We start from the raw sequence: 55,953 nt of genomic DNA on the forward strand, positions 1-55,953 counted from the left end.
CGCGTCGTGTCCCTCACGAGTATCGCCTCGTCACAACCCTAAGCATATGGCAGACACAAAGTTTGAGCGGACAAAGCCGCACTTGAATATCGGAACGATCGGACACGTAGACCACGGGAAGACAACCCTCACTGCGTCGATTTTGCACGTCTTAGACATGCACAAAGGCGAAGGGTACGGTGCCCGCGTTGAAGGTGTTGATGGTATCGACAATGCTCCAGAAGAAAAGGCACGTGGTATCACCATCTCTTTGCACCACTCTGAATATTGGACCCCAAAGCGTCACTACGCACACATCGACGCTCCTGGTCACGCAGACTATATTAAGAACATGATCACGGGTGCCGCTCAGATGGACGGCGCAATCCTCGTGGTTGCTGCAACTGATGGCGCAATGCCTCAGACCCGCGAGCACATTCTCTTGGCACGCCAAGTCGGCGTTCCTTCCATCATCGTCTTCTTGAATAAAGTAGACATGGTAGAGGACCAAGAAATGCTTGACCTCGTTGAAGCAGAGCTCAAGGAATTGCTTGCAAAGTACGGTTACACTGATTCTCCAATCATCCGCGGTTCTGGCTTGAAGGCCCTTGAGTCCAAGGATGCTAATGACCAGTACGCCCAGGCAGTGAAGAAGCTCATCGATACATGCGATGAATTTATTGCAGAGCCAACGCGTGAAATGGATAAGCCATTCCTCATGCCTGTTGAAGACGTGTTTACGATCGAAGGTCGCGGCACGGTAGTCACTGGCCGTATTGAACGTGGCCAGGTGAAGGTGAACGACGAAATCGAAATCGTCGGCATTCGCCCAACAGCCAAGACCGTGATCACGGGTATCGAAATGTTTAACAAGTCCCTCGATTCTGGTATCGCAGGTGACAACGCCGGCCTCTTGCTCCGCGGTTTGAAGAAAGAAGATGTGGAGCGCGGCCAGGTGCTCGCAAAAGCTGGCTCCATCACGCCGCACACCGAATTTGAGGCTGAAATCTACGTACTCACGAAAGAAGAGGGTGGTCGCCATACGCCATTCATGAAGGGCTACAAGCCGCAGTTTTACTTCCGCACCACGGATGTAACCGGCGAGACCTTCCTGCCAGAAGGATCAGAAATGGTCATGCCTGGTGACACTGTCAACCTTCGCGTGAAATTAATTGTACCGATCGCCATGGAAGAAAAGCAGCGCTTCGCAATTCGCGAAGGCGGCAAGACCGTTGGTGCCGGTGCTGTAACAAAGATTATCGCCTAACCGTTCTATCGTTCCCGCCGCCGATGGCGGCGGGAACACACCGCTCTTTCTCAACACCATGATGGCTAAAAAGACACAAGACGCAGCCCAGCGCATTCGGATCAAGCTGCGTGCATACGATACGAAGATCATCGACCGTTCCGCAAAGCAGATTGTTGAAACGATTGAGCGCTACGGCGGGACTCTCACGGGCCCGGTACCGTTGCCGACCGAGATCAAAAAGGTCACAGTCAACCGCTCTTCTTTCACAGATAAAGATTCCCGCGAGCAATTTGAGATGCGCATTCATAAGCGCTTGATCGAAATCGGGAACCCAAATCCAAAGATCATCGAGGCACTCACAAACCTGAGTATGCCGGCGGGGGTTGATATTGAGATCAAAATGGTGTAGAAGGTATAGGCATTGTTACTTTCCTCTCCCCATCATGCTGTGGTGGCGAGAGATAAAGCAATAATCCGGCTCGTGAGGCACTCTGTGTGCCTTGCGACAGAGCAGAGGCGTGTCCTTCATGGGTTCCCGCTGTTCGCGGGTTTTTGTTTGCAAAATGGCGAAATTCATTCTTGGCACAAAAGAGAGCATGACCCAAATCTTCCGCGAAGATGGTGTTGTCGTTCCTGTAACGGTGCTTTCTGTTCGCCCTAACGTTGTTTTGCAACTCAAAAACAAGGAGCGTGACGGATATGTCGCAGTGCAAGTTGGCACTGGATCTCGTAAGCACGTCAAAAAGCCACAAGCAGGCCACTTCCGTGGTCGCGGCACATTTAATGCGGTGCGTGAATTTGCGTATACGCATCTTGGCGATAAAGAACTCGCAGAAGGTGACTCCTTCGATGCCTCCGTGTTTGCGGTCGGAGATACAGTAACGGTAAGTGGCACTTCAAAGGGTAAAGGCTTCGCGGGAGCTATGAAACGTCATGGCTTTTCGGGCATGCCTGCAAGTCATGGTCACCGATCAGTTCAGCGCCACATTGGTTCCACGGGTCAACGCTTCCCGCAACATACGCTTAAAGGTAAGCGCATGGCTGGGCACATGGGCGTTGCTCGTGTTTCGGTCCGTGGATTGAAAGTCGTTGCCGTTGATCCAGAGCTTGGTATCATTGCTGTTCGCGGTGCTGTCCCTGGTCAGCGTGGTTCTATTGTTGAAATTGTTTCACGATAATATGGCAAACGTCCCCCTTCTTAATCAGCGTGGAGAATCTCTCGGCACCATGACATTACCGGATGCCGTCTTTGCAGTCCCGGTAAACATGGAACTTCTTGCACAGGTTATTGCCGCACAGGAAGCAAATCAGCGACAGGGGACGGCGCACTCTAAGGGTCGCGGCGAAGTTCGTGGTGGTGGCAAAAAGCCTTGGCGTCAGAAGGGCACGGGCCGCGCACGCCATGGTTCGATCCGCTCTCCTATCTGGAAAGGTGGCGGTGCGACGCACGGCCCAACGTCGGAAAAGGATTATACGCAAAAGATTAATCGTCGTATGGCGCTTGCCGCGCTTCGTTCAATTCTTTCTGGTAAGGTTCGTGATGCGGAGCTGGTTGTTGTCGATGCGTTCGCTATCCCTGAGGCAAAAACAAAAGAGGCCGTCTCTTCGCTTCGTGCGGTGATCCGCGCAATTCCTGGTGTTCGTGCTACAGACCGCACACTCCCGAAAGCTCTTGTGATCTTGCCGGGCGGCGAGGGTCATACCTCTGTTGTGCGCGCGTTGCGAAACGTGCCGCGCGCTGAGGTTGAGTCAGTGCGCAACGTTCAGGCGCTGAGTGTCGCGGACCATCAGTATATTATTGTGCACAAGGATGCCGTTGATGCGCTCGTTGCGCGTATGGGTAGCGCTGCATAATACACTTTGTATGAAATTCCCATTTTTTGGATCATCGGAAAAGAAAGAAAGCCCCAAGAAGAGCGCGTCTCCAAAGAAGGCGCAGGCTTCACGCGCGGTCAAGCCAACAAAAGGAGATGCGCCTGCAACTTCAGAGGGGCAAATGCTAATCGTTCCTGCAGGAGCGCATCGCGTTATTCGTGCTCCGTTCATGAGCGAGAAAGCATCCCGCCTTACTCAACAGAACCAGTATGTCTTCTTGGTTACGTCTGGGGCGACGAAATCAGAAGTAAAGAAGCATATCAGCACTCTTTTCAAGGTAAAAGTGATTTCGGTGAATATTGTAAACTTGCCTCGTAAGAAAGCGGGGATGATGCGCCGCCATTTTGCAGGCGTGCGCCCGCAGGTACGCAAGGCGATTGTTACGCTCGCACCGGGTAACACCATTGGTGCAACTATGGCACAGCCACAATCATAATCTGGTATGAAACGCTATAAACCAACAACTGCATCGCGTCGCCACATGTCCGCATATGATACGGCGGGTTTGACCGATATCGCACCGCTTCGTTCTCGTACGAAGGGTTTCCACCGTGCGGTTGGGCGCAACAACCAAGGCCGCATTACCAGTTTCCACCGTGGCGGCGGCAACAAGCGTCTTTTCCGCGACATTGATTTCAGGCAACAGAAATATGACATTCAAGGCATTGTCGCGGCTCTTGAGTACGATCCAAATCGTACAGCACGCATCGCTCGCGTACACTATCCAGATGGCGATAAGCGCTATATCATTGCGCCTCAAGGCCTCTCGGTTGGCGACACCGTCATTAACGCGTCACGTGCACCTATTCGTGTAGGAAATCGTATGCAGCTCGCGAACATTCCTCAGGGCACTATCGTGCATAATATCGAGCTGCGCCCGGGTCAAGGTGGCCGCATTGTTCGCTCCGCTGGCAGTGGCGCCACCGTTCTCGCGAGTGATGCAGGATACGTACAGGTGGTCATGCCTTCATCTGAAGTGCGCCTCGTTCCTGGCGAGTGCTATGCCTCGATTGGTCAGGTTTCGAATGCAGAGCATGCTCTCGTTACATTGGGTAAGGCTGGCCGCTCACGCTGGCTCGGCCGTCGTCCAAAGGTTCGTGGCACTGCTATGAACCCAGTGGATCACCCACATGGTGGTGGTGAGGGTCGCCAAGGTCGCGGTACGCGTCGTCCAAAGACACGCCACGGTAAGATTACCGGCGGTCACAAGACCCGCAACAAGAAGAAGCGCTCAGCACACCTTATTGTTCGCCGACGTTCGAAGTAATCATTTCCATTTCATTTTATGTCACGAAGTCTCAAAAAAGGTCCCTACGTTGATGAGCGATTGCTCAAGAAAATCGCAAGCCGAAAGGCGGGCGATAAGACCGTGATCAAAACATGGTCTCGGGATTGCACGATCGTGCCGGAGATGATAGGCTTCACCTTCGGTGTACACAACGGTAGGATCCATATCCCCGTTGTTATCACAGAAGATATGATCGGGCACAAGCTCGGCGAGTTTTCGCACACGCGCACGTTCCGCCGTCATGGTGGTAAGATGCAGAAGGAGCTTGAAGCTGCTGCGAAGCAGCGTGAAGTCGATGCGGCGAAGGCTGCAAAGGCTGAGGCGCCCGCAAAATAATTATCTACTATGCAACAAGTCCGCGCACAACTCAACGGTGTCCGCCTCTCGCCTCGCAAGGTTCGAGCGGTTGCCGCATTAGTGAAGCGCCACACTGTTGTGTGGGCACTTGATCAGCTTGCGCACACCGTGCTTCGCCCAGCGCCAGTACTTGCAAAGCTTATTCGCTCAGCAAGTGCAAGCGCGGAGCACACGTACAAAGCCTCAGAGGAGCAGCTCTTCATTTCAGATATTATTGTGAATGAAGGCATGAAGCTGCGTCGCTGGCTGCCTCGTGCCCAGGGCCGTGCCACTGAATTGCAAAAGAAGACATCGCGCATCTGTGTCGTGCTTGAGATCCACAGTAAGGCGCCTGAAAAGGAGGCTGCTGCAAAGAAATCGACACGTCGCACGACGCGATCCGCAACGCCCGCTGCAACACAATCGTAATTATTATGGGACAAAAAGTTTCTCCAACAGGACTTCGCATCGGTATCATTCGTGATTGGGCATCGCGCTGGTTTGGCGGTGCTTCATATCAGAAGTATCTTGCCGATGATCTGCGTGTTCGTCGCTTTTTGGAAAAGCGTCTTCGCGGCATGGCTGTGGATCATATCGATATTGAGCGCAACACTGACACTATTACCGTCGTCATTGCTACTGCGCGCCCCGGGCTGGTGATCGGCCGAGGCGGAAGTGACGTTGAGAAGCTCAAGGATCAAATTCGAACTTTGGTGAAGCGAAAGCTCGCCGTTCGTATTGAAATCCAGGAAATTAAAAACCCAGAAGCGTCGGCTGCTGTTATGGCGGAATCCATTGCAGAGCAGATTGAAAAGCGTCTTCCATTCCGTCGTACGATGCGCATGACGCTTGCGAAAATCATTGCGAGCCGAGACGTTAAGGGTGCGAAAATTCAATTAGGTGGTCGTCTCGATGGCGCAGAAATTGCGCGCCTCGAGCACGTGGAGTCAGGTAACTTGCCGCTGCAGAGCTTGCGTGCAAATATTGACTTCGCTCGCGCGACTGCACATACCACATTCGGCACGATTGGTATTAAGGTTTGGATTTACAAGGGCGATACGTTTGAATAATTACTGAATATGTTGCAACCAAATCGCGTAAAACACACGAAGGTACACAAGGGGCGCAATCGCGTTGTTGCCACTCGTGGCGCCACATTGAGCTTTGGCACGTATGGCCTTAAGGCGATGGAGGCAACGTGGCTTACTGCAAGTCAGATTGAATCTGCTCGCCGTGCCATGGCTCGCCTTCTTGCTCGCGGTGGTAAGATTTGGACGCGCGTATTCCCTGATAAGCCACGCACTGCAAAGAGTTCAGAAGTTGGTATGGGTGGTGGCCGCGGAGCGCTGTCTCATTTCGTTGCTCCAGTGCAGGCCGGGCGAATGCTCTTTGAACTCGATGGTGTTTCAGAGACTGTTGCACGTCAGGCGTTTCGTCTTGCCGCGCACAAGCTTCCCATTAAGACGCGCGTCATTGTTCGCGTCGGACATTCTTCATAATTATTCTGTATGAAATACAAAGACCTTCACCAGAAATCAGTTGCAGAACTACACGCACTCGTGCGCGATCTTCGGGCGCAGGTCTTGGCATCTCGTTTTGAGGCTTCACAGGGCGCCCTCAAGCAGAATAGTAAATTGCGTACACTGCGCGTGCAGATTGCCCAGGCGCTCACGGCATTGAATGCAAAGCAACACACTGCCTAATTATTTTTTTCTATGACATCTTCTCAACCAACAAAAGGACGTCGCCTCACGGGAACTATCGTTTCCGATAAAATGGACAAGACAGTTGTCGTGGAGATCACGCGCTTGCGCAAGCATGCGGTGTATAAGAAGTATCAAAAAGTTTCGCAGCGCTTTCAGGCGCATGATGAGCAAGAGCAGTATAACGTTGGAGACCGCGTTATCATTCGCGAGACTCGTCCACTGTCCAAAAATAAGCGCTGGATTGTTGAGGGTAAGGCTGCGTAATACACACATATGCTTCAACTTCGCTCTATTGTTTCAGTAGCAGATAATACAGGCGCAAAACGCGTCGGTGTTTTCAAGGTGCTTGGCGGTTCTCGCCGTGCCTTTGCGCAGATCGGGGATATTGTAGTTGTATCCGTGAAGGTTGCCGAGCCACGCAAGTTGGTAAAGAAGAAGGACGTACTTCGTGCGGTTGTGGTGCGCCAGCGCAAGCCGTTTCGTCGCAAGGACGGCTCATACATTCGGTTTGATGACAACGCAGTGGTGATCCTTGATGGCGTAGAACCAAAAGGCGGTCGTATTTTTGGTCCTATCCCGCGAGAAATTAAAGAGCGTGGTTTTGCAACTATTGCATCTCTTGCGCAAGAGCTCGTCTAATTCTATTCATATGGCAACACACATGAAAATTCGAGTAGGCGATACGGTAACCATGCTGTCCGGAAAGGATCGCATGAAGACCGGCAAGGTGATACACGCATCTCCTGTTGATGGGAAGGTGCGCATTGAGGGCTTGAACACCGTTACGCGTTCTTTGCGCTCTCGCAAGCAGGGCCAAAAGGGGCAGAAGGTTTCGAGCGAGCGCTTTGTGTCCGTTTCAAGCGTCGCGCTTGTATGCCCATCGTGCAAGAAGCAGACGCGCGTTGGATACGAAATCACTGAAGTTTCTGGCAAAAAGCAGAAGCAGCGCGTCTGCAAAAAGTGTGGAAAGGCGCTTGCATAAAAGGTATTTCTCACGTATACTCCACCCGCTTCTATGACCCAACCATTACAGCAACACTATCAAAAGACAATTCTTCCTGCTCTGCAGAAAGAGTTTGGTATTGCAAATGTGATGGCGGTGCCGCGTATTCAAAAAGTAGTTATCAATACGGGCATCGGGCGCATGGTCAAAGATGGAGGCGCTATTGAGCGAGTCCAGCGTGACCTTACCGCTCTCTCCGGTCAGAAGCCGGTGATTCGCAAGGCAAAGAAGTCAATCGCTAGTTTCAAGTTGCGTGAGGGGATGCCCGTCGGCGTTTCGGTGACGCTTCGCGGCAAGCGTATGTATGACTTTCTGCACCGCCTCATTACATTGGCGCTTCCGATGTCGAAGGATTTTCGTGGCATCGACCCCAAAAACGTTGATGGCGCAGGCAATCTTAATCTTGGCATTAAGGAGCATACCATTTTCCCCGAAGTATCATATGAATCGGTAAAAGATATTTTTAGCCTACAGGTAACTGTTGTAACCACTGCACAAAATCGCGAGCGTGGTATCGCGCTTCTCAAGCAGATTGGAATTCCATTTAAATAAACGATATGCCAAAGAAATCAACCATTGCACGTACCGCAAAGCATACGCCTAAGTTCTCAACTCGGCGCGTGAATCGTTGCGTACTGTGTGGTCGCAAGCATGGATATTTGCGCGCATTTGGTCTGTGCCGCATTCACTTCCGTGAACTTGCACTCCAAGGATTTCTTCCGGGCGTTCGTAAATCGAGCTGGTAATACTTCATTATTATGGCAATGATCCACGATCCAATCTCAGACATGATCACACGCATTCGCAATGCGCTCGCTGTGCGTGCGACCCATGTACTTGTACCGGCATCTCGCATGAAGATGGGCATTGCGCGCGTTCTCCAAGAGGCGGGATACCTTACATCAGTTGAGCGACGTACGAAAAAAGTGCGTGCTACTGAGCACGAATTTATCGATATGGTATTTGCGCGCGATACTGATGGTAAGCCTATGATCAATGATATGCGCTTGGTGAGTAAGCCGTCGCGTCACCTGTATGCAAAGGCGCGCGAACTGCGCCCTGTGCAATCTGGGTTTGGCATCGCGGTACTTTCAACGCCAAAGGGCATCGTGTCATCGCGCACTGCTCGCAAAGAAGGTGTTGGTGGCGAAGTCTTGTTCGAAATTTGGTAATTTCCTCCTATGTCTAAAATCGGCAAACGACCAATTCACATTCCTCAAGGGGCATCCGTCACACTCGACGGCACTCTTTTGACCGTGAAAGGTCCAAAGGGGACAGCAACTCGCACTTTGTCGGGTATTATTGATGTTGCCGTTGATGGCGCGCTGATCCAACTGACGCCTCGCATTGATGCTCCTGTAGACGCAAAAACTCGCACTATTACTTGGGGTCTCGAGCGCGCCACCATCCAAAATATGTTGACTGGCGTGACCGCAGGTTTCACAAAGGCGCTTGAATTTAATGGGGTCGGCTACAAGGCAGTTCTTCAAGGAAAGAATCTTGAACTTAGTCTCGGATTCTCGCATACTATCCCATTTATAGCTCCCGAAGGCATTCAATTTTCAGTAGAAAAGAACGTGCTCACTATTAGCGGGACTGATAAGGAGACCGTGGGCCAAGTCGCTGCAGAAATCCGCTCACTAAAGAAGCCAGAACCGTATAAGGGTAGTGGCATTCGTTACCAGGGCGAAGTTATTAAGCAAAAGGCTGGTAAGAAGGCTATCGCATCAAGTTAATGCATTCTATGACACACGCCATTTCTAAAAACGCAGGTCGTATCCGTCGTCACGCACGTATCCGTGCGACGATTTCTGGCACCGCGGCTCGTCCTCGCGTGTGCGTCTTTAAGAGTAACTCATACACCTATGCGCAAGTGATTGATGACACAACGCGCAAGACGCTTTTCTCAGTGCACGATCATGAGCTAAAACCCGCTTCCGACGCTCCTGAAGGATCAGGCGCAAAGGTTGCAAAAGCATTTGCGATTGGTAAGGCGCTTGGCGAGAAGCTTAAGGCCGCAAAGATTTCAACGGTAGTATTCGACCGTGGTGGTTTCGCATATCATGGCCGCGTGCGCGCCGTGGCCGAAGGCTTGCGCAGCGCTGGAATCTCCGTATAATCACTAGACATTCTTAACTATGGACGAACAGACACCAGTACAACCAACTCCAGAGGTAACGCCAACGGCTCCGGCGGCTTCTGAGCCACAGCGCCACGGTCGTGGTGGTGGTCAGCGTTTTGGAAATCGTCGTCCAGGAGGTCGCCAAGGTCGTCGTCCTGCGCGTCCAATGGAGAAGCCAGAATATGAGCAAAAGACAATTGATCTTGCTCGTGTTGCTCGTGTCACAAAAGGTGGTAAGCGCTTCTCTTTCCGTGCAACGGTGGTTATCGGCGACGGCAAATCTCGTGTCGGTATCGGCATGGGCAAGGGCAAGGACGTCGCTCAATCGGTGCAGAAAGCATACAATCAGGCGAAGAAGCGCCTGGTGACGATTCTGACCGTTAATGGCACTATTCCTAACACCGTACAGGCAAACTTTCACGGCGCAACGGTTATTCTGAAGCCTGCGAAAGGTGGTGTGAAAGCGGGTGGCCCTGTGCGTGTTGTTGCAAAGCTCGCTGGTATTACGAGTTTGACCGGCAAGTTGATCGAGCGCACCAACAACAAAATCAATATTGCTATGGCGACAATCAAGGCACTTGGCATGTTGCGTGATCGCGCGCGTGACCGATTCGCGCGCGTGGCTCCGCCGTCTGCTTAATATTTTCTATGCAACGTCAATCTATCAAATCAGCATCTCGTAGCATCGGTAAGCGCGTTGGCCGTGGTGGCAAGCGTGGAACGACATCCGGTGGTGGCACTAAGGGACAAAAGGGTCGCGCTGGCGCAAGTGTGCGCCCGGGTTTCCGCGGCGGTGATAACCGCATCTGGCAATTGTTCCCAAAGCAACGTGGTGCAACAAAGAAGCATGGCAGTAAGCGTGTACACCGCAAGCATCGTCGCTATCAGATCATTGCGGGCAAGCCTGCAGTTATTAATGTCGCCGCGCTTAACGCATTCTCTGCAGGAGATTCGGTGACACTCGCAACATTAAAAGAGCGTCGTCTTGTAAGTGGCGCCGCAAAAGCAGCGAAGATTTTGGGCACTGGTGAGGTAAAGGTAAAAGTAACAGTTGAAGGCGTTGACGTGTCTGCGTCCGCGCGGGAGAAGATCACTGCCGCCGGCGGGACCGTTGCGTAACCTATTTGTTATGGATCGTATTCTGACCGCACTGAAGCGTCCGGAGCTCCGGAGCAAGATACTCTTTATTCTGGGTATCCTTGCATTGTCGCGCGTCCTCTCAACGATCCCTGTGCCTGCAATCGACGGCAGTCAGTTGAAGGAATTTTTTGCAAACAACCAATTCTTTGGTCTTATTAGCGCGTTCACGGGTGGTGGCCTCTCCAATCTTTCCATTGCCATGATCGGCTTGGGTGCATACATCACCGCGTCGATCATTATGCAGTTGATGACTATGATCTTTCCTTCGATGGAGCAGTTGTACAAACATGAAGGAGAGGCGGGTCGCGCAAAGTTCAATCAATATTCCCGCATGCTTGCAGTGCCACTCGGCGCTATCCAGGCATACGGATTTCTAACGCTCTTGGTGCGTCAGAGTGTTATCCCTGCGATGTCCGGGTTCGAATGGTTTAATGCCATCACTGTTGTGGTTGCGGGAAGTATGCTTCTTATGTGGCTTGGTGAGCTGATGACCGAAAAGAATCTCGGCAACGGTGTCTCGCTCTTGATTCTTGCGGGTATCGCTGCGAGCATTCCCACAACGCTCCGACAGGCAATTTTTACCTACACACCCGATCAACTCGTCACCTACATTGTCTTTGCAGTAATCTCGCTGGTTGTTATCGCCGGGGTCGTCTTTATCTCAGAGGCGCAGCGTAATATTCCAGTAACCTACGCGCGTCGCGTGCGCGGTTCCCGTGTATTCGGTGGGGTTTCCACGTATCTTCCTATGCGTGTGAATAACGCTGGTGTTATCCCGATTATCTTCGCACTCTCAATTCTTCTCTTCCCGGGCACGATCGCCACCTTCTTTGCGGGCTCGAGCATTACATTCCTTGCGAACGCGGCGCAATTCGTGCAGAACATTCTTGCGAGCAACCTGTGGTACAGCATATTCTACTTTGTGCTCGTGGTGCTCTTCACCTTCTTCTACACGGCAGTGACGTTTGATCCGAAGTCTATCTCTGAAAACATCCAGAAGCAGGGCGGCTACATTCCCGGCTTGCGTCCAGGTCCTATGACCGCGCAATTCCTCTCGTATCTGGTAAACCGCATCACGTTGGTCGGCGCACTCTTCCTTGGCGCAGTTGCTGTGCTCCCTAATGTGGTACAGGGCTTCACCGGCTTGACCGCCTTCTCCATTGGTGGAACAACTGTACTTATCGTGGTGTCAGTTGCGCTTGAGCTCATGAAACAGCTCGACGCTCAAGTCAGCATGTACGAATACTAGTAAAAACGAAGTAGAAAATTTCTCCCAAGGGCGCCCAAGCGGCGCTCTTGACTTTTACATAAATAAACTGGATAATGTATGCACCACGAGGAGGTGGGCATGGAGAGCTTTTTCACTGACATGGGCGAGGGCGATCGCGTGGTCGCGCACGTCGGGATGCACTCGATCGACATGAGCCCCGAAGGGCGACCGGATGTGGCCTTGTCGTTGCCGATCAACGACATCGGGTACGGGGAGAGCGCTGATGTGTTGGAGGAGTATATCCTCGCCATCAACGCTGCGCTGAAGCTGGCTCATCGTCGGCTTCGTCTCGAAAGGGTTTTCGACCACCATGGCGAAGAGGTCGTGTTCGAGGGCGAGGTTTCTTTCGAGGGGCTGGTCGAAGAGGAGGGTCGTCGGGAAGAGGAGAACCCGGAAGATCCTCTGTACGCGAAGAGATTCGTTTTCATCTTCGAGGCGCTCCCCAACCCGACGTTGCGGGATCGCCACATGATGCCCTAGTTGTGGGCTCGCCTACGCGCGTCGTTTCCTTCGGGAACCGGCGCGCTGTTCTTTTTTTATTTGGCGTGTACAATACGACTATGGAAAAACAGGCAATCATTCTCATTGGGCCACCGGGCGCAGGGAAGGGAACACAAGCTGAATTACTCGCCGATGATTTCGGTTTTTTTCACTTTGACACCTCGCAAATCATCGAAGAACGTTTTCGTACTGCGCCCGCCGATGATCCCGTGATCGCGCAAGCGAAGGCGAACTATGATGCGGGAAAACTCGTAGAGCCAGCACTCGTGGCAAGTTGGGTGATTGATAAAATCCGGGCGCTCGGCATTGGCGGCACCAGCATTGTATTTAGTGGTTCGTTCCGTACAAACACCGAAGCAGCTGAAGAGCTCCCCGTATTGCAAGAAGTGTATGGCGCCAAAAATGTGCACATTGTGAACATTGAAGTGGGAGAAGAAGAGTCGGTGAAGCGCAACTCGGGTCGTCGGGTGTGTAAGGTAAACCGTCACCCCATTCCCAACTTCCCGGAATTTGCGAATATCACTGCGTGCCCCAAAGATGGTAGTGAGATCGTGACGCGGAGTCTCGACGTTCCCGAAACTATTCGCGTGCGCTACGCAACATATCAAGAGCAAACGAAGCCCGTTGTCGCCTACTTTGAGGGGCAAGGGTATACGGTCATCCGCATCGATGGCGAACAACCCATTCGCAAGGTGCATGAAGATATCATGGAGCGTATTCACGAATTTTCACATCCGCAAAATATATGATCCTCAAAGAGCAAGATATTCAATTCATGCGTGAAGGTGGAAAAATACTCGCAACAATATTGCGAGAGCTTGCCGCGTCAGTGAAGCCCGGCATGCCCACGCAGGCATTAGAAGACATCGCCCGTGAGCGTATCGCAGCGCATGGGGTTACTTCATCTTTTTTGGGATATAACGGGTATCCCGCAACGCTCTGTGTGAGTGTGAATGAGGAAGCGGTGCATGCAGTGCCGGGAGGATACATCATCCAAGAGGGAGATCTGGTAAAGCTTGATTTCGGCGTGGTGCACCATGGCCTGCACACTGATAGCGCCGTGACCGTGATTGCCGGACTCACCGACGCACGAAAAAAAGAGTGGCAAGACCGCATCACGCTTTCGCGCGTAACGCGTGAGGCGCTCTATGCGGGCATTGCGCAAGCGCGTGCCGGAAACACGGTGGGGCACATCGGTGCTGCAATCCAAGCGCATGCAGAAAAAAATGGATTCACGGTTTTAAAAGATCTGGGTGGACACGGGATCGGTATGCGGTTGCATGAGGATCCTTTTGTGCCAAACCACGGCTCTGCGGGGGAGGGGGACACACTCGTAGCCGGCATGGCGCTTGCGATCGAACCTATTTTAACGACGGGCACACACAAGACAAAAGACGGAACCGATGGCTTTGCATACGTCACCAAAAACGGAGCGCTCTCTGCACATTTTGAACATACTATTATCGTCACGGAGGGGGCTCCTATCATCGTAACTGAGTAGTCCTAAGGGGTATTGACTTTATATACAAAGGTAGTATAATATACGCTCAGGAGGTGGCACTATGGCCACGATGATGCAGGTCGGTCTGGCGGAGTTCGGCGCGAACGTCCGCCCCATCGCGGAGCGCACCTTTCGGTGCCTCGTGCACAAGCGCGAGGTGACGTCTCGGGACGGTTTCGTCCTGAGCATCGGCAACATCCAGAAGGAGCTCGGACTGCCGGCGAAGCAGCTGCCGGCGATTCACCAGCTCAGCGGGTTCGTCGCCTGCTACGAGTGTCTCCCGAGTGTGAGGTCCTTCTACGGGGTGTCGTTCATGCCCCGCCTCGGGGACCAGCTCGCGCTGCTCGATCGGCACTTCAAGCTGGCGGCCCAGCAGGTGAGGGCGCGGCCGATCGCTCCGGCGACGGTCGTGCAGGGCACGACGACGGGGCGCACGGGGACGGCCATGCCCACGCTCCCTGCCGGCTACTTCGAGCGCCGGGGCCAGGCCCACAAGGGCCGGAAGTCCCGGGCCCAGAGGCGCGCGGAGGCGATGGCCAAGCGCGCGCGGCCGGCGGCCACCGCGGCCGTCGACAAGAAGGCCGCGAAGAAGGCCGCCAAGCAGGCGGCCAAGGCCAAGAACCAGAAGGGCAACGGTGGCAAGAAGCGCCACTAGCGGCCCACTTGCGGGGGTGTGTGCATACGGTGCACATACCCCCGCTTTTTCTTTGTTTTTCCATATAGGCATACACTATTGACCTCTGGAAGGCTCTTCTGATATACTCCCTAGTACCCAAAGATGATTACCTACCAGACAAGCGAAACCCTCAGCGGCTGACAGACCGTGTTCGCACGTCTGAAAAAGCCGCCTCAAGGCGGTTTCTGTGTCTCTAGGAGCATCACGCGGGTCGCTTCGCCCTAAGGGGCGAGACGAACCTCGCTCCATGATCCTTTGGTATCATGAGCGGGCAGTACGTTGACAACGTGGAACGGGAGCTGAACGAAAGTTCAGCTTTGTATTGTTCGCTTTATAAGAGACCTAGGACCTCGAGTCCTAGGTGGTACTTTGTGAAGGTGAAGGGTATATGGAGGATGCCTAGGCACGAATGAGCGATGAAGGACGTGGCGTAGCTGCGATAAGCTTCGGGGAGCCGTTGAGCGGGCTTTGATCCGGAGATTTCCGAACGGGGCAACCTAGTCGAGTAAACCTCGATTGCCTGTCTTCTGTAATGGGAGATGGGAGCGTACCTGGCGAAGTGAAACATCTCAGTAGCCAGAGGAACAGAAACCGAAGAGATTCCCTGAGTAGCGGCGAGCGAAACGGGAAGAGCCCAAACCTGACTGCATATCAGCAATGGTGTGCGTGCAGGGGTCATAGGGATAGTACACTTTCTCATTGAACGGACACGATCGTGCGCTCAATGAGGATAGGGAGTAAAAAATTCGAATTGTAGCAGAACGGCCTTGGAATAGCCGACCAGAGCGGGTGACAGTCCCGTATGCGAAACACTTCGAACTCTCGTATTGTTACCTGAGTAGCTCGGGATCAGAATGTCCTGAGTGAATTTGCCCATACTACTGGGTAAGGCTAAATATTATTCGTGACCGATAGTGAACTAGTACCGTGAGGGAAAGGTGAAAAGAACCCCGGAAGGGGAGTGAAATAGATACTGAAACCATATACCTACAAGGAGCGGGAGCCTGACCACCGTAAGGTGGGGCGGGTGACCGTGTGCCTATTGAAGAATGACCCAGCGAGTTTATGCGTGTTGCGATACTCTAAGTTCTGATGGAACGAAGGGGCAGGGAAACCGAGTGTGAATAACGCGACCATGCAGCACGTGTAAGACCCGAAGCCGGACGAGCTAACCATGAGCAGGGTGAAGGTCGCCGAAAGGCGACTGAAGGCCCGAACTGGTTGATAGCGCAATATCATCGGATGACTTGTGGTTTGGAGTGAAAAGCTTATCGAGTTCGGTAATAGCTGGTTCTCCCCGAAATGCCTTTAGGGGCAGCGTCACAGAGTAGCAGGGGGGGTAGAGCACTGAGTGGTGGGCCGCGCCCTTTTGGGTAGGTTTACCAAACAAACTCCGAATACCCCTGTGGAATCTGCGACAGTGAGACCGTGAGGGCAAAGCTTCACGGTCGCAAGGGAAACAGCCCAGACCGCAGCTTAAGGTCCCTAAATGTACGCTAAGTGTATAAAGGAGGTGTTACACCTTAGACAGGTAGGAGGTTGGCTTAGAAGCAGCCATCCTTTAAAGAGTGCGTAATAGCTCACTACTCGATGTGGCTTTTGCCACAAGGTGTGATGCGCCGAAAATTCATCGGGGCTAAGCGTACTACCGAAAGCGCGGATTTGTTTCAAATTTATTTGGGATGAGTGGTAGGGGAGCATTCTGAACCGCTGTGAAGCCTCTCTGTGAAGAGTGGTGGAGCGTTCAGAAGAGAGAATGCTGGGATGAGTAACCGCAAGTGGCGTGAAAACCGCCACCGCTGAAAGTCCAAGGTTTCCTCCGCGATGGCAATCAACGGAGGGTGAGGCGGCCCTAAGCATAACCTTGTCTACGGGCAAGGGATGGCGATGGACAGTCGATTAATATTTCGACCCCACGCACATATTCGAAGGGATAGACGAGGAAGATAAGATCTCGCATGCGATTGGATGTGATGTTGCTACTCCTAGAACGCCTGCCAGGCAAATCCGGCAGGGGCCGCAAGGCACGTTCGAGAGGGGCAAGACTGCCGCAAGGTGGGATGAGATCGAAGAGTCCTCCGAGAAAAATCTCTAAGGTTCGTATGTGCGTGTCCGTACCGCAAACCGACACAGGTGGACTAGTATCAGAGTACCAAAGCGAACGGGTGAGTGCTGGTTAAGGAACTCGGCAAAAAAGCGGCCGTAACTTCGGGATAAGGCCTGCCACGCGCAAGCGTGGCCGCAGCGAAAGACCCTCTGGCGACTGTTTATCAAAAACACAACTCCGTGCTAAGCCGAAAGGCGCTGTATACGGGGTGACGCTTGTCCGGTGCCGGAACGTTAACGGTGGAAGTGATATGGAGCAATCTGTATTGCGGACGCCCGAAGCGCCGGTGAACGACGGCGGTAACTATAACCGTCTAAAAGTAGCGAAATTCCTTGTGGGGTAAGTTCCCACGCGCATGAATAGCGTAACGACTGGAGGACTGTCTCAACCAGCAGCCCGGTGAAAATGCAATGTCGGTAAAGATGCCGACTACCCGCACTAAGACGGAAAGACCCCGGAAGCTTTACTGCAGCTTGGTATTGGTCTACGAGTTGTACTGCGTAGCATAGTGGGGAGGCTTTGAAGGTTTACTCTCGGGTGAACTGGAGCCGACAGTGAAATACCCATCTGTACGATTTGTAGCTCTAACTGGTGGAGCCCTATAAGGTTCTACAAGCAAGAGCATGTAGTATGTTTCCATTGAAGGTGAAGAAGTGATTATTGCTTGTATCTTTATAGGGTTCCATCAAGACAGTGCCTGGCAGGCAGTTTTGGTGGGGCACTAGCCTCCTAAAAAGTAATGGAGGCGTTCATCAAGGTTGGCTAGCTCCGGATGGACATCGGAGCGATAGTGTAAAGGCAAAAGCCAGCTTAACTGCAACACGGATGTGTGGCGCAGATGCGAAAGCAGGACCTAGTGAACCGACACTTGCTCGTAGGAGCGGTGAAGATCAACAGATAAAAGCTACTCCGGGGATAACAGGCTGGTCTTGCCCGAGCGTTCACAGCGACGGCAAGGTTCGGCACCTCGATGTCGGCTCGCCCTATCCTGGGACTGAAGAAGGCCCCAAGGGTTTGGCTGTTCGCCAATTAAAAGGGTACGTGAGCTGGGTTCAGACCGTCGTGAGACAGGTTGGTTCATATCTGGTGTGGGCGTAGATACTTGAGGGGGGTTGTTCCTAGTACGAGAGGACCGGAATGAACGGATCTCTGGTGTACCAGCTGTCCTGCCAAGGGCAACGCTGGGTAGCTATATCCGGTACTGATAAGCGCTGAAAGCATCTAAGCGCGAAGCAGGCCCCAAGATGAGGTATCGTTGAGATCCCTTGTAGACTACAAGGTTGATAGGGTTCAGGTGTACGCACCGAGAGGTGTTGAGCCGAGAACTCCTAATGGATCGAATCTTCGCAAAAGACCACTGGTCTCTTATAAAACAAACAACACAAAACCGTTCCACGTAGCGTAAAAACGCTAGAAACTTGGCAGCTATACTGTAGGTGTCCCACCTGATCCCATTCCGAACTCAGAAGTGAAATCCTGCAAGGCCCATGATAGTCGGACTCTTCCGGCGAAAGTAGGTAGCTGCCAGATTTCTGGCGTTTTTATGTTGGTGAGGTATACTTGCAGATATGTCTCGCCATCTCAAGCGGGCCCTTATTCTTGGTGTGTATGCTCTCTTATTCGGGGGCATAGGTTTTGGTATTCGTGCCCTCAATACTGAAAATCCAACATGCACGGACGGTATTCGTAATGGCGCTGAAGACGGCGTTGATTGCGGGGTTGTTTGTGGCAAGTTGTGCGATCCAGTGATTCAACCGATCGTCGCTGAGCCGGCGACGCTTATTCCTGCAGATGGCGGATATGATGTGCTTATTTCGTTTGAAAATGCGAACGACGTGTACGGTGCTGAGCGCATTGAATATGATGTCGCGCTCACATCCGCCGATGGAAGTCTCGTGGACACCATTTCTGGCGTAGCCTATGGCTTGCCGCGTCAGACGTTTTTAGTGGCGCACCATATCGACGGCGCTCTCACTGATCGTCCCGTTGCATCCGTGACTATTCGAGAAGTGACATGGCGTAAGGTGCGACCTCAAGAGGTAGGAATTGATGTGCAGGTGCGAGATGAATCGCTTGCCATCGATCCTCGTCCGGGAGCGGCGGTGGAGGCGCGGGGCGTGGTGCGCAATGCGTCGCCTTATCAGCTTGACCGTGTTGATGTTGTCGTGCTGCTCTATGATGCTACGGAAACCTTAGTAGGCGCCGGTAGCACTAATATCCGTACCTTAGGCAGTGGATCAGAGCGTCTTTTCACGGTGACTTGGCGCGAATCACTTTCGCGTATGCCCGTGCGCATGCGCACATTCCTTGCCACGAATGCTCTCGCGAACGATGCTTTTCTCCAAACGTATGACACCTCGCCTGAACGTTTCCAAATTCCTTACTAGCATTGTTCGTTCTTGGATAAGCCCTCTTGATGCGCCACTTACTATGGCATTGCTTGCGATTGGGGTCTTAAGTATTGTTTCTATGGCGGGGATTGTAGGTACTGAGAGCGCGTTTTTTACACGCCACGTTTTATTTTGGGGCCTTGGTATGAGCGTCATGGTACTGCTGTCCTGGATCAATTGGCGCTATTTAAAAAACCACTCAGCTCCTGTGCTGATGGTGTATGGGGCGTGCGTCGTTTTACTACTGCTCGCCTTGTTGTTCCCAGCTGTTCGTGGTTCGAGTGCCTGGATTGCGCTCGGGCCGCTTACATTTGAGCCATCGGAGCTTATGAAAGTTGCACTCGTAGTGCTTATGGCAAAATATCTTTCTCAGCGCCATATCTATCTCCATGACGTACGATATATTATTGGTGCGGGTGTGTATATCGCGATTCCGTTGGGATTGATATTACTCCAACCGGACTTGGGGTCGGGCGTCATTCTTGCGTCGGCGTGGTTTATTATGCTATTGGCGGCAGGGATTCGAAAAGACCACCTCTTTTTATTCAGTGCGCTCATGGCGATCGGGGCATATGCCGCGTGGCTTTTTGTACTCGCGCCTTATCAGAAGGAGCGCATTTTGGCATTCGTGAACCCATACGCCGATCCTCAAGGATACGGGTATAATATTATTCAGTCTAAGATCGCGTTGGGCTCTGGCGGGCTTCTGGGGAAAGGATGGGGCGAGGGGACTCAAGCAACGCTCGGGTTCCTTCCCGAAGCGTACAATGACTTTGTTTTCTCTGCTATTGGAGAGCAATTTGGTCTTATTGGCCTCCTGATACTATTAGCGCTTATCAGTATTGTATTGTTGCGCATTCTAAACATCGGTGAGCGAGCGCAGCATAATTTTGTGCGCCTCTTTACCGTTGGTTTTGTTGCTGTTATAGGTATGCATGTTTTCATCGGCGCAGGAGTGAATGTCGGTCTTCTGCCGGTGACGGGCATTCCCCTTACATTCCTCAGTTACGGAGGGAGTCACATGCTCTCCATGATGATTGGCCTTGGCCTTGTACAGAGCATGAAGCGCTATTCATAGCATTATGACCCATATTCTTTCCCTCACATTTACCATCGAGCGTGCGCTCCACGTAGTATTGACCCAACAGGGTAGTGATTCTATCGTCGCCGAAGTCTTCATCCCTGTGACACGAACGTTTGATTCCGATCTTGTACAAGAGATGCGGACATTTTTTGAGCTCCATGCCGTGGATGTGCAATCCCTTGACATCCAGCTCAAGGAGGGGGCGCTTGACAAAAATACACTACCGTATAGAATGGCATATACCTGGAAGTCAGCGATAGAGTCGCTCAAGGCCAGGGAGGCAGCGACGTAAAAGAATGCGGCGCGGGGGTTCTGCGTCCCCGTATGCGTTTTTGCAGAGGTTGTGTTGTCCATCGTCCCCAACACTTCTGAGCAAACAAGTCGTTTGGATGATCAAAACTCAATAATTATTAGATACCCTTGCACGACCATATCTCTGGCCGTGTCTATTTCGTTTTATAGGGACTCTGCAGTGCGCTGCGCACCACCGCATGCACGGGTTCCGCACCATTTCCCTCTGTATGGCAGCACGAAAAGTATTCTCAAAATATCCTCTCCATCAGTATGATCCCCCACACTTGGTGCAGGTCCAATTGGACTCGTACCAATGGTTTCTCCAGACAGGGTTGAAGGAGCTTTTGCACGACGTCTCTCCTATTGAAGACTGGACGGGTAAAGAGCTCGAGCTTTCCTTTTTAGATTTTCGCATTGACGAGCCGAAGTACGATGAGCGTACATCAATCGCAAAAAACATTTCCTACGAGGCGCCGTTAAAGATGAAGATCAGCGTGCGCAACAAGCGCACCGGTGAGGAGCGTGATCAGGAGCTCTTTATTGCCGACATTCCGCTCATGACTCCGCGAGGCACGTTCATTATTAATGGCGTGGAGCGCGTGGTTATCTCACAGCTCATTCGTAGCCCTGGCGTTTTCTTCTCCCTTTCGCGCACGAGTCGGTATAAGCGCTTTTTTGGTGCAAAACTTATTCCATCGCGTGGTGCATGGTTGGAATTCGAAACCGGCTTTGATGGCGTCATCTCAGTCCGCATCGATCGTAAGCGCAAAGTTCCTGTCACCGCATTGTTGCGTGCGTGCGGCATTGCAAAAGACGACGAGATCAAAAAGCTTTTTGCTGATGTAGATACTGATGAGCACATGAAGTATATCTTGGCGACTATTCTCCAAGATCCTTCATCGAATGAAGAAGAGGGTCTTATTGAGCTCTACAAGCGCATCCGTCCCGGTGACCCTGCAACTGCAGACACAGCCCGCCAGATGGTGCAGAACATGTTCTTCAATACGGCGCGGTACGACCTTTCAAAGGTTGGTCGTTTCCGCATGAATGCTCGTTTTGATGAAAAGCTGGACGTTGATGTCCGTGAAAATCGTATTCTTCGCACGGAAGACGTTGTAGCAATTGTCCGCGAGATTATTCGTCTCAATAACGATCCGCATGCGCGTCCGGACAACATCGATCACCTTGGTAACCGCCGCGTAAAGACGCTCGGAGAACTCCTCCAAGATCGTTTGCGCATCGCGTTTGCTCGCATGGAGCGCAATATTAAGGATCGCATGAGCACGTTGGAAACAACCGACGGTGTTTTGCCATCGCAAATCATCAACGCGCGCCCATTTGTGGCCGCATTAAAGGAATTCTTCTCATCAGGCCAGCTTTCGCAGTTTATGGATCAGCACAACCCGTTGTCTGAGCTTGAGCACAAGCGCCGTCTTTCGGCGATGGGTCCTGGTGGCTTAACTCGAGAGCGCGCAAGTTTCGAGGTCCGCGACGTCCACCCATCTCACTATGGTCGCATTTGTCCGATCGCAACTCCGGAAGGTCCGAACATCGGTCTCGTAGGTCACCTTGCATTGTATGGAAAGATTTCTCCGCTCGGCTTCATTTTGACGCCTTATGTGAAAGTGGTGAAAGGCAAGATCACGGAAGAGGTTGAGTACATGGACGCAGTGCAGGAGGAGCGCCACATCATTGCCCAAGCAGGTTCTGCTATTGATAAAACTGGCAAGCTTGTGGGTGTGAATGGAAAAATCATGGCGCGCATGCATGGCGAGCCGACCACCGTTGCTATTGAGGATGTCGATTATATCGACATCTCACCGCGTCAGCAGTTCTCGGTTGCTACCGCCCTCATTCCATTTTTGGAACACGATGACGCAAATCGTGCATTGATGGGTTCAAACATGCAACGCCAAGCAGTGCCACTGATCACGACTGAATCGCCATATGTAGGGACGGGTCTTGAAGGTCGCGTTGCTGTCGATTCCGGGCTCGTAGTTGTCGCACCGGAGAGTGGTACCATTACCGAAGTTGATTCTCGTCACATTGTACTTACGACGGACAAGGGCAAGGAACACGTATTTGATCTTCTCAAATTTGTTCGCTCAAATGCAGTAACCTGCATTAACCAGCGAGCTATTGTGGAGAAGGGACAGAAAGTGAAGAAGGGCGACGTGCTTGCTGACGGTCCTTCCACTGAAAGCGGCGAACTGGCTCTTGGAAAGAACCTCGTTGTGGCATATATGTCATTTTTGGGTGCGAACTATGAGGATGCCATCGTTCTCTCGCAGCGCTTGGTGAAAGAAGATGTTCTTTCTTCCATTCACATCGATGAATACGCATCTGACGTGCGCGAAACAAAACTGGGCCCTGAAGTAACCACATATGACATCCCGAACGTTGCCATGGAGCGTCTGGCAGACCTTGATGCGGACGGTGTCGTACGTATCGGCGCCGAAGTTCGCTCGCAGGATATCTTGGTAGGAAAGATTTCGCCAAAGGGTGAAAATGATCTCACTGCCGAAGAGCGCCTCTTGCGCGCAATTTTTGGAGAAAAGAGTCGCGACGTGAAGGATTCTTCTTTGCGCATTGACTACGGCAAAGAAGGCCGCGTTGTCGCGGTAAAAACGTTCTCGCGTGATGAGGGTGACAAGCTCGACGCGGGCGTGATTAAGCGCATCCAGGTTTCTGTAGCACAGCTTCGTAAGATTCAAGTAGGTGACAAGCTTGCTGGTCGCCACGGCAACAAGGGTGTGATCGCTATTATCTTGCCAGAAGAAGACATGCCATTTTTGGCCGACGGTACACCAGTAGACATCGTCCTCTCTCCTCTTGGTATTATCTCTCGTATGAACATCGGTCAGGTGCTGGAGTCGCACATGGCAATTGCCGCAAAGACGCAGGGATACAAAGCGGCGATCCCCGCGATGGCTGGCCCTACAGAAGACATCATCAAAGAAGAGCTGGAAAAAGCAGGCCTTCCTGTTGATGGCAAGATGCAGCTCTTTGATGGTAAAACCGGCCTTCCATTCGATCAGAAGAGCCACGTCGGCGTGACATACTTCATGAAGCTCATCCACATGGTGGAAGATAAGCTCCATATGCGCTCGATTGGTCCATACTCGCTCATTACTCAACAGCCGTTGGGTGGTAAGGCGCAGTTTGGTGGCCAGCGCTTTGGTGAAATGGAAGTGTGGGCGCTTGAAGGATATGGTGCCGCGCACACGTTGCAAGAAATGCTCACCATTAAATCGGACGACATTCTCGGCCGTGCCAAGACGTATGAGTCGATCGTCAATGGCGAAGATATTGTAGCTCCACACCTGCCCGAATCCTTTAAAGTGTTGGTCTCAGAAATTAAAGGTCTCGGTCTTAACGTGGAACTTATTGAGCAGTAATTAACTCCCTTACACTACACTTATGGATCTCTCATACATTCGCCTCACCCTCGCATCACCAGAAGATATTCTGTCGTGGTCCTATGGAGAGGTTACCAAACCAGAAACCATTAACTACCGTACCCAAAAAGCGGAGCGCGAAGGATTGTTCTCGGAATCAATCTTCGGCCCCACAAAAGACTGGGAGTGTTACTGTGGTAAATATAAGCGCATTCGTTACAAAGGCATCATTTGTGATCGCTGTGGTGTTGAAGTGACGCGCGCGGTTGTGCGTCGTGAACGCATGGGCCACATTAAGCTGGCAACACCTGTGGCACATATTTGGTTCCTGCGCGGTTTGCCATCAAAGGTCGCCGGCATCTTGGGCGTTTCTTTGCCAGAACTTGAGAAGGTTATCTATTTTGCGTCCTATATCGTTACGCGCGTAAATGACGACCTCAAGACTGAAGCTATGAAGCGCGTGGAGCAGGAGTTCAAGTCCAAGCTCAAAGACACCGACAATACCGAAGAGCAGCTGCGACTGAAAGAGCTCAAGGAACGCGAGCGTATTAATCTCAAAAACTTGCGCGTGCACCAGATTCTCTCAGAGCTGGAATATCGCGACCTCTCCATGAAGTACGGAGAAGTATTTGAGGCAGGCATTGGCGCGGAAGGCGTTCGCCGCCTCTTAGAAACTCTCGACCTCTCTCAGCTTGCTACGGAAGTCGAGCATGAATACAAGGAGGAGATCAACCCGGTTGAGCTGAAAAAGATCGCTCGCCGTCTGAAGCTGATTCGCGGCATGATAAAGGCGAACATCCGTCCTGAATGGATGATCATGACTATTCTGCCCGTGATCCCACCATCGCTTCGTCCTATGGTCCCGTTGGACGGTGGTCGTTTCGCAACGTCCGATTTGAACGATCTCTATCGTCGCGTTATCAATCGCAACAACCGTCTCAAGCATCTTCTTGAGCTCAAGGCCCCGGACGTCATTACAAAGAATGAGAAGCGCATGTTGCAAGAAGCCGTTGATGCGCTCATCGATAACGCAATGCGCCGCGGTACTGCGACAACTGCAGCAACTACTGGCCAGAAGCGTGCGCTCAAGTCCCTTGCTGACATGTTGAAGGGAAAGCAGGGTCGTTTCCGTCAAAACTTGCTTGGTAAGCGCGTCGACTACTCCGGTCGCTCGGTGATTGTGGTCGGTCCAAAGCTCTCTATGAGCGAATGTGGTTTGCCAAAGCGCATGGCATTGGAATTGTTCAAGCCATTTGTGATTGGCATTCTCATTCGCAACGGCTTGGCGCACAACATTAAATCCGCGAGCCGTCTCATTGAACAAGAAACTCCCGACGTCTGGTCTGCGTTGGAAGAGGCGATTCAAGACAAGCTCGTCTTGCTCAACCGCGCTCCAACATTGCACCGTCTTGGCGTGCAGGCATTCCGCCCAACGCTCATTGAAGGAAAGGCGATCCAGCTGCCGGCTGTCCCCGTGCATGCGTTTAACGCAGACTTCGACGGTGACCAGATGGCAGTCCACCTCCCATTAACCAAGGAAGCCCAGCAAGAAGCGCGCGAGCTCATGCTTTCAACGCATGGCATTCTCAAGCCGGCAACAGGTGAACCAGTTGCTGTGGCAAGTCACGACATTTCATTCGGATGCTACTACCTCACGAGTGTTGACGCTGGTGCGCACGGCTCGGGCAAGCTGTTCTCTTCTTTCGAAGAGGCGCTTCTTGCATATGAAAATGGAGTCGTTGGCCTACGCGCGCAGATTAAGGCAGAATATGCGCCAACGGCATCAACATGGCGGCACGAATGGGCAGAGAAGCCAGGCGTTATCGAAACCACTCCGGGACGCATTATCTTCAATAATGTGCTCCCTCAAGACTTTGGCTTTATCAACCGCACGCTGACCAAGCCAGACCTCAAATCTATCGAGGGCTTTATTTGGGAAGAGTATGGAGAAGAGGTAACCGTTCGTTTCTTGGACGGTATCAAGGATCTTGGCTTCCACTATGCGACCATCTCCGGTGTCTCGTGGGGCATGGACGATCTCCGCGTTCCAAAGGAAAAGCCAGAGATTATCGCAGAGGCTGACACGCTCATTGAGCAAAACCGTCGCTTGTATGAAGAAGGCCTCCTCACGGAATATGAACGCCGCTCAAAGGCTATTGAGATTTGGAGCAACACGAAGGCGAAGCTCTCTACGCTTGTAAAGAAGCAGCTTGGTCCACAGGACGCAGCATTTATTATGGTGGACTCTAAGTCTCGCGGAAACTGGAGTACGCTCGACCAGATGATGGGCATGCGTGGTATTTTCGCAAACCCTTCTGGTGAACTCATTGAATTGCCCGCTAAAAACTCTCTGAAGGAAGGCCTCGAGCCATTGGAGTACTTCATCTCTACGCACGGTGCTCGTAAAGGTTTGGTAGATACCGCATTGAAGACTGCATCGGCAGGATACCTGACGCGTCGCTTGGTAGATGTGGCGCAGGACGTCGTTATCACTGAGGATGATTGTAAGGAAAAAGAAGGCTACATCATGCACGCAGAGGATAGTAAATTTAGCGGAGAATCACTCGGTAAGCGCGTGAAGGGTCGCACGGTTGCTGAGAACGTAGTCTCTGGCGACGGCACGTTGATTGCGAAGAAGGGAACGGTCATCGATCGTGCGCTTGCACGCCTTATTGACGAGCACAAGATACCGTCGGTGAGCATTCGCTCGCTTGTGAAGTGTGCATCGCGCCAAGGCGTATGTCGTGCATGCTACGGCTACGACCTCTCGAAGAACGCAATGGTTGAAATTGGCGAAGCGGTAGGTATTGTCACCGCTCAAGCTATCGGTGAGCCGGGTACTCAGCTGACCATGCGCACCTTCCACAGCGGTGGTGTCGCAGGAGGTGCTGACATTACCATGGGTCTCCCGCGCGTTGAAGAAATCTTTGAAGCGCGCCCACCTCAATTCAAGGCACTCATTTGCGAAGTGGATGGACGCGTGCTTGCTGTTGAAGATCGCGGCAAGCAGCGCGCCATTGTCATTGAGACCGCAGGAAGCGGTGAAAAGCGTGAATACTTCGTTGCGCCAAACATTGCCGTTGCAGTTTCGGCTGGCGATCTTGTTGCGATCGGTCAGCAGCTGTCTGAGGGCCACGTAGATCTTCGTGAGCTGTACCACACCACGAAGGATATCGATGCAGTCGCTCGCTATATCGTGCGCGAAGTGCAGAGTATTTACTTCCCAACTGGCGACACGATCAACGACAAGCACGTTGAGTTGATTGTCCGTCAAATGTTCTCTCGTGTCCGCATTATGAATCCGGGCGACACTGACTTGCTGCCGGGTGATGTTGTAGAGCGCCGCCGCCTTCTCGAAGAGAATGACCGTGTTCTTGCGGAAGGAAAGCAGGAGGCAACCTATGAACAGCTCATCATGGGTATCACGAAGACTTCGCTTACCACTGAAAGCTTCTTGTCCGCATCGTCATTCCAACAAACTGCCGGCGTCCTTATTGATGCTGCGGTTGCGGGTAAAGAAGACCACATGCGAGGCCTTAAGGAAAACGTCATTATCGGCCGCCTTATCCCTGCGGGCACTGGTCTGCGGGCCCGTCAAGAAGGTAAGCCGCTGGCTCAGCTCGATGACGCAGCGCAAGATGTCGCCGCATAGGCAACACGTGACAGTAACAGAAACCCCTCTCATGCCGAGAGGGGTTTCTGTTACTGTGGGAAAACGTTGATAATTTGCCTTGCATTCTGCTGTTTTAGAACGGTATACTGAGGACACTCATGGCTCGCCAAAGCAACGGGAAAAAGCGTGAAAAACCATCCGATGAGGGCGGGTCTTCGCTTTTCGATATATCGCAAGAAACGCGAAATAGCATCTGGGGCATTTTAAGCTTCATTACTGCTATCGTGGTCACCTTAAGCTTTTTGGGACGAGCGGGTTCCGCGGGTGAGCTCATTGATTCCGTTTCGCGACTCTTGTTCGGATGGGGATATATCCTTGTGCCCATTTCTTTTGCGCTTCTTGGCATTTCCTTCATTAAATCTCTCTCGCGACACATCGCCACGAGCGCTGTAGTGGGCACCATAACGTTCGTACTCTCGACACTGGCGATCTTGCACATTCTTGGCGATGGAACCTTCGATGACCGCATTATACAGGGCGGATATTTAGGCGTGGTACTTGGATTCCCCCTCCTCTCTTCAGTCGGCTTTGTTGCGTCTCTTATTGTGCTGCTCTCGTTCTTGAGCATTTCCATCCTCCTCGCTCTCAACGTACCGTTGTCAGCACTCTTCATGCGCGCTCCTGAAGAAGAGGCGGCGCCTCAGGAAGATGAGATTGTCATCCGTAACGCGCAAAAAGAATTAGCCCAAAAGCCCGCTCCAGCACTTGCAGAAGTAAAACAAGCGGCGCCGCCAAAGGAAAAGGCTTCGAAAGTCGACGATGCTCCGGAAAAAGGTTTTGTTATTAAGAATTTGAAGCTTGGTAAATGGAATCTTCCGCCGCTTAAACTCCTTTCGGAAGACCAAGACCAGGCATTGACGGGTGATATTCAAGCAAACGCAAACATTATTAAGCGCACGCTCGCGAATTTTGGCATTGAGGTAGAAATGGGCGAAGTGTCTATCGGGCCAACAGTTACCCAATTCACCATGCGCCCTGCGGTGGGCGTGCGCTTGTCGAAGATCTCGGCGCTCGGGCCAGATCTCGCCCTTGCGCTTGCCGCGCACCCCATTCGTATCGAGGCTCCTATTCCTGGAAAATCGCTCGTCGGCATCGAAGTTCCCAACAAAAAGACAGCTATTGTTGGTCTCCGCAATCTCCTTGAGGCCGATGAGTATGCTCGTGGGAAAGCGTTCCTACCCCTTGCGATTGGACGTGATGTGGGTGGTCTTTCAGTCTATGGCAGTTTGGAGCGCATGCCACACCTGCTCGTTGCTGGTGCCACGGGCACGGGCAAATCAGTTATGGTGAATGGCATCCTCCTTTCGCTTTTGTATAAACACTCGCCAGAAACACTGAAACTCATTCTTGTTGATCCAAAGCGCGTTGAGCTGTCCATCTATAACGACATCCCACACCTCATTACGCCAGTGATCACGGATACTAAGAAAGTGATGGGGGCGTTGAAGTGGGCGGTGAGTGAAATGGATCGCCGCTACGATCAGCTCTCAAAGGTTGGTTCGCGAGATCTCTTTTCATACAACACGAAGATGGTTGCAGAGGGAAAGGACATCATGCCGTTCATCGTCATTGTGATTGATGAAATGGCAGACCTCATGGCTTCATTCGGGCGTGACGTTGAAGCGGCAATCGTGCGCCTTGCGCAGATGTCGCGCGCCGTCGGCATCCACCTCATTCTTTCAACGCAGCGTCCTTCCGTTGAAGTTATTACTGGGCTCATTAAGGCGAACATTACCTCGCGCATTGCGCTACAGGTGGCAAGCCAAATTGACTCGCGCACCATCATCGATATGGCGGGCGCAGAAAAACTGCTCGGCCGCGGCGACCTCCTCTTCATGTCGGGTGACGCGGCGAAGCTCCGTCGCGTACAGGCGCCGTTAGTTACTGAAAAAGAAGTGCACGATGTTGTGGCGTTCTTGCGTGAACAGGCAGAAGAGCTGAATCTTTCACAGAATGAGTCTCTGAGTTCTGAGCTTACCAACTCACTTGCAAACGGTGGTCCACAAGGACAGGGTGGCGACAACGGCTCTGATGAAGATGATCTCTACGACGAGGCAAAGCGCATCGTCATAGACTCAGGCAAAGCCTCAGCATCTTTGTTGCAGCGTCGTCTGCGCGTGGGATATGCGCGTGCTGCGCGCCTCCTGGACATCCTCGAAGATAAAGGCATCATCGGTCCAGGTGAGGGGGCAAAGCCGCGAGAGGTCTACGTGCAAGCAGATGGTGCGCCGAGTGCGCCTCCTATGGGGTATGCACCCGTGGCGACGGCAGTATCTGCTGACACGCTAGAAGCAGAGCGAGATGAGCAGTAATGAATAATCCACTGCGCTTGAGGGAGCGTAGTATGCGTATGGTAAAAAAAGATCACAAAAAGGAAGCAAAGCCCAACATGACGAGCAAAGATAACCGCCATATTGATATTGCCGTCAAAGAAATTCAAGAAAAATACGGTGACGGCGCTATTATGAAATTGGGCGAAGCGCGAAAGGTTGATGTTGATGTTATCCCTTCCGGATCTATTTCACTCGATCTTGCTCTTGGGGTTGGAGGCATGCCGCGCGGCCGTGTTATTGAAGTGTATGGTCCTGAAAGCTCGGGCAAAACAACGCTCGCGCTCCATCTCGTGTCCGAAGTGCAAAAGCAGGGTGGTGTTGCTGCGTATGTTGACGCGGAACACGCACTTGATCCCGAATATGCGAAGCGTATTGGGGTAAAAACGCAGGACTTGCTCATTTCTCAACCAGATCACGGTGAACAAGCACTCGAAATTGTGGAAACGCTGGTTCGCTCCGGCGCCGTTTCGTTGGTGGTCGTAGACTCTGTCGCAGCACTTACGCCTCGCGCAGAAATTGAAGGTGAGATGGACCAGCAGCATGTCGGCCTTCAAGCGCGCCTCATGAGCCATGCGCTGCGCAAGCTCGCAGGTGTTGCAGCAAAAACAAACACCACCATTTTATTCATTAACCAGATTCGTCAGAAGATTGGAGTCATGTTTGGGAACCCAGAGACAACCACCGGCGGCTTAGCGCTAAAGTTCTATGCATCGGTGCGTGTTGAGATTCGTCGTTCAGCGCAAATTCAAAGCGGCGAGCGTATCATTGGAAATCGTGTGAAGGTGAAGATTGTAAAGAATAAGGTAGCTGCACCATTCCGTACGTGTGAGTTCGACATCTTCTACAACGAAGGCATCTCTGCAGAGTCTGATTTGATTAACACGGGGGTACTCTATGGGGTGGTCGGCAAGGCGGGTAGCTGGTATACGCGTGGCGCAGACAAGCTCGGACAAGGCATGGAAGGTGCGCGCGCATTCTTGAAAGAGAATCCAAAAATCCGAAAGGAAATCTTCGATGCAATTAAAAAAGCTGCTGCCCTCGGTGAGGCACCAGCGAAACAAGCGCCCCTTGCATCCGAAGAGTAGCGCTTATACTTTTGCTTCCGAATAGATCTCATCAAGCCACGGATAGCCTGATGAGACTTCACGTTGCATAAAATTAATCTCTTCTTGAGGAAGGCTAAGTGAGTCAAGGAGTGCAAAAAATCCTTCGCGTAGCTGCTCGGGCGTCGTGGGTACTGTTTGCGTCCACAACATTTCTGCAAGACGCCAGAAGCGTAGCATGGCTCCTTCGCGCGTTGCGCATACCGCCATAAGGTTTTCTTCTGGCAGGCTGTCTAATTCGGAGCGATACGTGAGCCATGAGCCGGCGGGCCCTATTTCTTTAGGGCAAAAGAGGTCGACAAAATAGAGCGTCCCATCAGTGTCTGGGACAACGTTTGCGAGCTTTAAATCAATGCCATGAGGGAGAGCGGTTACCTCTCGTCCGGAGATTGTTTTTCGATGGAGAGCGCCACGTGGATAGTGCGCGAGCTGGGCGAATGTTTGCCGTACAATGCTCCATCGAAGGAAATTCGGTTGCTCTGGGTTGGTAAATATTTTTTCGCCATCAGCGCGTCCGATGCGTTGCTCGTATGAAAATATCTGCCCCTCATTTCCTTGCTGGAGTGTTTTTGTGTAATACGTATGTGGTATATTCCATCCAAAGCGCACTAGTTCTCTGCGATATGGCTCGAGGCGGGATTCTAAGTGCCGCGCTACATTAAAAGGTAAGCCTTTTCCGGCTCCCATTCGTTTAAATAACACTTGTTGTGGAGTGCCGTGCTCTCGGTACTCTAGAATAGAAACTCGAGATTGGCGACCTTGGCTGATACCATCGGGAGGAAGTACTGAAAAAATGATATGTGGTTCATCAGCGCGAAGAATGTGCAATTCTGACGGAGTTGGTTCAAAGAGCTTGGCGTGGTGGGCGAGTACATCTTTCTTTTCCATTACGATCAGTATACTAAAGCGTTATATAAAGCACAAAACGCCCCACATGGGGCGTTTTGTGTGCACTTGGGGGAAGAGGCCTTACTTCTGAACTGTCTGGTTGCGCGTGTAGGGCATAAGGGCCATGAAGCGTGCGAGCTTAATCGCCTGTGCGATACGGCGCTGGTGTATCTTGCAGAGCTTGTTGCGGCGTGAAGAGCCGATTTTAAACTCTGACGTTGTGTAGGCGCGGAGCGCCTTCACATCTTTATAGTTAATAGTTGGGGTTGCGTTTTTGCAGTGTGTGCAGTCCATAGTCGTTAGAATGGTAAATCTTCTGGTTTAATCTTTACATCTTCTTCTTCGATACCTTGGTGTGGCAACTCGCTTTCGTCAATGATTGGGATCTCTGGTTCCATGGCCGGCGTATCGCTTATTGCTGCTGCCGGTGCTCGTGATGGAGACGGTGCCCCCATCGGTTCACCTCCTGCGGAACGTGGGCCAAGTTGGAGATTCTCTGCGATGATTTCTGTGGCGTATCGCTTTACGTTATCTTGAGTGCCAGTCCATGAGCGAGTCTGAATGCGTCCTTCGATGAGCGCGAGAGATCCGCGGCGGAGATATTGGCTCGCGATTTCTCCGAGTCGTCCCCATGCAATGACTGTGTGAAATTCGGTGGCTTCGCGCTTTTGGTTTGTCTGCTTGTCATACCAGACGCGATTTGTCGCCATGCGAATAGTGGCCACATTTTGTCCTCCGGGAGTTGCGCGGACTTCGGGATCTTGGGTAAGCCGTCCGATCAAATAGACCTTATTCAGGTTCATAGCATTACGCGACGTCGTTCATTGCGCTGTCCAGCTGCGCATCCATATCTGGCTGTGCGGCGCGGGGCGTGCGAGAACGGGCGCGGGATTGTTCCTTTCCTGCGGACTCATCAAGCGCAAGCACGATGTGGCGCAAAACCTCTTTGTGGAGGCGGAGCGTTTCATCAATGAGCGCGAGCTGATCAGTATCTTCCAGCGTAAAGTGGCACCAGCCAAAAAAGCTAGAGCGTTGATGCTGGATAGGATAGGACAGGCGCGTTGCCTCGGGTGCTTTTGACTCTACAATCGTACCTCCGTGGGAGGTAACGACCTGCTCAATACTTGCGTGGAGAGCGGGGATTTCTTCAGGAGCCTTGGTACCGTCTAGGTGGTACGCCAACTCGTAGCGGCGATTCATGTCAGTCATATCAATACTTTTGGGTTTCCGCACGCCCGAGAGGCGCAGATGTGGGCCTCTCGTCATGCAGTTATTGCATTACCAGTGCCTAGATTACCAAGGAAATATGGGCATGTCAACGTTGTTGAGGGTATATTGACTATATCGTATTTATTTTGTACTATATGCGTCCAAGGAGGTGGCAGTGAATCAGAAAAAGCGAGCGACCGCGTCGCTAGCGGAGCTCGTTGCCGAAGTATCAGGGTGGCGGTTTGTGGTGGGGATGGCGGCCGTCATCGGGAGCCTCTTCATCTTCGTCTGTATGTTCCGAGCGGGCGTTGCGTGGGAACAAGGGCGTCTCGTTGCCGCAGTTGCTCTTGCGGCAGCTTCACTGGTTGCCGTCATCCTGTTTCTCGTGATCCTCACCATCGCTACGCGCAACTTGCGGGGCGACGTGCGGGAGTTTGCGAGACGCATGGGTGCTGGCATGGGCGATGACGCTGGGCTTAAGATCTAGTGGGGGGGGTGAATCGTGAAGGTTCTCGTCGTTGCCGGGTACGGGGTGACGCCCGTACGAAACTACGCCATGGAGACAGAGCGCTATCTGCTCCGTGCCGCAGAGTTGCTCAGGGAGGCATACGAGGGCGGCGATCCGTTCTCCAATCTCATCCTGTGCGGCGGCATGACCCAGCAGAAGACATCGCCACATGTCACAGAGGCGTACGCGATGCACGAACGTCTTCGCACGTTGACCATGTGGACTGATGGGAAGCTCGTACCCTCCTTCTGGGACGCTGTGCTGGTCTCGCACGAAGAGCGTTCATTCACTTCGCTGGAGAACGTACGAAACGCGAGTGAGCGCATTTATCAGCTGTGGGAGCAATTCGATGAGGAGCTCCACATCACCGTGCTGTGCGAAGGCATGCGCCTCCTGAAGTGGCAGATCTTGTGTCGCCACTTCATGCCGAAGACGACCACGCCCATCCAGTACGAGATCGTCAACTGGGAGCTGATGTCACCCCACAAGGAGTTGATGGCGACCATCTGGGACGCGTGTTCGGTCTCGATTCCCATTATCGGGCCAGCGATGGCGTGGTGGTGGGGATGGCGTCGCCGTCGGCGCGCCAAGCACATCTAGCCCCTACCGCCGGTCGCACACGTTGTGCGGTCGGCGGGCTTTTATTTTCCGATCAAAATCTCTACCACGTCTCCATCCTGAATGATGTAATCTCGCCCTACTGTTTTTACGAGACCTTTAGCGCGCGCAGGGCCATAACCACCAACCTCAAGGAGTTGTTGCGCAGGGATGACTTCAGCGCGAATAAAAAGGCGTTCAAAGTCGGTGTGAATGGCGCGCGATGCAACGGGGATAGGGTCACCTTCATGTGCGGTCCACGCGCGGCTTTCCGTTTCTCCCGTTGTGAGAAAGGTGAGGAGCCCAAGGCGGCGATAGCCCAGGGTGATCAGTTCATCAAGGCCGCTCTGCTCTTTGCCCACAGAGGCGAGGAGCTCTTTTTTATCCTCTGCAGACATCGTAGAGAGCGCGAGCTCCATAGCGTTGCACATCACCACGAATGGTGCGCCGTGAAGCGATTCACGTAGATCGCTACTGGGTTGCCAGCCTTCAGTGAGCTGTTGTTCGGACACATTCAATACATATAAAAAGGGTTTTGCGGAAAGGAGGTTCAATTCGCGTGCCAGCGCCTTTTCGTCATCAGAAAGATCTGCGCCAGAAAGCACGGTCCCCGCATTATTGAGAGCGATGAGGTGTTCCAGTAAAGGAAGCTGTGCGGCGGCTTTTTTATCCGCCCGCCCTTCCTTTTGTGTTTTTTCAAGACGCTTAGCGAGCGTCTCCGCATCTGCCATAACAAGCTCTGTATTGATGATCGCAATGTCATCGATCGGGTCAATGCGGCTGTGCACATGCAGTACGTTGTCATCATGGAACGCGCGCACAACGTGCACAATGGCATCTACTTCACGAATATTCGCAAGAAATTTATTTCCCAACCCTTCGCCTTGGCTTGCGCCCTTCACGAGGCCGGCGATGTCGGTGAACTGCACCGTGGCATAGATAGAGCGTGCGGAGTGGGAGAGCTGGGTGAGCGCATCAACGCGAGGATCGGGGACTTCCACAACCCCTACGTTTGGTTCAATAGTGGTAAATGGGTAGTTTTGAATATCGACGTGCTTATTCGTCACCGCCTGAAACAGCGTTGATTTACCGACATTAGGAAGCCCTACAATTCCGAGTGAAAGCATTCGAGAATCCTAGCAAAAAAGCCCTTTGTGGGCCAGATGGCGCATATTGACTTTATCGCTTTAAACTGGTATAATTATAGAGTACAGTGTAGTACCTTTACATGCAGAACTGCCGCATTTCGCGGCCCATCCTCTAGGAGGGGATGGAAGAATCTCGGCTAACAGCCGAAGGAGAGAAGCAATGAAGTATGACGAGATGACGTGGGGCACGATGGAGGCCGTGGTCAACAAGCTTGGCGGCATGGATGGCGTTCAGCGCTTCCTGCGCGGCGCGCTCAAGGTCGTCGAGGCGGAGGCCAATGCCGCCTTCTCGACGTTCCAGAAGATCACGCTCAGCGTGTACGACAACGTCGCGACGCTTCGCAAGGCGATCGCGGACAGCGGCAACAACATCAGCGACTACGGGGAAGACCTGCTCGCCAAGATGTCGCTGGTGAAGGAGCCCGTCGAGCTCGAGCTGGTGTGCGTGTCGGTCAAGGATCTGGGCCTGAAGTCCGGAGCCACGATCAAGCAGATCTACGATCGCGCTCGCAAGCTTGGCTTGGACCTCTGCCCGGCCCAGGTCGGACCCGAGCTCCGCCTGGCCTACCAGGATCAGCCCATCGGCGAGTGGCTGCTGGTGGCGATGGAGCAGATCACGGATCGCAACGGTCACCCGAGCGTGTTCATCGTCGGGTGTGACGTCCACGGCGTCCGCTGGTTGGACGGCGATTACGCCTACCCGAGCAACACCTGGAGCGGCCTCAGCCGTTGGGTGTTCGTCCGTCGCGCGTAAGCCCTTAGCGCTTGGCAGCTTAGTTCTCTGAACTTGGAAGCTGAGCCCTGCGCCCGCACAGAAATGTGCGGGCTCTTTATTTTTATAATTTGGTGTCCGCTATTTTCTCCACGGCTCGCAGATCTTCTGGAGTGTTTACACTGCGCCATGATGGCATAGCCACCACGTGCACGGGGTTATGCGCGCTCCATACCAAGAGGGTGCGCGGGAGACTCAACTCACCAGAGGGAAGATGGTACGGTTCTTCTGAAAAAATACTTGGCTCTAACATATATGCTCCCGTTGCAATGCAGTGCGTGCCCTCCTGTGGTGTCGGGCCAAACGCGGTAAGGAGGCTGTGTGCGTCCTGTGCGATATTGAGGAACGGTGGCACTGGGCGTGGCGATTCCCATACACCTATAGCTCGAGTGTGTTGGGAGAGGGTGAGTATATCATGTGATGCAAACATGTCGTCAGACTGGAGGACAAGGAATGGTTGCGTAGACGTTGCGCATAGCGATTGCGCACTCCAGAGCGCCCCAGCCGTTCCGGGGAGTGCATCTTCTTGCATGATAAAACGGATTGGTGCGTGGGGGTGCTCCCGCATGACGTGCTCTCTGATTTGCTCGTGGCGATATTTTACTACAATACCAATCTGGTTAACGGCAGGTGGGAGTGCGCGCAGCAGATGATCCAAGAGCGTTGTGCCACGAACTGTAATGAGTGGCTTTGGTATGGTGTCGGTGAGCGGCGCAAGGCGTGTGCCGCGTCCAGCGGCGAGTATGATGGCGAGCATATTCGTAGTGTATAAAAAGTAAGGGGGCTTGTACAAAGCCCCCTCTCGAGCGCTAGAGCTCGTACGGCGGTGCGGCAGGCGGCTCGGCGGGGAAAACGCTCTGCGGGTACGGCCTTTGCGGCCGGATGTAGGGCTCCCAGATGAGCGTTCTCTGCGCGCGATAGACGTGTTCCCACACGCCTTCGAGTTCCGGTGCCGTGAACCAGCGCACATCGCTGATCTCGTCCGTGGGAAGCTGGGCATGCACCGGAGATGTTTCGGAGAACTGTTGACGGGGGAACTCCCACATGAGGACGATCCCCGGCGATTTGGCGAGCGTGAAGGCGTGTGGGCACCACATGGAGGGGGCGGTCAACCAGTATCCAGTCTCCTCCCTCAATTCGCGTGCCAGTGCATCCCAGAGCCGCTCTCCGATCATGGGCGCTCCGCCAGGGAGTGACCACTGTCGAGAAGGGTATCCCGGCACCTCGTAGTTGTGCTGAACGAGGAGGATTTTCGGCTCCTTCCCTGGTGTGCGGTTGACGATGTGGGCGAAGACGCCCACCTGCGTAATGTCTCGTTTATCTCTCACTCAAACCTCCTTGTGAGTTTCTGATAATACAATTACTTGCGCTAACTGTCAAAGCCCCATGGCGGTGCGCACTTTACGCATCGTTTCTTCTGCAATGACTCGGGCTTTTTCTTCGGATGCTTCCAATATAGCCGTTACCTGTGCGGGATCTGCGGTGAGTTCGGCGTGCTTTTGCTGAAATGGCGCAAGTGCCGTGATGATCGCCTCTGCGAGATCGTGTTTGAAATCCGCGTAGCCACTGGACGCATAGCGAGCTTCGAGCTCTGGGATCGGTGTGCCGCTCACAACACTGAAAATAGTGAGTAAGTTAGCGATGGCTGGCCGTTCGGTGGGTTGGTAGGTAATGCCGGTGCCTGAATCAGTGACGGCACGCTTTATCTTTGCGCGAATGGTGTCTGGTGCGTCAGTGAGGGCAATGCCATCGTCGCCCGTCTTTGACATCTTTTTCGTAGGATCTTGCAGAGACATGATGCGAGCGCCCTGCTCTTCTGCCATGTGCGCTTTTACGGTGGTAAATGTTTCGCCACCTGCCCGGCCAGGGAATAAATGGTTGAACTTACGTGCTATTTCATTGGTGACATCAATGTGCACGAGCTGATCTTCGCCCACTGGAACGAGGGTTGTGTTGTAAAGCAGAATGTCTGCCGCCATGAGTACGGGATAGGAAAGAATGGCGAGGTTGTTGCCATAGCTTCCTGCGCGAGGAGAAAGTGATGCTTCGATCTGCTCACCCTTCTCTCGGTAGTTGGGGAGGCGGTCTAGCCAACTGATGGGCGTAATGGAAGATAAGAGCCACATGAGCTCGGCATGCTGGGGAACGCGAGACTGGCGGATGATAAGCGCACGCGAAGGATCTACGCCCGCGGCAATGTAGTTAATGGCCGCATCGCGCACGCGCTCTGGCATGTCGGCTGGTTCGTAGGGCGTAGTGATGCCGTGAAGGTCTACGACGGCGTACACTGCTTGTTCTGCGTCGCGCTGAAGGGCAACCCACTGTTTGAGTGCGCCCACATAGTTGCCAAGATGGAGCTTGCCACTGGGGCGCATGCCAGAAAAAACTCGTTGCATAGTGCTTCAAGAATAGAGGAATTAAGGTCTTTTCGCAATACGGAGAATATTGACCGTTGTGATATTTATTGGTATAACTATGCACGAAGGAGGCGCACCATGAGATCTTGTTTGACATTGGCACACGAGCCGTACGAGCCCTTGCGCATCGCGCGCGACGAGCTCGTCGTCGTTTCGGAAACGGATCCGGGGAGCATCCCCGCGTTCGTGGATCGGTTTCGGGACGTTTCTGCTCCGATTCCGATCGAGTGCGTGGACCACCTTCGCAAGCTGGTGACAGCGATCATCCAGAAGATGGAGTTCGCGTCTGCGAACGGGTGGCCGTCACGTAGGCCGATGTACTTCCATGTCTGTCGCCTGAACGACCTGTCAGCGAAGGAGTGCGAGCTCTGGGAGGACGCCGCGCAGCTCATCTACAAGGAGTTGCACGCTTGCGGCTGGACGCAGGCCATCGTGGACGAGGTGGAGTGGCAGAACGTGGAGGACGAGGGGACGGAGCGTTACGAGCGCTCGCTCGTCATCAACCTGTTCATGTAGCAAACGCCCGAGGGGGTATCCCTCGGGCGTGCTTTCTTTTTATACTTCGATAATGACTGGCAAGACCATGGGCCGCCGTTCTGTTTTTTGGAACAAGAATCGTCCCACATCGTCACGAATATTATCTTTCAGGTACTGCAAGTTCATGGGGCGCTGACGCTCGGATTCGATGATGGTGCGCACCTTTTTACGTACTTGCGAGAGAAGTTCACGTTGTTCTTTGAGGTACACGAAGCCGCGGGAGATAATATCTGGGCTACGGTTGATTTGTCCGGTGCGAGCATCAATGAGCGTGATGATGACAAACATGCCATCTTCTGCGAGCACTTGGCGGTCGCGCAACACAACATTGCCGATGTCGCCGATACCCAAGCCGTCTACCATGACGTAGTGTGCGGGGTGAGTCTTTTTATCAAACCACCACTGATCTGGGGCGTAGTGCACAATTTGTCCATTATCCGCGATAATGACGTTGCCGTCGGGGATGCCGAGCGACTTACCTAATTCACCGAGGGTGACCATCATGGAGTATTGACCATGGTGTGGCATGAGGAACTTTGGTCGCACGAGCTGGATGATCTTTTTGAGATCTTCTTGTTTTGCGTGACCACCTGCATGGATGTCCATCATCTGGTTGTGGTACACCTTTACGCCAGCGCGGTAGAGCATGTCTTTGAGGTACTGAATGGCGCGCTCGTTACCCGGAATGACCGACGAGGAGAACACCACGCTATCATGAGGCTTCAGTTGAATGAAGCGGTGCTCTTGGTTCACGATGCGCATGAGCGATGCAGATTCTTGACCTTGTGCGCCAGTGGCGATCACCGTGATGAGCTCGCGAGGGTAGTCATCAATTTGTTCCATCGAGATTTGCGTGCCCTTTCCGATCTTGATATAGCCCATTTCTTTCGCAATATCGACGTTGGATTTCAAGCTGTAGCCGTCGAATGCTACTTTGCGGCCATAGTGTTCAGAGAGGGTGATGAGCTGCTGGATGCGATTGATCATCGAGGAGAACGTTCCTACAAGGATCATACCCTTTGCCTCCCTGAAGATAATGTCCATGTTCTCATAGATGGTGCTTTCCGAGACGGAGTGCCCCTCTTCTTCTGCATCTGTTGAGTCGCACATCATCATGAGGACGCCCTTGTCGCCGAAGCGCTGGAGCTTGTCATAGTCTGCAGGCTCGCCGTTCAATGGCGCTGGATCGAATTTGAAGTCTGCAGTGTGGATGACATTTCCTACTGGCGTCGTGATGAACAATCCCAAGTCGTCGGGAATGTTGTGGTTCATGTTGAAGAATTCAACTGTGAAATATTCCCCAACTTTTTCAACGTCGCCGTTCTTCATGACGTTGATGTTCAGCGGCGCGAGGTGTGGGAACTCAAGGTGCCGCTTCATAAGGATTTTTTCCGTCAGCTGTGCAGTATAAATTTCTGGGTTTCCGAGCTTTTCTTGGAGATAGGGCACTGCACCAATGTGATCCATGTGTCCGTGCGTAAGAATAAGCGCGCGGATATTTTCCTTTTTCGTTTCCAAATACGCCGTGTTAGGGATGATGAAGTCGATGCCCGGCATGTTTTCTTGCGGGAACATGATGCCTGCATCGATGACGATGATCTCATCCTTGTATTCCATGCAGTACATGTTTTTCCCAACCTCGCCCAAGCCTCCGAGCGCGTATACTTTCAACGTATTGTCGGCGTTTGGATCTGTGCCTTCGGGTGCGCCAACCTTGCCCGCATGAATCTGGGTGGGTGGAAGGCGTCGCTCGCTGGCGAGCTTTGGACGACGTGCACCGTAGCGTGCGCGGCTGCGACTCGCGGCGCGGCGCGGTTTGTCATATGAAGTTTCTGCAGGTTGGGCGCTGGTAGTTTCGCCTGATGTCGGCGCGCTTGGCGCATCCGTTCGTTGTTGTGGGCGATGCTGAAAGCCGCCACCAGAGCGGGGGCGATGGAAACGCCGTCGGCCAAATCCGCCGCGTCGTTGCTGTTGAGGCACGTCTCCTGATGCTGGTGCATCGGAAGAAGGTGCGCGTGTATCTGAATCGGTCACACAGAAAGAAGAGCGTAGGGCGCAACGTGCATGCAACAGCGTTGCCGTGCACGAGCGCACGCTCATTCATGAAATTCGTGTCGAGATAGAAGCGCAACTGCGCCTCATACAAATCTCTGGTGCCCTCGACAGGACTTGAACCTGTACGATCGTGAGATCACTAGCTCCTGAAGCTAGCGCGTCTGCCAATTCCGCCACGAGGGCAAAGAACGAGAGAAGAACGGTTTGACCAGTCTAGCTGATGTCCGCCGTTTCTGCCAATGGGATAACCCCAAAGCACAAGAGTACACGAATAGTACCTAGTATTATAGCAAAACTACGGGAAAAAGCAAGACTATTTCAAGCTGCGCGTTGTGTGAATATACCACTCACGAATGCCAGCGAATCGTTCAGCTGGGGTGCCGATAACGTTCAGTGAGGCTCCTAAAATGCGACTATCCATGGCATAGGTATACTTCGCATTGTATAGGAAGATAGCCGGCAAATCCTGCACTACAATTTGTTGGAAATCGTGATAGAGGCTCGCGCGCTCAAGAGGATTAAGCGTGGTGCGGGCTCGCTCCAAAATGGCGTCCGCAGTCTGGTTGTCATACAGAGCAATATTTGCTCCCGGTTCGCGCTTCTGTGAAGAGTGCCACACGGGGAATGGATCTGGATCGAGGCTCATCACTACGCCAAACAGGAGCATGTCATACGCTCGATCCTTTATAGCCTGCTGGAGCTGCACAAACGATAACGAAGAGACCGTGAGCTCAATACCAGCGTTGCGCCACTGTGTTGCGATGCGCTGTGCTACCTCAGAAAGCTCTGGTTGTGTGCTTGTGGTAAGAGTGAGCGCAAGGCGTGTGCCGCGCTTGGTAAATATACCGTCGTTGCCTTGAGCCCAGCCGTCAGCAACCAGCACTGCCTTTGCCTTTTCAGGATCAAATGTTGGGCTGGCGACGTCATCGGCGATTGAGAGCACGCTTTCTACGAACGGTCGATCTACAGGAGATCCCTTGCCATGGAGCACGTCACGGATGAGCGCATCGCGATCGGTTGCGTGCGAGAGAGCAAGTCGCACATTTCTGTCCGCGATGAGCGCGTTGCGGCTCTGGTTGAAGAATACGGCGAAGTAGCGAGGGATGTTGGCATCCGTATATGCTATACGGCGAGGTGTGCCAATCTCTTTTTGAGCTTTTGGAGAAATGCCCGCGATGCTATCGATGTGGCGTCGCTTGAAGGCATCGATGAGCGCATCCTCACTTTGGAAAAATTTCAGCGTGATACGATCTATAAAAGGACGGCCTGCATGAAAATCTTCAAAGGCGCGAACGGTATACGAAGTGATGCGTCCCACGCTATCTTTTTCAAGCTTCTCAAAGCGATACGGCCCAGCGCCAACGGGACGCGTATTGAGATCGTGTAATGCAAATGAAGCGGGGCGTATATCCTGCCATATGTGCTTTGGCAAAATACCAACGGTCAGCGTATTAGGGAACTGCGCGTATGCAGTCTTAAGTTTAAACATCACCGCAAATTCATTCACCTTCTCTACGGTGACGCCTTGCCATGCGATGCGGAGCGGGCTTCCAAAATCAGGATTTTGGATGGTTTCAATGGTAAAAATGACGTCATCTGCGGTAACGGGCTTGCCGTCATGCCAGAGAGTATCTTCTTTCAAGTACACGGTATAACTCAAGCCATCGCTGGAAATTTCCGGGAATGTTTTTGCGAGGTCAGGGACGAGGTTGCCTTGGGCGTCGTAGGACAGTAGCCCAGCGAACAAGAGCGTTTCTAAATCGCGATCTACCTCATTCGCATATGAGAGCACGGGGTTGATGAATCGCGGGTCCCCAAGCACTCCTTCAGTAAAGGAGCCGCCCGTGTCTGGGGTAACGATGGTTGCAGAGCGCCACAGCGCGACGGGAATGAGGGCAATGCTCGCGATCGCTATGAGTGCCAGAGCGGCGATGCCATAGCGCTCACGAAAGGAGAGCACCTTGGGGAGGAGGCGCATTCTTTGTCGCCAGAATAAACGAGCCGTTACCGGATCCTCCTCGCGTTCCGCGGGAGCCCCAGGAGCAGGCGACGCAGAAAAGAAATCGTCGAGCTGGTGTTCGTTATGTGGCATGCGAAAAGCAAAACGCGCTTAGCTGAGCGCGATGCGTGCAACCGAAATACCTACAAAGAGTACTGCAAGTACGATGGTGGCGATGTAGATTGAACGTTCCGCACCGCGCTTGGTGGCATATTCCATAGCCCCCGCTCCCATAACTGATGAGAGTCCGCCTCCACGCTGTTGCATAAGAATGCCTACGACGAGGAGTACAGAAACTGCGATGTGTGCGTAAGAGAGAATGGTTTCCATAAAGAAAGATTATTAGACGGTTCGATCCATGCGGGCAAGTGCCAGATTAACGAGCGAGACCACGAGGGTCGCGCCGATGAGCGACCAGGCTCCTGCGCTTTCGATAGCGGCAAATTTCCAGTCAACAATACCAAGCAAAAGGGCGTTGATGACGATGCTGAAGAGCCCAAATGTGACAATGATGAGCGGGAATGAAATGAACGTCATGATCGGCTTGATAGTTCCGTGTAACACGGCAAGTACTGCGCCTGCGAGGAGGTAAACCTGCGCGCTTGCTACTATAGAAAAGCCCGGAATAAAGAGGGCTGCCACATAGAGGCCAAGCGCATTTGCTATAACTCGCGCCGCAAAGCGAATGATCATAAGCAGTGGCTATCCTAGCATATACCACAGCGTGCTTCAACCACGCTGACCTTTAAGATGGAGACTGCGATAGTACTGGATAGCAAAGCGGTGGGCTTCAGCATCAATGCGGCTTACGAGCGTTTGCACGCTACGTGGGAGTGTCGGGAGAGGGAGGACGCCCCGTGACGTAGTGAGGTGGCTCCCTATGTGCCGTTCATCTTTTGTAAAAGCGATGACGGGGATGGTAAGCCCGTGTTGTTCGAGTACGGCTCGTACCGCGTTGTATTGAGCTTTCCCGCCGTCGACAATAATGCAATCGGGGAGTTCCCATACGCTCGTGCCACGTGCGACTCCAGGGCGATGTGCGAGGCGTCGGGAGAGTACTTCGGTGAGCATCGCGGTGTCATCCGGTTTGCCGCTCGCGTGGATGCGAAACTTACGATAAGCCCCCTTGTGCGGAGAGCCCTCTTGAAATACAACCATAGACCCCGTTGCATATAACCCTTGCATGTGGGCGATGTCATATCCTTCAATGCGGAGCGGCGCGTGCGGGAGCTTCAGTGTTTGTTGGAGTTCTGCTACCGCTTCACTATGGACGATTGGTTGTAGGCGTGCGTTGATGTGCGCGTTGGTGAAGACGCGAGCCATGTGGTCAATTGTCTTTTGGAGCGTGAGCGCTTCCTCGAGCGCGCCACGCTGCGCCGCTTGTTTCATAGTGCGTGTGAGCGAAGATAATACGGACGCGCGCTTTCCGCTCAGGATGCCTATAATCGCTTGAATGTTGCGACGGTATGGTTTTGTATCAACTCCATCTGTTTCTTTTAAGCAGCATACGCCGAGACATTTTCCGATGTGTGCATTGAGGCACCGGACATAGTGCTTTTGGGTGCATGTGCAGTAGGGGAACAGAGTGCGCAGAGTGCGCAGAGTGCTTTTGAGTGCCCCTGAATCGGTGAACGGTCCGAGTGCACCTGCGCTCGTTGGTTGATGAGTGACAATAATGCGAGGGAACGCTTCTTCAGTAGTTTCTACAAAAAGGTACTGCTTGTCATCGCGCATGACGATGTTGTAGTGCGGTTTGAGTTTTTTGATAAGGCGCGCCTCTTCAATGAGCGCTTCAATGGGAGACTCGAGCACTTCCCACGTGAGTTTCGTGGCTTGGGCAACCATGTGTGCAATGCGAGGATCGCCTGCGCGACCATATGCGGAGAGGCGGGATCGCAATTGAGAGGCTTTTCCTATATAGAGCGGTTTTGTGCCGCGCGAAAAGCGATACACGCCGGGAGATCGTGGGGCGGTGCGGATGATTTGGGTGAGCTGGACAGGGGTCATAGGAAGGTGCTTATTATACCGTCTTTTTGGAGAAAATCAATCAGCGCGATATGGCGGAAATGAGCGAGTGCGGTATGCTGGTGGCATGGCATTTTCGCTCCTCGAAGAAGACATCATCCGTACCGTTGCGTATGGGCAAAGCGTTGGATTCCCACTCACGAACATTGGGATTGTGGAGAGAATGCCGCATGGGGTACCTATGGGTGACGTCATGGTAAGTCTCGAGTGTCTCGTAAGTGTTGGGGCGCTGGTGCGTACTAACGGGCGCTATGGTATCGGCAACGATGCGCGCGCGTGTATTGAGGCATACGCAAACCGTGCTGCGCTTACGCGCGTGAAATGGTTGCGAGCGCTTCGTACGGTACGCGTGCTCACGTGGGTGCCATGGGTGCGCGCAGTATGGGTGAGCGGTTCGCTTGCGTATGATGCAAGCGATGTCGATGGCGATACTGATGTGGTATGTCTCGTTGCGCCCGGTCACATATTCTCTGCGCGCCTGTTCGCGCTCGCACTCTCTTCATTATTTGGCGTGCGCCGCGCCGCGCACGAAGCGCACGCACCTGATAAGCTATGCATGAACCACTGGATAGCAGATGATGGGCGACAGCTTGCCCACCGCAGTGTCTATACCGCATGGGTCTATGCGCATATGGTTCCCGTATACGGCATGGCGGCGGCGCGAGCGTGGCGAGAGTGTCAGACTTGGATACAAGATTATACAAGGTATCGAGCCGAGCCCTCATCTTTGCGAGCTCTACGCCCCAGCTCACCTATTATTTTCGGGAAGATGCTGTGCGAGCGCCTCCTTTCTTTTATTGAACCATTCGCAAAACGTGTACAGCTCGGGCGCATTCAGCGAGGCGTTGCGGTTGTGGGGCGGGGGAGAATCCAGGCGAACAACCATGCGCTTGAGTTCCACCCACGCTCACAAGAGCCACTCGTACTTTCTACATATACAGCATTATGCGCATCGGTTGGTGTGATGGCGGCAGCTCAGGATTCGGGGCTTGGGAAGGGGGCGTGTGATGTTCTTGACATGCCCGCGGCTTCTGCCTAGAATGCTCTCGTTAGCACTCTCGTAGTGCAACTGCTAATTCGGCGGCTGGCGGCATCGTGCGGGGATATCCGCGCACCGTACCGCCCGCCGTCGTTTCTGCGGCAATGCTAAAACCATTATCTGATCATGTTGTGATTGAGCCGCTTAAAGAAGAAATAAAGAAGGGCGGCATCATTCTGCCGGACACACTGAAAAAGGAGCGCCCCGAGCGCGGCAAGGTGGTTGCCGTGGGGCCGGGCAAGATGACTGAATCAGGGACGCGTCTTCCCATGGATGTAAAGAAAGGTGATATCGTGATTTTCACGAAATATGGTCCCAACGAAATGAAGGTCGACGAAAAAGAGTATCTTATCGCTCGCGCAGACGACATTCTCGCGATCGTGGAGAGTAAGTAATTTAGAATCATATGGCAAAACAACTTGAATTTGGAGAAAAGGCACGACGTTCCCTCAAGCGCGGCGTTGATGCGCTCGCGGAGGCGGTGAAGGTGACGCTTGGCCCTAAGGGGCGCAATGTTGTACTCGATCGTTCGTTTGGCTCACCAGTGATCACCAACGATGGCGTTACGATTGCAAAAGAAATTTCGCTGCCAAATAAATACGAAGATATTGGCGCGAAGATTGTAAAAGAAGTTGCTTCGAAAACAAATGATGTCGCTGGTGACGGCACAACTACGGCGACCATTTTAGCGCAGGCGATGATTACCGAGGGGCTCAAGAATATCGCTGCGGGCGCGAATCCGCTGGCGATTCGTCGCGGCATTGAAACCGCAACGAGCGCGGTGGTTACGTATTTTAAAGATAAGCTCGCGAAGAAGGTAACGTCGCAAGAGGAGATTGCGCAGGTAGCCACCATTTCCGCAAAAGATCCAGATATTGGTGAGAAAATCGCGGAAATTGTACAGAAGCTCGGTAAGGGTGCGGTGATTACCGTGGAGCAATCACAAACGTTTGGCCTGACTGCGGACGTGGTTGAGGGTATGCAATTTGATCGCGGCTACATTGCACCCTACATGATTACCAACCCAGAGCGCATGGAAGCAACCTACACCGATGCTCTGGTGCTTATTACTGATCGCAAGATCTCTGCGATCCAAGACCTCTTGCCGCTTTTGGAAAAAATTACCCATGCAGGCAAGCGAGAGCTCGTGATTATCGCCGAAGATGTAGATGGTGATGCGCTCACTACATTAGTGGTGAACAAGCTACGCGGCACATTCCACACGCTCGCCGTTAAGGCTCCCGGTTTTGGAGATCGCAAGAAAGAGATTTTGGAAGATATCGCCATTTTGACCGGCGGACAGGTTATCTCTGAAGAGCGTGGCTTGAAGCTTGAACAGGCAGATCTTGGTATGTTGGGGAAGGCTGCTCGCATTGTGGCCACAAAAGAGAACACCACCATCGTGGGTGGCAAGGGTAAGAAGAGCGCCGTGCAAGAGCGTATCGCGCAAATTGAAGCGCAGCTGGAGCAATCAAAGTCCTCGTTCGATAAAGAGAAGCTACAGGAGCGCATAAGCAAGCTCTCGGGCGGTGTCGCAGTACTTCGCGTGGGTGCTGCAACGGAAGTCGAACAGAAAGAGAAACAGCATCGCACGGAAGATGCTGTGCAGGCTACAAAAGCTGCTATGGAAGAGGGTATTGTTCCGGGTGGCGGCGTCGCACTGGTGCGTGCTATCAAGGTACTTGATGGCCTCAAAGCTTCCGATGATGAGCGCACTGGAATTGAAATCGTGAAGCGCGCGCTGGAAGAGCCGCTCAAGCAGATTGCCCGCAATGCAGGTGCAAAGGGAGAAGTTGTGCTCGAGCGTGTCATGAGCGGCAAAGATAGTTTTGGCTACAATGCCGAGTCTGATGCGTATGGAGATATGTTCGAGTGGGGCATCATTGATCCCGCGAAGGTGACGCGCTCTGCGCTTCAGAATGCTGCATCTGCGGCGGCGATGTTCCTCACTACCGAGGCAGTCATTACCGACATTCCTGAAAAAGCTGATGCGAAGACTCCTGCCATGCCAAACATGGATGAAATGGAGTACTAAGCTGCACGATACATGTACACACAGCGGGCCATACGGCCCGCTGTGTGTTTACTTGCGTTGTGGCGTGCGGTTGCTATACTTTGAGCGCATAACGCGCTTGGTGACAGAGCGTATATATTCATGATGTGGCTTATTATTATCCTTGCGGTTGTCGCGCTGTGGTTTGCGCTTTCGTATAACGGGTTTGTGACGCTTCGTAACCGTGTGAAAGAGGCGTGGTCAGATATCGATGTGCAGCTCAAGCGTCGCTACGACCTCATTCCTAATCTCGTAGAGACGGTGAAGGGTTACGCGGCGCACGAGCAGGAGACATTCAATCGCGTCATTCAGGCTCGCTCGCAAGCGATGCAAGCGCAGAGCGTTGCGGAACATGGTGCCGCAGAGAACCAGCTCACGGGCGCCCTGAAGTCATTGTTTGCGCTTTCTGAAGCATATCCGCAACTACGCGCGGTTGAGTCGTTTACCAAGCTGCAAGACGAGCTCACTGATACCGAGGATAAAATCCAAGCCGCTCGCCGCTTCTATAACTCAACGGTCATGTCGCTAAATACGAAGGTTGAACAATTCCCTTCAAATATTATTGCGAACCTCTTTAGCTTCAAGAAAGAAGAGTTCTTCGAGATCGAGGACGCAGCACAGCGCGAAACCGTGAAGGTGCAGTTCTAACATTGTTTCCTCTGCCATATGACGCAGACACTCTACGAGCATCGTGATGCAAATATTCGCACGACATGGGCGCTCATGACCGGCTTTCTTGTGTTTGTTATTGGAATCGGCTTTTTGTTTAGCCAGGCGTTCCAAGCACCCGAAATTCTCTACATCGCCGTGCTCTTTAGCATGGTGAGCAACATCGTTGCGTTCTGGTTTTCAGATCGTATCGCACTGAGCATGTCAGGGGCTCGCCCAGTTTCGCGCGAAGAAAATGTGCGCTTGCACCGTATGGTGGAGAACATTGCCATCACGGCTGGGTTGCCGATGCCGCGGCTCTACATTATCCCTGGAGCGCAGATCAACGCTTTTGCTACGGGGCGAAACCCACAAAAGGCTGCAGTCGCGGTGACGCGAGGTGCGTTGGAAAAGCTTGACGATAACGAACTTGAAGGGGTCCTTGCGCACGAACTCTCTCACATTGGGAATCGAGACATGCTTGTGGGGACGGTTGCCGTGGTGCTCGCGGGAGTCATTTCGATCCTCGCGGACATTGGCCTTCGCGCAGGACTCCACGGCCGTTCTTCTGATAGCAATAGCAAACAAGGTGGTGCGGCGCTCCTCATCATTGCGCTCATTGCTGCCATTCTTGCGCCGATTGCCGCAACACTCATCCGCTTAGCTGTTTCACGCAAGCGAGAGTATCTCGCTGATGCATCGGGCGCGCTTCTTACGCGCTACCCGGAAGGACTTGCAAGCGCATTAGAAAAAATTGGCGCTGACAGTGCGCCAATGCCGAACGCCCATAACGCAACGGCACATCTTTTTCTCGCAAACCCATTTAAAGGCAAGGATGCGCTTTCGTGGTTTACAAAACTCTTTATGACACATCCTCCTGTCGCTGACCGCGTTCGCGCACTGAGAGGAATGGAGCAGGGCCGCGATGCTCCTTGAAGATTGGCATTTTCACTGGTAGAATCCGCGTAGCTCTTGTGGGGCAGGAGGCTTGCCATGATGGGACGCAGATCGCTCCTGCGGATTGCATATCATCTCGTGCATCCGCATGTGAGTGAAGAGGAAATGCCCCACGAAGAGTGGGACATGGCAGTAGCCATCGCGCAAGATCGGCGTGATCGTCGGTGGCCGCTCAACGAACGCACTGACGCGCTCTGGGCTCCGGTGCGGGATGCGATTCTCAACGTTCCGCGTCCCGACCACGTTTCCGAAATGACGTACCGCCTCTTCCATGAAGTGGTTCGTGACATCGAGTAGTTCTCCTGCGCGCTGACAGACTTATTCTGCGAGCGCGCTTCCTTGGAGGGTTGGCCGAGTGGTTTAAGGCGCACGCTTGGAAAGCGTGTGGGCGCAAGCCCTCACAGGTTCGAATCCTGTACCCTCCGCATATGTACATCAGTATGCCGTTTGGCGTACTGATGTACATGGGTATATGTATGGTGCGGGATTCGAATGCCGGAGCGATGTGTTGCCAGCTGGCAACACCGCGAGGCGGTGCCTAGCCCGAGTCGAGCGACGGCGAGACGAAAGGCGAAGGAGAATCCTGTACCCTCCGCACATATGGCAGATTCTTTTTTCGATAAACCATTTGCGATCACTGACGTTGAAACAACGGGCCTTGATGTGCGTCGTCATGAAATCATCGAAATCGGTCTTGTAGTCGTCGACCAGAAAACATTTAAAGTGCTCGACGAACTTGATCTCAAGGTCCAGCCAGCGCATATTGAAACCGCAGAGGCGGGTGCGCTAAAGGTAAACGGTTATGTGCCAGAGCAGTGGACGAATGCCGTGCCCCTTGCCGATGCTATGAAACAATATAGCGCGAAAACGCGCGATGCAATTTTTTGCGCATGGAATATCACTTTTGACTGGCAGTTTATTGAAGAAGCCTTCCGTTCTACTGGAGTGCGTGATCTACTCGATTATCATCGCATTGATATTCCAAGTATCGCATGGGAAAAAATGCGCCATAAAAACAGTGTAAAATTTCGACTGAGTAGCCTTGCGGAAGAGCTTGGTATCCCGCCAGAGCCAGAAGTTCACCGCGCTATTAATGGCGCACGCCTCGCCGCGGACGTGTTCCGCAAGCTTCTGATCCCGCAGGACTCTCTGCTTTGACGCGCTTGAAGGGATCATTCATACTATACACACTATGGCTGACTCAGATATCAAAAAAGATGATGCGGGCGAACAGACTGAGCGCGTACTTCCCGAAGCCGAACTTACCAATCCAGTTGTGCCCGAAGCTGTTGAAGAGGATAAGACACAAGAATATCAGGTTGGCGGATTTGAGCATGATTCCGAGAGCACTATCAACGTTCCCAGTGTTGAGAAATTTCATGACGGAGAGATCGTAGAAATTACGGATCCAGAGATTCTCGCTACAGGTGACAACGATGGTCAGTGGCGTGTCATTGGGTATGAGCGTGACGCTCGCGGTATTCCCGTGCTTTCTGAAGATCCAAGCGAAAGTGATGCTGAAAAAAAGAAAAAGTTCGTTGTACTTATCGAAGAAGTGGTCGGGGGAAGAACGACAAAAGTATTTGAAACCGACATTAAGCGCATCGGCGAAGGCTCTGTTTTTGAGGACATTGTTTCTTTGCCAGAAAAGATGGAGGGTAGAGAAGTTATCATCAAAAATATTCCTTGGCGTATTGTGAAAGTTGCGGGAGAGGCACAAGGAGGAAAGATAGGAGAGGGGGTTTATATCGTCTTACGCAACGATCAGCTCGGCGTTGAAATGCAGCCCATCTCACTTGAAAAACTTGCCGCGATTACCGAAGAAGTTGTGCCCAAGTAATGAGATTGCTTTTGCTTTATTTCGTGGTACACTATATCTAACCCAGTGTCACCAAGGAGGCGAAGCCGTTCGCACTCCTTTTCTGCGTCTTTGGCGCTCTGGGTGGGAGGGAATGCCCAATGCCAGACCATGTTGCCGAAATTAAATCACGACTCGACATTGTCGACGTGATTACTGGATATATCCAGATTCAGCGCTCTGGCGTCAATTTCAAAGCGCGTTGTCCGTTTCACAACGAAAAGACCCCATCATTTTATATTTCTCCCGAGCGCCAATCATGGCACTGCTTCGGGTGTTCAAAAGGGGGCGACATGTTTTCGTTTGTGCAGGATATCGAGGGAGTGGAATTTCCCGAAGCGCTCCGCATGCTTGCGCAGAAGGCGGGCGTTACGCTCGAGTATACACAGCATAAATTACATTCCGAGAAGACGCGCCTCTTAGATATTCACGAGCGCGCCACAAAGTTCTTTGAAGCACAACTCTGGAATGGAAATGCGGGCGCTCGTGCGCTTGCATATCTCCGTGACCGCGGGCTTACTGACGATACCATCCGTACGTTTCGCATCGGGTACGCGCCAAACGACTGGCATGCACTCTCGACCTATCTCACTTCATGTGGGTATACGCGTCAGGAGATTATCGCAAGTGGCGTGGCCGTACCAAAAGACGGTCGCTCCTATGATCGTTTTCGGGGGCGTATTATGTTCCCGATTGCTGATGTGAATGGTCGAGTTATTGCATTTACTGCACGCGTGCTCCCAGGCACTGATGACGTCGGTGCAAAATACATCAATACGCCGCAGACGGCTCTCTATGACAAGGGCTCCGTGCTCTTTGGCCTTGATAAGGCGCGCCTGGCTATCCGTCACGAAGGTTCATGTGTGCTGGTAGAGGGGAACATGGACGTGATCATGTCGCACCAAGCTGGTGCTATGAACACGGTTGCAACTTCCGGCACTGCGCTGACTCCACAGCAACTCAAGCTCATTCACCGCTACACGCAGACTATCGATTTCTGCTTCGATGCAGATCAGGCGGGCGAGCAGGCTTTACGTCGTGGTATTGGACTTGCTCTCGCGCAAGAGTTCACTGTCCGCGCCCTTCGTTTGAGTGGCGAGCACATGAAAGACCCCGCGGATTACGTGCGGGAACATGGCAATGAAGCGTGGCTGGCTATCGCAAAGGATGCGCAGCCGATCATGGATTTCTACATTGCCCGTGCAGAGGCGACGTTACCGCTCGGAAGCGCTGACGGTAAAAAACAAGCACTCTCTTTGCTCGGCCCGATGATTCGTCGTATGACGAGTCGCGTGGAGCAAGATCACTGGACGAAGCGCGTTGCGCAACTGGTTCGTAGTGATGAAGCTGCGGTGCGCGCTGACCTTGCCACTATTCGAGATGATCTTGAAGAGTATGCGCGCCCTGAGGTCCCCACTGTTCCTGCGGCAGCTCCGGCAACGCTTCGCGGCAGTGCGCTTGATGATGCACTACTCACGTTTGCCTTTGTGCATCCTGCGGTGGTGGCGGCCGAGGAACCGATGCTTACGAAAGCAACCATTGATCCTGTACTGCGCGACGCGCTCCTTGCTATCGCGCGTAGTACACCGGAATCACTGCGTGCGCCGGAAGCATTTACGCTCATTGATCCAGAGTCTCGTTTCTCTCTCGATGCGCTGTACATGCGCGCGCATGAGGTGTGGAGTGGCGTGAGTGAACGGGAGCTCTCATTCTTCTTCCGCACTATGCTTGCTCGTGCACATACCGAACTTGTCCGATCTCAGCTTCGCGATCTTGAATCCGCAATCCGTGATGCCGAGGCGCGCAAGGACGTCCAGGAGGTAACACTTCTCGCCGGCCGTGCCGCAACGCTCACGCAGCAACTTGCTTTGTTTTCCGTTTAATTTTTTGTATGCCAACACCAAAAAAGAAAAAGAAGGTTACCGTGTCGCGCCGTGCGTCCGCGAAGTCTCGCGCACGAAAACCCGCGCGTGGAGTATCTGCTCGTCGCGTGGTGAAGAAAAAGAAGAGCGTCGCACGCACTCCTCGTAAGAAGCCAGAGGTCATGAGCGAGAGCGCAACACTTGCGCTCATTGAGCGCGGCAAGACGCGTGGCTTTGTCACGCAAGCAGAGATTTTGAGCGCCTTCCCCACTATTGAACAAGACATTATTGGACTTGAAGCGCTCTATGAGCGACTTGAGGGAGAAAATATCACCGTCATTGAATCGGTAAGTGTCTTTGAAGAAACGGCAGCAAAAGAATACGAACAGAAAAAGAAGATTGAAGATGAGTTTAGTGAAGGCTCATCTTCTGATTCAGTGCAGATGTATCTACGCGAGATTGGCAAATACCCACTTCTTAAGGGCGAGGAAGAGATAGAGCTTGCCAAGCGCATTGAACGTAACGATGAATCGGCACGCCAGAAGCTCGCACTCTCAAACCTTCGTCTCGTCGTTTCTATCGCAAAGAAATACGTGGGCCGCTCCGCAAACCTCTCACTTCTAGACCTCATTCAAGAAGGGAACATCGGCCTCTTTAAAGCGGTGGAGAAATTTGATTTCCGCAAAGGGTTTAAATTCTCTACGTATGCGACATGGTGGATCCGCCAAGCGATCACCCGCGCGCTTGCAGATCAGGCGCGTACTATTCGTATCCCTGTGCACATGGTGGAAACCATCAACAAATATCAGCAGGTGGTGCGCCGACTGGTGCAAGAACTTGGCCGTGATCCACTGCCAGAAGAAGTTGCTGCAGAAATGGACATGGACGTAGATAAAGTGCGTCACATTATCAAAATCTCCCAAGACACCATCTCACTGGAAACGCCTGTGGGTGATGGTAAAGATGAAGATAGCCACTTAGAGGACTTCATCCCAGATGAGAATGCGCTCGGGCCAGATGTATCTGCGGGGCGTAAGATCCTCAAGAAGTATATTGATGAGATTATCGGGGATCTCTCACAGCGTGAGCAAAAGATTCTCGACATGCGTTTTGGTCTCACGGACGGCGTCACCCACACCTTGGAAGAGGTGGGGAAGGTGTTTAATGTGACGCGTGAACGCATTCGTCAGATTGAAGCAAAGGCACTGGAAAAGATCCGTCAGCATGAGAATGTTGAGCGTCTGAAGGGGTACTAGGTTGCTTTTTGGGGCTATCCTCAATATACTTGGTTGCGATAGGGTTCTCGGGCATAGGGTTTTGTGGTATACTACAGTGTATATGCCAGATGTGAGAACCTATCGCGATCGAGCTGAATATCTCAAAAAAGCCGTTGCCGCTCGAAGGCGCAAGCTTCGAGCGCTCATCGTGGCATATAGGGGTGGCAAGTGCGTGTTTTGTGGGTATAAGCGATCGATCTGGGCGCTTGATCTTCATCACGTAGTCGCGCACCAGAAAGAGTTCGGGCTTTCAGCTCGAGGGCTCACGCGATCTTTGGAAAAGATCAAGGCGGAAGCCGATAAATGTATTCTGGTGTGTGCAAATTGTCACCGAGAAATACACGCAAAGGTAAGGAAACTTCCAAGCACTTATACAAAAAATATTCCGCGGTAGCTCAATGGTAGAGCGTCTCGCTGTGAGATAAACGCAGCTTTGCGTCGAAAGGCGCACTGAAACTTTCTGGGATAACGGTGAAGCCCCTTCGTTTTTTTACGAGAGGTAATACCGTGGGAACCCCGCCTTGGCGGGGGCGCCGTAGAGACTAGATACCAGAACGCCTGTGTCGCATGCGCGATATGGCGAAGATATAGTCCACGCCGGTATGAAAATACCGGAATTCGTGTAACGAGAGGGTTGTAGGTTCGAGTCCTACCCGCGGAGCCAAATCAAAACACCGCATCTTCTGCGGTGTTTTGATTTAATCCCCTGGTGGACGTTAGAACTTAAAAATGATTAAATTGAATAAATAGTAAGTAGTCTCATGGCGTACAATATGAGTTTAGAGCAAATACCAAATCAAGCACCTAAGCAGGAAATAAAAGTTCAACCTAAAATAGAAGTTGAACCAAATTTTGATGGTTTCGTTCCAGATGAATTTAAAAACGACCCCCTAAAATATTTTGAAGAGAAGGGCACTAACATAAAGCCTGGAGAAACAAAATATGATGAAACTGGTCGGGTCCGCGAAGATCCAACCGCTGTAAAAGATTTACCAGTTTGGAAGAATAAAGAAGGAGTTGAGCTACATACAGTTGGAAAAAGAGTGAACAAAGAGAAGGGCAAGATTGGTGAGATT

At 52.6% G+C, this 55,953-nt stretch carries 61 protein-coding genes, 2 tRNA genes and 2 rRNA genes (1 of these 65 running past the window's edge); 51 read left to right on the forward strand and 14 right to left on the reverse strand.

Annotated features, from left to right (window positions below):
• The first annotated feature begins 46 nt into the window (after positions 1-46).
• The 35 genes from tuf (at position 47) to recA (ending at position 31,010) form a co-directional block, all read left to right on the forward strand.
• Positions 47-1,246, forward strand: coding sequence for an elongation factor Tu (gene tuf, locus QY311_02785; protein ID WKZ27034.1), 1,200 nt, complete (start codon positions 47-49; stop codon positions 1,244-1,246).
• Between the two features lie 61 nt (positions 1,247-1,307).
• Positions 1,308-1,637, forward strand: coding sequence for a 30S ribosomal protein S10 (gene rpsJ, locus QY311_02790; GenBank protein ID WKZ27431.1), 330 nt, complete (start codon positions 1,308-1,310; stop codon positions 1,635-1,637).
• A 154-nt stretch (positions 1,638-1,791) separates the two neighbouring features.
• Positions 1,792-2,406 (forward strand): 50S ribosomal protein L3, encoded by a 615-nt coding sequence (gene rplC / locus QY311_02795; protein WKZ27035.1) that lies wholly within the window; start codon positions 1,792-1,794, stop codon positions 2,404-2,406.
• Position 2,407: 1 nt separating this feature from the next.
• Positions 2,408-3,082 (forward strand): 50S ribosomal protein L4, encoded by a 675-nt coding sequence (rplD, locus tag QY311_02800; GenBank protein ID WKZ27036.1) that lies wholly within the window; start codon positions 2,408-2,410, stop codon positions 3,080-3,082.
• Positions 3,083-3,092: 10 nt separating this feature from the next.
• A complete protein-coding gene (locus QY311_02805; protein ID WKZ27037.1) occupies positions 3,093-3,539 on the forward strand; it encodes a 50S ribosomal protein L23 in 447 nt (148 codons plus the stop codon).
• Positions 3,540-3,545: 6 nt separating this feature from the next.
• Entirely contained in the window at positions 3,546-4,370 is an 825-nt protein-coding gene (gene rplB / locus QY311_02810) for a 50S ribosomal protein L2 (protein ID WKZ27038.1), read from the forward strand.
• 18 nt (positions 4,371-4,388) lie between these two features.
• Positions 4,389-4,727 carry a 30S ribosomal protein S19 gene (gene rpsS / locus QY311_02815; protein ID WKZ27039.1) on the forward strand — a complete coding sequence of 113 codons (339 nt, stop codon included), beginning with the start codon at positions 4,389-4,391 and terminating at the stop codon, positions 4,725-4,727.
• A 9-nt stretch (positions 4,728-4,736) separates the two neighbouring features.
• Positions 4,737-5,156 (forward strand): 50S ribosomal protein L22, encoded by a 420-nt coding sequence (gene rplV, locus QY311_02820; protein WKZ27040.1) that lies wholly within the window; start codon positions 4,737-4,739, stop codon positions 5,154-5,156.
• Between the two features lie 5 nt (positions 5,157-5,161).
• A complete protein-coding gene (gene rpsC, locus QY311_02825) occupies positions 5,162-5,797 on the forward strand; it encodes a 30S ribosomal protein S3 (GenBank protein WKZ27041.1) in 636 nt (211 codons plus the stop codon).
• 9 nt (positions 5,798-5,806) lie between these two features.
• Positions 5,807-6,226, forward strand: coding sequence for a 50S ribosomal protein L16 (gene rplP / locus QY311_02830; GenBank protein WKZ27042.1), 420 nt, complete (start codon positions 5,807-5,809; stop codon positions 6,224-6,226).
• A gap of 9 nt (positions 6,227-6,235) precedes the next feature.
• Entirely contained in the window at positions 6,236-6,430 is a 195-nt protein-coding gene (gene rpmC, locus QY311_02835) for a 50S ribosomal protein L29 (protein ID WKZ27043.1), read from the forward strand.
• A 12-nt stretch (positions 6,431-6,442) separates the two neighbouring features.
• Positions 6,443-6,697 carry a 30S ribosomal protein S17 gene (gene rpsQ, locus QY311_02840; protein ID WKZ27044.1) on the forward strand — a complete coding sequence of 85 codons (255 nt, stop codon included), beginning with the start codon at positions 6,443-6,445 and terminating at the stop codon, positions 6,695-6,697.
• A gap of 9 nt (positions 6,698-6,706) precedes the next feature.
• Positions 6,707-7,072 (forward strand): 50S ribosomal protein L14, encoded by a 366-nt coding sequence (gene rplN, locus QY311_02845; GenBank protein WKZ27045.1) that lies wholly within the window; start codon positions 6,707-6,709, stop codon positions 7,070-7,072.
• Between the two features lie 10 nt (positions 7,073-7,082).
• Positions 7,083-7,415, forward strand: coding sequence for a 50S ribosomal protein L24 (rplX, locus tag QY311_02850; protein WKZ27046.1), 333 nt, complete (start codon positions 7,083-7,085; stop codon positions 7,413-7,415).
• Between the two features lie 33 nt (positions 7,416-7,448).
• Positions 7,449-7,988, forward strand: coding sequence for a 50S ribosomal protein L5 (gene rplE, locus QY311_02855; protein WKZ27047.1), 540 nt, complete (start codon positions 7,449-7,451; stop codon positions 7,986-7,988).
• Positions 7,989-7,993: 5 nt separating this feature from the next.
• Entirely contained in the window at positions 7,994-8,182 is a 189-nt protein-coding gene (locus tag QY311_02860) for a type Z 30S ribosomal protein S14 (protein WKZ27048.1), read from the forward strand.
• 12 nt (positions 8,183-8,194) lie between these two features.
• Positions 8,195-8,608, forward strand: coding sequence for a 30S ribosomal protein S8 (rpsH, locus tag QY311_02865; protein ID WKZ27049.1), 414 nt, complete (start codon positions 8,195-8,197; stop codon positions 8,606-8,608).
• 9 nt (positions 8,609-8,617) lie between these two features.
• Positions 8,618-9,172 (forward strand): 50S ribosomal protein L6, encoded by a 555-nt coding sequence (gene rplF / locus QY311_02870; protein WKZ27050.1) that lies wholly within the window; start codon positions 8,618-8,620, stop codon positions 9,170-9,172.
• Between the two features lie 8 nt (positions 9,173-9,180).
• Positions 9,181-9,555 carry a 50S ribosomal protein L18 gene (gene rplR, locus QY311_02875; protein ID WKZ27051.1) on the forward strand — a complete coding sequence of 125 codons (375 nt, stop codon included), beginning with the start codon at positions 9,181-9,183 and terminating at the stop codon, positions 9,553-9,555.
• A gap of 19 nt (positions 9,556-9,574) precedes the next feature.
• Entirely contained in the window at positions 9,575-10,198 is a 624-nt protein-coding gene (locus QY311_02880) for a 30S ribosomal protein S5 (protein WKZ27052.1), read from the forward strand.
• Positions 10,199-10,206: 8 nt separating this feature from the next.
• Positions 10,207-10,677, forward strand: coding sequence for an uL15 family ribosomal protein (locus tag QY311_02885; GenBank protein ID WKZ27053.1), 471 nt, complete (start codon positions 10,207-10,209; stop codon positions 10,675-10,677).
• Between the two features lie 10 nt (positions 10,678-10,687).
• Complete coding sequence (gene secY, locus QY311_02890; GenBank protein ID WKZ27054.1) at positions 10,688-11,947, forward strand: preprotein translocase subunit SecY; 1,260 nt, start codon at positions 10,688-10,690, stop codon at positions 11,945-11,947.
• A gap of 78 nt (positions 11,948-12,025) precedes the next feature.
• A complete protein-coding gene (locus tag QY311_02895) occupies positions 12,026-12,448 on the forward strand; it encodes a hypothetical protein (protein ID WKZ27055.1) in 423 nt (140 codons plus the stop codon).
• 80 nt (positions 12,449-12,528) lie between these two features.
• Complete coding sequence (locus QY311_02900) at positions 12,529-13,218, forward strand: nucleoside monophosphate kinase (GenBank protein ID WKZ27056.1); 690 nt, start codon at positions 12,529-12,531, stop codon at positions 13,216-13,218.
• The gene (gene map / locus QY311_02905; GenBank protein ID WKZ27057.1) at positions 13,215-13,970 is read left to right on the forward strand and encodes a type I methionyl aminopeptidase; all 756 of its coding nucleotides are present in this window, start codon (positions 13,215-13,217) and stop codon (positions 13,968-13,970) included. The genes QY311_02900 and map overlap by 4 nt, the downstream gene beginning before the upstream one ends.
• 61 nt (positions 13,971-14,031) lie before the next feature.
• The gene (locus QY311_02910) at positions 14,032-14,625 is read left to right on the forward strand and encodes a hypothetical protein (GenBank protein WKZ27058.1); all 594 of its coding nucleotides are present in this window, start codon (positions 14,032-14,034) and stop codon (positions 14,623-14,625) included.
• Between the two features lie 389 nt (positions 14,626-15,014).
• A 23S ribosomal RNA gene (locus QY311_02915) occupies positions 15,015-18,106 on the forward strand.
• A 64-nt stretch (positions 18,107-18,170) separates the two neighbouring features.
• A 5S ribosomal RNA gene (gene rrf, locus QY311_02920) occupies positions 18,171-18,283 on the forward strand.
• A gap of 38 nt (positions 18,284-18,321) precedes the next feature.
• Positions 18,322-19,140 (forward strand): FxLYD domain-containing protein, encoded by an 819-nt coding sequence (locus tag QY311_02925; GenBank protein WKZ27059.1) that lies wholly within the window; start codon positions 18,322-18,324, stop codon positions 19,138-19,140.
• 43 nt (positions 19,141-19,183) lie between these two features.
• Positions 19,184-20,221: an FtsW/RodA/SpoVE family cell cycle protein gene (locus tag QY311_02930; protein WKZ27060.1), complete on the forward strand. Its 1,038-nt coding sequence runs from the start codon at positions 19,184-19,186 to the stop codon at positions 20,219-20,221.
• Positions 20,222-20,225: 4 nt separating this feature from the next.
• Positions 20,226-20,519: a hypothetical protein gene (locus tag QY311_02935; protein WKZ27061.1), complete on the forward strand. Its 294-nt coding sequence runs from the start codon at positions 20,226-20,228 to the stop codon at positions 20,517-20,519.
• Between the two features lie 229 nt (positions 20,520-20,748).
• Positions 20,749-23,919, forward strand: a complete 3,171-nt coding sequence (locus tag QY311_02940; GenBank protein WKZ27062.1) for a DNA-directed RNA polymerase subunit beta — start codon at positions 20,749-20,751, stop codon at positions 23,917-23,919.
• Positions 23,920-23,941: 22 nt separating this feature from the next.
• A complete protein-coding gene (gene rpoC, locus QY311_02945; protein ID WKZ27063.1) occupies positions 23,942-27,571 on the forward strand; it encodes a DNA-directed RNA polymerase subunit beta' in 3,630 nt (1,209 codons plus the stop codon).
• Positions 27,572-27,690: 119 nt separating this feature from the next.
• Positions 27,691-29,904: a DNA translocase FtsK gene (locus QY311_02950; GenBank protein ID WKZ27064.1), complete on the forward strand. Its 2,214-nt coding sequence runs from the start codon at positions 27,691-27,693 to the stop codon at positions 29,902-29,904.
• A 77-nt stretch (positions 29,905-29,981) separates the two neighbouring features.
• Positions 29,982-31,010, forward strand: coding sequence for a recombinase RecA (gene recA, locus QY311_02955; GenBank protein WKZ27432.1), 1,029 nt, complete (start codon positions 29,982-29,984; stop codon positions 31,008-31,010).
• Between the two features lie 3 nt (positions 31,011-31,013).
• Here recA and QY311_02960 read toward each other — a convergent pair whose 3' ends face one another.
• The 4 genes from QY311_02960 to QY311_02975 form a co-directional block, all read right to left on the reverse strand.
• On the reverse strand, positions 31,014-31,916 hold the full coding sequence (locus tag QY311_02960; protein ID WKZ27065.1) for a hypothetical protein: 903 nt from the start codon (positions 31,914-31,916) through the stop codon (positions 31,014-31,016).
• Between the two features lie 81 nt (positions 31,917-31,997).
• On the reverse strand, positions 31,998-32,210 hold the full coding sequence (gene rpsR / locus QY311_02965; protein WKZ27066.1) for a 30S ribosomal protein S18: 213 nt from the start codon (positions 32,208-32,210) through the stop codon (positions 31,998-32,000).
• A gap of 5 nt (positions 32,211-32,215) precedes the next feature.
• The gene (gene ssb, locus QY311_02970; GenBank protein ID WKZ27067.1) at positions 32,216-32,719 is read right to left on the reverse strand and encodes a single-stranded DNA-binding protein; all 504 of its coding nucleotides are present in this window, start codon (positions 32,717-32,719) and stop codon (positions 32,216-32,218) included.
• Positions 32,720-32,723: 4 nt separating this feature from the next.
• The gene (locus QY311_02975; GenBank protein WKZ27068.1) at positions 32,724-33,125 is read right to left on the reverse strand and encodes a 30S ribosomal protein S6; all 402 of its coding nucleotides are present in this window, start codon (positions 33,123-33,125) and stop codon (positions 32,724-32,726) included.
• Between the two features lie 175 nt (positions 33,126-33,300).
• On the opposite strand from QY311_02975, the gene QY311_02980 reads away from it, so the two are divergent.
• Entirely contained in the window at positions 33,301-33,612 is a 312-nt protein-coding gene (locus QY311_02980) for a hypothetical protein (protein WKZ27069.1), read from the forward strand.
• Between the two features lie 15 nt (positions 33,613-33,627).
• Positions 33,628-34,233 carry an ElyC/SanA/YdcF family protein gene (locus QY311_02985; protein ID WKZ27070.1) on the forward strand — a complete coding sequence of 202 codons (606 nt, stop codon included), beginning with the start codon at positions 33,628-33,630 and terminating at the stop codon, positions 34,231-34,233.
• 41 nt (positions 34,234-34,274) lie between these two features.
• Here QY311_02985 and ychF read toward each other — a convergent pair whose 3' ends face one another.
• Positions 34,275-35,357, reverse strand: coding sequence for a redox-regulated ATPase YchF (gene ychF / locus QY311_02990; protein ID WKZ27071.1), 1,083 nt, complete (start codon positions 35,355-35,357; stop codon positions 34,275-34,277).
• Between the two features lie 181 nt (positions 35,358-35,538).
• Between ychF and QY311_02995 the strand changes: the two genes are divergently transcribed.
• The gene (locus QY311_02995) at positions 35,539-36,132 is read left to right on the forward strand and encodes a hypothetical protein (protein WKZ27072.1); all 594 of its coding nucleotides are present in this window, start codon (positions 35,539-35,541) and stop codon (positions 36,130-36,132) included.
• A gap of 82 nt (positions 36,133-36,214) precedes the next feature.
• On the opposite strand, the gene QY311_03000 is transcribed toward QY311_02995, so the two are convergent.
• Genes QY311_03000 through trpS form a run of 3 tightly spaced genes read right to left on the reverse strand, consistent with a single transcriptional unit; the run spans position 36,215 to position 38,546 of the window.
• Positions 36,215-36,907 carry a nucleotidyltransferase family protein gene (locus QY311_03000; protein WKZ27073.1) on the reverse strand — a complete coding sequence of 231 codons (693 nt, stop codon included), beginning with the start codon at positions 36,905-36,907 and terminating at the stop codon, positions 36,215-36,217.
• 52 nt (positions 36,908-36,959) lie between these two features.
• Positions 36,960-37,478 carry an NUDIX hydrolase gene (locus QY311_03005; protein ID WKZ27074.1) on the reverse strand — a complete coding sequence of 173 codons (519 nt, stop codon included), beginning with the start codon at positions 37,476-37,478 and terminating at the stop codon, positions 36,960-36,962.
• Between the two features lie 48 nt (positions 37,479-37,526).
• The gene (gene trpS, locus QY311_03010; GenBank protein WKZ27075.1) at positions 37,527-38,546 is read right to left on the reverse strand and encodes a tryptophan--tRNA ligase; all 1,020 of its coding nucleotides are present in this window, start codon (positions 38,544-38,546) and stop codon (positions 37,527-37,529) included.
• A 111-nt stretch (positions 38,547-38,657) separates the two neighbouring features.
• On the opposite strand from trpS, the gene QY311_03015 reads away from it, so the two are divergent.
• Positions 38,658-39,083 (forward strand): hypothetical protein, encoded by a 426-nt coding sequence (locus QY311_03015; GenBank protein ID WKZ27076.1) that lies wholly within the window; start codon positions 38,658-38,660, stop codon positions 39,081-39,083.
• A 39-nt stretch (positions 39,084-39,122) separates the two neighbouring features.
• Here QY311_03015 and QY311_03020 read toward each other — a convergent pair whose 3' ends face one another.
• From QY311_03020 to QY311_03045, 6 genes are all read right to left on the reverse strand, one after another.
• On the reverse strand, positions 39,123-41,138 hold the full coding sequence (locus QY311_03020; protein WKZ27077.1) for a ribonuclease J: 2,016 nt from the start codon (positions 41,136-41,138) through the stop codon (positions 39,123-39,125).
• Positions 41,139-41,255: 117 nt separating this feature from the next.
• Positions 41,256-41,342, reverse strand: a tRNA-Leu gene (locus tag QY311_03025).
• A 130-nt stretch (positions 41,343-41,472) separates the two neighbouring features.
• Positions 41,473-43,251, reverse strand: coding sequence for an ABC transporter substrate-binding protein (locus tag QY311_03030; GenBank protein WKZ27078.1), 1,779 nt, complete (start codon positions 43,249-43,251; stop codon positions 41,473-41,475).
• Between the two features lie 18 nt (positions 43,252-43,269).
• Positions 43,270-43,488 carry a preprotein translocase subunit SecG gene (gene secG, locus QY311_03035; protein WKZ27079.1) on the reverse strand — a complete coding sequence of 73 codons (219 nt, stop codon included), beginning with the start codon at positions 43,486-43,488 and terminating at the stop codon, positions 43,270-43,272.
• A gap of 12 nt (positions 43,489-43,500) precedes the next feature.
• Positions 43,501-43,851: a phage holin family protein gene (locus tag QY311_03040; GenBank protein WKZ27080.1), complete on the reverse strand. Its 351-nt coding sequence runs from the start codon at positions 43,849-43,851 to the stop codon at positions 43,501-43,503.
• Between the two features lie 36 nt (positions 43,852-43,887).
• A complete protein-coding gene (locus QY311_03045) occupies positions 43,888-45,165 on the reverse strand; it encodes a hypothetical protein (protein ID WKZ27081.1) in 1,278 nt (425 codons plus the stop codon).
• 85 nt (positions 45,166-45,250) lie between these two features.
• On the opposite strand from QY311_03045, the gene QY311_03050 reads away from it, so the two are divergent.
• From QY311_03050 to QY311_03105, 12 genes are all read left to right on the forward strand, one after another.
• Entirely contained in the window at positions 45,251-46,222 is a 972-nt protein-coding gene (locus tag QY311_03050) for a hypothetical protein (GenBank protein WKZ27082.1), read from the forward strand.
• Between the two features lie 104 nt (positions 46,223-46,326).
• Positions 46,327-46,617: a co-chaperone GroES gene (locus QY311_03055; GenBank protein ID WKZ27083.1), complete on the forward strand. Its 291-nt coding sequence runs from the start codon at positions 46,327-46,329 to the stop codon at positions 46,615-46,617.
• Between the two features lie 11 nt (positions 46,618-46,628).
• Entirely contained in the window at positions 46,629-48,257 is a 1,629-nt protein-coding gene (groL, locus tag QY311_03060; GenBank protein WKZ27084.1) for a chaperonin GroEL, read from the forward strand.
• Positions 48,258-48,377: 120 nt separating this feature from the next.
• Positions 48,378-48,923, forward strand: coding sequence for a LemA family protein (locus QY311_03065; GenBank protein ID WKZ27085.1), 546 nt, complete (start codon positions 48,378-48,380; stop codon positions 48,921-48,923).
• Between the two features lie 18 nt (positions 48,924-48,941).
• Entirely contained in the window at positions 48,942-49,859 is a 918-nt protein-coding gene (locus QY311_03070) for a M48 family metallopeptidase (GenBank protein WKZ27086.1), read from the forward strand.
• Between the two features lie 57 nt (positions 49,860-49,916).
• Entirely contained in the window at positions 49,917-50,177 is a 261-nt protein-coding gene (locus QY311_03075; protein ID WKZ27087.1) for a hypothetical protein, read from the forward strand.
• 44 nt (positions 50,178-50,221) lie between these two features.
• Positions 50,222-50,305, forward strand: a tRNA-Ser gene (locus QY311_03080).
• A gap of 175 nt (positions 50,306-50,480) precedes the next feature.
• Positions 50,481-51,038, forward strand: a complete 558-nt coding sequence (locus tag QY311_03085; GenBank protein WKZ27088.1) for a 3'-5' exonuclease — start codon at positions 50,481-50,483, stop codon at positions 51,036-51,038.
• Positions 51,039-51,072: 34 nt separating this feature from the next.
• Entirely contained in the window at positions 51,073-51,720 is a 648-nt protein-coding gene (locus QY311_03090; protein WKZ27089.1) for a hypothetical protein, read from the forward strand.
• Positions 51,721-51,839: 119 nt separating this feature from the next.
• Positions 51,840-53,621, forward strand: a complete 1,782-nt coding sequence (dnaG, locus tag QY311_03095) for a DNA primase (GenBank protein WKZ27090.1) — start codon at positions 51,840-51,842, stop codon at positions 53,619-53,621.
• A gap of 161 nt (positions 53,622-53,782) precedes the next feature.
• The gene (locus QY311_03100) at positions 53,783-54,856 is read left to right on the forward strand and encodes a sigma-70 family RNA polymerase sigma factor (GenBank protein WKZ27433.1); all 1,074 of its coding nucleotides are present in this window, start codon (positions 53,783-53,785) and stop codon (positions 54,854-54,856) included.
• A gap of 794 nt (positions 54,857-55,650) precedes the next feature.
• Positions 55,651-55,953, forward strand: partial view of a hypothetical protein gene (locus QY311_03105; GenBank protein WKZ27091.1) — the beginning only. It continues 426 nt past the right edge of the window; the window shows 303 of its 729 coding nt (coding positions 1-303); its start codon is at positions 55,651-55,653; the stop codon falls past the right edge of the window.

The sequence above is a fragment of the Candidatus Paceibacterota bacterium genome (assembly GCA_030583765.1).
In the GTDB taxonomy this organism is placed as follows: domain Bacteria; phylum Patescibacteriota; class Minisyncoccia; order 2-02-FULL-40-12; family GWA2-44-9.

What these genes read in the sequence shown, in the direction of transcription:
- groL (WKZ27084.1), top strand. Translation starts at nt 46,629, where the DNA reads ATGGCAAAACAACTTGAATTTGGAGAAAAGGCACGACGTTCCCTCAAG.
- rpsR (WKZ27066.1), bottom strand. Translation starts at nt 32,210, where the DNA reads ATGGACTGCACACACTGCAAAAACGCAACCCCAACTATTAACTATAAA.
- QY311_02805 (WKZ27037.1), top strand. Translation starts at nt 3,093, where the DNA reads ATGAAATTCCCATTTTTTGGATCATCGGAAAAGAAAGAAAGCCCCAAG.
- rplE (WKZ27047.1), top strand. Translation starts at nt 7,449, where the DNA reads ATGACCCAACCATTACAGCAACACTATCAAAAGACAATTCTTCCTGCT.
- QY311_02995 (WKZ27072.1), top strand. Translation starts at nt 35,539, where the DNA reads ATGAAGTATGACGAGATGACGTGGGGCACGATGGAGGCCGTGGTCAAC.
- QY311_02925 (WKZ27059.1), top strand. Translation starts at nt 18,322, where the DNA reads ATGTCTCGCCATCTCAAGCGGGCCCTTATTCTTGGTGTGTATGCTCTC.
- QY311_02895 (WKZ27055.1), top strand. Translation starts at nt 12,026, where the DNA reads ATGCACCACGAGGAGGTGGGCATGGAGAGCTTTTTCACTGACATGGGC.
- map (WKZ27057.1), top strand. Translation starts at nt 13,215, where the DNA reads ATGATCCTCAAAGAGCAAGATATTCAATTCATGCGTGAAGGTGGAAAA.
- rpoC (WKZ27063.1), top strand. Translation starts at nt 23,942, where the DNA reads ATGGATCTCTCATACATTCGCCTCACCCTCGCATCACCAGAAGATATT.
- dnaG (WKZ27090.1), top strand. Translation starts at nt 51,840, where the DNA reads ATGCCAGACCATGTTGCCGAAATTAAATCACGACTCGACATTGTCGAC.
- QY311_03075 (WKZ27087.1), top strand. Translation starts at nt 49,917, where the DNA reads ATGATGGGACGCAGATCGCTCCTGCGGATTGCATATCATCTCGTGCAT.
- QY311_02910 (WKZ27058.1), top strand. Translation starts at nt 14,032, where the DNA reads ATGGCCACGATGATGCAGGTCGGTCTGGCGGAGTTCGGCGCGAACGTC.
- rplV (WKZ27040.1), top strand. Translation starts at nt 4,737, where the DNA reads ATGCAACAAGTCCGCGCACAACTCAACGGTGTCCGCCTCTCGCCTCGC.
- rpsC (WKZ27041.1), top strand. Translation starts at nt 5,162, where the DNA reads ATGGGACAAAAAGTTTCTCCAACAGGACTTCGCATCGGTATCATTCGT.
- rpmC (WKZ27043.1), top strand. Translation starts at nt 6,236, where the DNA reads ATGAAATACAAAGACCTTCACCAGAAATCAGTTGCAGAACTACACGCA.
- QY311_03000 (WKZ27073.1), bottom strand. Translation starts at nt 36,907, where the DNA reads ATGCTCGCCATCATACTCGCCGCTGGACGCGGCACACGCCTTGCGCCG.
- secY (WKZ27054.1), top strand. Translation starts at nt 10,688, where the DNA reads ATGGATCGTATTCTGACCGCACTGAAGCGTCCGGAGCTCCGGAGCAAG.
- rplD (WKZ27036.1), top strand. Translation starts at nt 2,408, where the DNA reads ATGGCAAACGTCCCCCTTCTTAATCAGCGTGGAGAATCTCTCGGCACC.
- recA (WKZ27432.1), top strand. Translation starts at nt 29,982, where the DNA reads ATGACGAGCAAAGATAACCGCCATATTGATATTGCCGTCAAAGAAATT.
- QY311_02880 (WKZ27052.1), top strand. Translation starts at nt 9,575, where the DNA reads ATGGACGAACAGACACCAGTACAACCAACTCCAGAGGTAACGCCAACG.
- QY311_03040 (WKZ27080.1), bottom strand. Translation starts at nt 43,851, where the DNA reads ATGATCATTCGCTTTGCGGCGCGAGTTATAGCAAATGCGCTTGGCCTC.
- QY311_03065 (WKZ27085.1), top strand. Translation starts at nt 48,378, where the DNA reads ATGATGTGGCTTATTATTATCCTTGCGGTTGTCGCGCTGTGGTTTGCG.
- QY311_02935 (WKZ27061.1), top strand. Translation starts at nt 20,226, where the DNA reads ATGACCCATATTCTTTCCCTCACATTTACCATCGAGCGTGCGCTCCAC.
- QY311_02860 (WKZ27048.1), top strand. Translation starts at nt 7,994, where the DNA reads ATGCCAAAGAAATCAACCATTGCACGTACCGCAAAGCATACGCCTAAG.
- QY311_02940 (WKZ27062.1), top strand. Translation starts at nt 20,749, where the DNA reads ATGGCAGCACGAAAAGTATTCTCAAAATATCCTCTCCATCAGTATGAT.
- ychF (WKZ27071.1), bottom strand. Translation starts at nt 35,357, where the DNA reads ATGCTTTCACTCGGAATTGTAGGGCTTCCTAATGTCGGTAAATCAACG.
- rplX (WKZ27046.1), top strand. Translation starts at nt 7,083, where the DNA reads ATGGCAACACACATGAAAATTCGAGTAGGCGATACGGTAACCATGCTG.
- ssb (WKZ27067.1), bottom strand. Translation starts at nt 32,719, where the DNA reads ATGAACCTGAATAAGGTCTATTTGATCGGACGGCTTACCCAAGATCCC.
- QY311_03090 (WKZ27089.1), top strand. Translation starts at nt 51,073, where the DNA reads ATGGCTGACTCAGATATCAAAAAAGATGATGCGGGCGAACAGACTGAG.
- secG (WKZ27079.1), bottom strand. Translation starts at nt 43,488, where the DNA reads ATGGAAACCATTCTCTCTTACGCACACATCGCAGTTTCTGTACTCCTC.
- rplC (WKZ27035.1), top strand. Translation starts at nt 1,792, where the DNA reads ATGGCGAAATTCATTCTTGGCACAAAAGAGAGCATGACCCAAATCTTC.
- QY311_02885 (WKZ27053.1), top strand. Translation starts at nt 10,207, where the DNA reads ATGCAACGTCAATCTATCAAATCAGCATCTCGTAGCATCGGTAAGCGC.
- QY311_02960 (WKZ27065.1), bottom strand. Translation starts at nt 31,916, where the DNA reads ATGGAAAAGAAAGATGTACTCGCCCACCACGCCAAGCTCTTTGAACCA.
- QY311_03070 (WKZ27086.1), top strand. Translation starts at nt 48,942, where the DNA reads ATGACGCAGACACTCTACGAGCATCGTGATGCAAATATTCGCACGACA.
- QY311_03085 (WKZ27088.1), top strand. Translation starts at nt 50,481, where the DNA reads ATGGCAGATTCTTTTTTCGATAAACCATTTGCGATCACTGACGTTGAA.
- QY311_03045 (WKZ27081.1), bottom strand. Translation starts at nt 45,165, where the DNA reads ATGACCCCTGTCCAGCTCACCCAAATCATCCGCACCGCCCCACGATCT.
- rplF (WKZ27050.1), top strand. Translation starts at nt 8,618, where the DNA reads ATGTCTAAAATCGGCAAACGACCAATTCACATTCCTCAAGGGGCATCC.
- rplP (WKZ27042.1), top strand. Translation starts at nt 5,807, where the DNA reads ATGTTGCAACCAAATCGCGTAAAACACACGAAGGTACACAAGGGGCGC.
- QY311_02975 (WKZ27068.1), bottom strand. Translation starts at nt 33,125, where the DNA reads ATGACTGACATGAATCGCCGCTACGAGTTGGCGTACCACCTAGACGGT.
- rplR (WKZ27051.1), top strand. Translation starts at nt 9,181, where the DNA reads ATGACACACGCCATTTCTAAAAACGCAGGTCGTATCCGTCGTCACGCA.
- tuf (WKZ27034.1), top strand. Translation starts at nt 47, where the DNA reads ATGGCAGACACAAAGTTTGAGCGGACAAAGCCGCACTTGAATATCGGA.
- QY311_03050 (WKZ27082.1), top strand. Translation starts at nt 45,251, where the DNA reads ATGGCATTTTCGCTCCTCGAAGAAGACATCATCCGTACCGTTGCGTAT.
- rplN (WKZ27045.1), top strand. Translation starts at nt 6,707, where the DNA reads ATGCTTCAACTTCGCTCTATTGTTTCAGTAGCAGATAATACAGGCGCA.
- rplB (WKZ27038.1), top strand. Translation starts at nt 3,546, where the DNA reads ATGAAACGCTATAAACCAACAACTGCATCGCGTCGCCACATGTCCGCA.
- QY311_02900 (WKZ27056.1), top strand. Translation starts at nt 12,529, where the DNA reads ATGGAAAAACAGGCAATCATTCTCATTGGGCCACCGGGCGCAGGGAAG.
- QY311_03100 (WKZ27433.1), top strand. Translation starts at nt 53,783, where the DNA reads ATGAGCGAGAGCGCAACACTTGCGCTCATTGAGCGCGGCAAGACGCGT.
- rpsS (WKZ27039.1), top strand. Translation starts at nt 4,389, where the DNA reads ATGTCACGAAGTCTCAAAAAAGGTCCCTACGTTGATGAGCGATTGCTC.
- QY311_03055 (WKZ27083.1), top strand. Translation starts at nt 46,327, where the DNA reads ATGCTAAAACCATTATCTGATCATGTTGTGATTGAGCCGCTTAAAGAA.
- rpsJ (WKZ27431.1), top strand. Translation starts at nt 1,308, where the DNA reads ATGGCTAAAAAGACACAAGACGCAGCCCAGCGCATTCGGATCAAGCTG.
- rpsQ (WKZ27044.1), top strand. Translation starts at nt 6,443, where the DNA reads ATGACATCTTCTCAACCAACAAAAGGACGTCGCCTCACGGGAACTATC.
- QY311_02950 (WKZ27064.1), top strand. Translation starts at nt 27,691, where the DNA reads ATGGCTCGCCAAAGCAACGGGAAAAAGCGTGAAAAACCATCCGATGAG.
- QY311_02930 (WKZ27060.1), top strand. Translation starts at nt 19,184, where the DNA reads ATGGCATTGCTTGCGATTGGGGTCTTAAGTATTGTTTCTATGGCGGGG.
- QY311_03030 (WKZ27078.1), bottom strand. Translation starts at nt 43,251, where the DNA reads ATGCCACATAACGAACACCAGCTCGACGATTTCTTTTCTGCGTCGCCT.
- trpS (WKZ27075.1), bottom strand. Translation starts at nt 38,546, where the DNA reads ATGCAACGAGTTTTTTCTGGCATGCGCCCCAGTGGCAAGCTCCATCTT.
- rpsH (WKZ27049.1), top strand. Translation starts at nt 8,195, where the DNA reads ATGGCAATGATCCACGATCCAATCTCAGACATGATCACACGCATTCGC.